General features: G+C 32.6%; 57 protein-coding genes (2 of these 57 only partly in view). 37 read left to right on the forward strand and 20 right to left on the reverse strand.

The annotated features are described in order from the left end of the window. The 13 genes from sprA to WN975_RS23070 form a co-directional block, all read left to right on the forward strand. Window positions 1-4,719, forward strand: the 3' portion of a protein-coding gene (sprA, locus tag WN975_RS23010; protein ID WP_337968511.1) for a cell surface protein SprA. Its footprint begins 2,526 nt before the window's first position; the window shows 4,719 of its 7,245 coding nt (coding positions 2,527-7,245); the start codon falls outside the window, past its left edge; the stop codon is at window positions 4,717-4,719. A gap of 85 nt (window positions 4,720-4,804) precedes the next feature. Next, the gene (gene gcvH / locus WN975_RS23015; protein ID WP_337968512.1) at window positions 4,805-5,185 is read left to right on the forward strand and encodes a glycine cleavage system protein GcvH; all 381 of its coding nucleotides are present in this window, start codon (window positions 4,805-4,807) and stop codon (window positions 5,183-5,185) included. After that, on the forward strand, window positions 5,178-5,561 hold the full coding sequence (locus WN975_RS23020) for a VanZ family protein (RefSeq protein WP_337968513.1): 384 nt from the start codon (window positions 5,178-5,180) through the stop codon (window positions 5,559-5,561). The genes gcvH and WN975_RS23020 overlap by 8 nt, the downstream gene beginning before the upstream one ends. A 114-nt stretch (window positions 5,562-5,675) precedes the next feature. After that, complete coding sequence (gene deoC, locus WN975_RS23025; protein WP_337968514.1) at window positions 5,676-6,419, forward strand: deoxyribose-phosphate aldolase; 744 nt, start codon at window positions 5,676-5,678, stop codon at window positions 6,417-6,419. Continuing rightward, the gene (locus tag WN975_RS23030) at window positions 6,420-8,561 is read left to right on the forward strand and encodes an energy transducer TonB (protein ID WP_337968515.1); all 2,142 of its coding nucleotides are present in this window, start codon (window positions 6,420-6,422) and stop codon (window positions 8,559-8,561) included. Between the two features lie 159 nt (window positions 8,562-8,720). After that, on the forward strand, window positions 8,721-9,623 hold the full coding sequence (cyoE, locus tag WN975_RS23035; protein ID WP_099710760.1) for a heme o synthase: 903 nt from the start codon (window positions 8,721-8,723) through the stop codon (window positions 9,621-9,623). 2 nt (window positions 9,624-9,625) lie between these two features. Then, on the forward strand, window positions 9,626-10,213 hold the full coding sequence (locus WN975_RS23040; protein ID WP_337968516.1) for a cytochrome c oxidase subunit 3: 588 nt from the start codon (window positions 9,626-9,628) through the stop codon (window positions 10,211-10,213). 42 nt (window positions 10,214-10,255) lie between these two features. Further along, on the forward strand, window positions 10,256-11,239 hold the full coding sequence (locus tag WN975_RS23045) for a cytochrome c oxidase subunit 3 (protein ID WP_337968517.1): 984 nt from the start codon (window positions 10,256-10,258) through the stop codon (window positions 11,237-11,239). 18 nt (window positions 11,240-11,257) lie between these two features. Beyond that, window positions 11,258-11,608 carry a cytochrome C oxidase subunit IV family protein gene (locus WN975_RS23050; protein ID WP_099710763.1) on the forward strand — a complete coding sequence of 117 codons (351 nt, stop codon included), beginning with the start codon at window positions 11,258-11,260 and terminating at the stop codon, window positions 11,606-11,608. 78 nt (window positions 11,609-11,686) lie between these two features. Beyond that, entirely contained in the window at window positions 11,687-12,328 is a 642-nt protein-coding gene (locus tag WN975_RS23055) for a hypothetical protein (protein WP_337968518.1), read from the forward strand. A gap of 10 nt (window positions 12,329-12,338) precedes the next feature. After that, the gene (locus WN975_RS23060; protein WP_099710765.1) at window positions 12,339-13,028 is read left to right on the forward strand and encodes an SCO family protein; all 690 of its coding nucleotides are present in this window, start codon (window positions 12,339-12,341) and stop codon (window positions 13,026-13,028) included. A gap of 2 nt (window positions 13,029-13,030) precedes the next feature. Further along, window positions 13,031-13,612, forward strand: coding sequence for a DUF420 domain-containing protein (locus WN975_RS23065; RefSeq protein ID WP_337968519.1), 582 nt, complete (start codon window positions 13,031-13,033; stop codon window positions 13,610-13,612). Then, window positions 13,605-13,910, forward strand: coding sequence for a hypothetical protein (locus WN975_RS23070; protein ID WP_337968520.1), 306 nt, complete (start codon window positions 13,605-13,607; stop codon window positions 13,908-13,910). Before WN975_RS23065 ends, WN975_RS23070 begins: the two co-directional genes overlap by 8 nt. 144 nt (window positions 13,911-14,054) lie before the next feature. On the opposite strand, the gene WN975_RS23075 is transcribed toward WN975_RS23070, so the two are convergent. Then, the gene (locus WN975_RS23075; RefSeq protein ID WP_337968521.1) at window positions 14,055-15,461 is read right to left on the reverse strand and encodes a DUF4403 family protein; all 1,407 of its coding nucleotides are present in this window, start codon (window positions 15,459-15,461) and stop codon (window positions 14,055-14,057) included. Window positions 15,462-15,637: 176 nt separating this feature from the next. On the opposite strand from WN975_RS23075, the gene WN975_RS23080 reads away from it, so the two are divergent. The 8 genes from WN975_RS23080 (at window position 15,638) to tsaB (ending at window position 23,797) form a co-directional block, all read left to right on the forward strand. Next, window positions 15,638-16,339, forward strand: a complete 702-nt coding sequence (locus WN975_RS23080) for an ABC transporter ATP-binding protein (protein WP_337968522.1) — start codon at window positions 15,638-15,640, stop codon at window positions 16,337-16,339. Further along, window positions 16,332-17,576 carry an ABC transporter permease gene (locus WN975_RS23085; protein WP_337968523.1) on the forward strand — a complete coding sequence of 415 codons (1,245 nt, stop codon included), beginning with the start codon at window positions 16,332-16,334 and terminating at the stop codon, window positions 17,574-17,576. Before WN975_RS23080 ends, WN975_RS23085 begins: the two co-directional genes overlap by 8 nt. A gap of 2 nt (window positions 17,577-17,578) precedes the next feature. Then, window positions 17,579-18,844: an ABC transporter permease gene (locus WN975_RS23090; protein WP_337968524.1), complete on the forward strand. Its 1,266-nt coding sequence runs from the start codon at window positions 17,579-17,581 to the stop codon at window positions 18,842-18,844. A 38-nt stretch (window positions 18,845-18,882) separates the two neighbouring features. Then, entirely contained in the window at window positions 18,883-19,998 is a 1,116-nt protein-coding gene (locus WN975_RS23095; RefSeq protein WP_121326794.1) for an efflux RND transporter periplasmic adaptor subunit, read from the forward strand. Between the two features lie 78 nt (window positions 19,999-20,076). After that, window positions 20,077-21,528, forward strand: coding sequence for a TolC family protein (locus WN975_RS23100; protein ID WP_337968525.1), 1,452 nt, complete (start codon window positions 20,077-20,079; stop codon window positions 21,526-21,528). 4 nt (window positions 21,529-21,532) lie between these two features. After that, on the forward strand, window positions 21,533-22,825 hold the full coding sequence (locus WN975_RS23105; protein WP_337968526.1) for an efflux RND transporter periplasmic adaptor subunit: 1,293 nt from the start codon (window positions 21,533-21,535) through the stop codon (window positions 22,823-22,825). An 18-nt stretch (window positions 22,826-22,843) separates the two neighbouring features. Then, complete coding sequence (locus tag WN975_RS23110; RefSeq protein WP_337968527.1) at window positions 22,844-23,095, forward strand: hypothetical protein; 252 nt, start codon at window positions 22,844-22,846, stop codon at window positions 23,093-23,095. Window positions 23,096-23,122: 27 nt separating this feature from the next. Next, window positions 23,123-23,797 (forward strand): tRNA (adenosine(37)-N6)-threonylcarbamoyltransferase complex dimerization subunit type 1 TsaB, encoded by a 675-nt coding sequence (gene tsaB / locus WN975_RS23115; RefSeq protein ID WP_337968528.1) that lies wholly within the window; start codon window positions 23,123-23,125, stop codon window positions 23,795-23,797. A 7-nt stretch (window positions 23,798-23,804) separates the two neighbouring features. On the opposite strand, the gene WN975_RS23120 is transcribed toward tsaB, so the two are convergent. From WN975_RS23120 to WN975_RS23130, 3 genes are all read right to left on the reverse strand, one after another. After that, complete coding sequence (locus WN975_RS23120; RefSeq protein WP_337968529.1) at window positions 23,805-24,614, reverse strand: mechanosensitive ion channel; 810 nt, start codon at window positions 24,612-24,614, stop codon at window positions 23,805-23,807. A 90-nt stretch (window positions 24,615-24,704) separates the two neighbouring features. Further along, window positions 24,705-25,112: a YtxH domain-containing protein gene (locus WN975_RS23125; RefSeq protein ID WP_337968530.1), complete on the reverse strand. Its 408-nt coding sequence runs from the start codon at window positions 25,110-25,112 to the stop codon at window positions 24,705-24,707. A gap of 153 nt (window positions 25,113-25,265) precedes the next feature. Continuing rightward, window positions 25,266-26,165 (reverse strand): NifU family protein, encoded by a 900-nt coding sequence (locus WN975_RS23130; RefSeq protein ID WP_337968531.1) that lies wholly within the window; start codon window positions 26,163-26,165, stop codon window positions 25,266-25,268. Window positions 26,166-26,308: 143 nt separating this feature from the next. Here WN975_RS23130 and WN975_RS23135 point away from each other — a divergent pair, with 143 nt between their 5' ends. Together WN975_RS23135 and WN975_RS23140 are read left to right on the forward strand one after the other, a co-directional pair. Next, window positions 26,309-27,298 (forward strand): type IX secretion system membrane protein PorP/SprF, encoded by a 990-nt coding sequence (locus WN975_RS23135; protein WP_337968532.1) that lies wholly within the window; start codon window positions 26,309-26,311, stop codon window positions 27,296-27,298. 9 nt (window positions 27,299-27,307) lie between these two features. Then, complete coding sequence (locus WN975_RS23140) at window positions 27,308-27,826, forward strand: gamma carbonic anhydrase family protein (protein ID WP_337968533.1); 519 nt, start codon at window positions 27,308-27,310, stop codon at window positions 27,824-27,826. Between the two features lie 86 nt (window positions 27,827-27,912). Here the strand turns inward: WN975_RS23140 and WN975_RS23145 are convergent, their stop codons facing one another. The 6 genes from WN975_RS23145 to WN975_RS23170 form a co-directional block, all read right to left on the reverse strand. Then, window positions 27,913-28,629, reverse strand: coding sequence for a LytTR family DNA-binding domain-containing protein (locus WN975_RS23145; RefSeq protein ID WP_099710782.1), 717 nt, complete (start codon window positions 28,627-28,629; stop codon window positions 27,913-27,915). A gap of 107 nt (window positions 28,630-28,736) precedes the next feature. After that, window positions 28,737-29,444: an intradiol ring-cleavage dioxygenase gene (locus WN975_RS23150; RefSeq protein ID WP_337968534.1), complete on the reverse strand. Its 708-nt coding sequence runs from the start codon at window positions 29,442-29,444 to the stop codon at window positions 28,737-28,739. Window positions 29,445-29,456: 12 nt separating this feature from the next. After that, window positions 29,457-30,557 (reverse strand): sensor histidine kinase, encoded by a 1,101-nt coding sequence (locus WN975_RS23155; RefSeq protein ID WP_337968535.1) that lies wholly within the window; start codon window positions 30,555-30,557, stop codon window positions 29,457-29,459. Then, window positions 30,558-30,890: a DUF4907 domain-containing protein gene (locus WN975_RS23160; protein WP_337968536.1), complete on the reverse strand. Its 333-nt coding sequence runs from the start codon at window positions 30,888-30,890 to the stop codon at window positions 30,558-30,560. It abuts the gene before it with no gap. Further along, entirely contained in the window at window positions 30,880-31,887 is a 1,008-nt protein-coding gene (locus tag WN975_RS23165; RefSeq protein ID WP_337968537.1) for a kelch repeat-containing protein, read from the reverse strand. The genes WN975_RS23160 and WN975_RS23165 overlap by 11 nt, the downstream gene beginning before the upstream one ends. Window positions 31,888-31,904: 17 nt before the next feature. Then, window positions 31,905-32,696 carry a DUF6268 family outer membrane beta-barrel protein gene (locus tag WN975_RS23170; protein ID WP_337968538.1) on the reverse strand — a complete coding sequence of 264 codons (792 nt, stop codon included), beginning with the start codon at window positions 32,694-32,696 and terminating at the stop codon, window positions 31,905-31,907. Between the two features lie 281 nt (window positions 32,697-32,977). Here WN975_RS23170 and WN975_RS23175 point away from each other — a divergent pair, with 281 nt between their 5' ends. Then, on the forward strand, window positions 32,978-34,306 hold the full coding sequence (locus tag WN975_RS23175; RefSeq protein ID WP_337968539.1) for a DUF4270 family protein: 1,329 nt from the start codon (window positions 32,978-32,980) through the stop codon (window positions 34,304-34,306). After that, entirely contained in the window at window positions 34,307-35,542 is a 1,236-nt protein-coding gene (locus WN975_RS23180; protein ID WP_337968540.1) for an aromatic hydrocarbon degradation protein, read from the forward strand. A gap of 4 nt (window positions 35,543-35,546) precedes the next feature. On the opposite strand, the gene murI is transcribed toward WN975_RS23180, so the two are convergent. Then, the gene (gene murI / locus WN975_RS23185; protein WP_337968541.1) at window positions 35,547-36,326 is read right to left on the reverse strand and encodes a glutamate racemase; all 780 of its coding nucleotides are present in this window, start codon (window positions 36,324-36,326) and stop codon (window positions 35,547-35,549) included. 113 nt (window positions 36,327-36,439) lie between these two features. On the opposite strand from murI, the gene WN975_RS23190 reads away from it, so the two are divergent. Beyond that, window positions 36,440-36,610 (forward strand): bacteriocin, encoded by a 171-nt coding sequence (locus WN975_RS23190; protein ID WP_337968542.1) that lies wholly within the window; start codon window positions 36,440-36,442, stop codon window positions 36,608-36,610. A 71-nt stretch (window positions 36,611-36,681) separates the two neighbouring features. Here the strand turns inward: WN975_RS23190 and WN975_RS23195 are convergent, their stop codons facing one another. From WN975_RS23195 to WN975_RS23225, 7 genes are all read right to left on the reverse strand, one after another. Next, complete coding sequence (locus tag WN975_RS23195; protein WP_121329958.1) at window positions 36,682-37,182, reverse strand: OmpH family outer membrane protein; 501 nt, start codon at window positions 37,180-37,182, stop codon at window positions 36,682-36,684. A gap of 18 nt (window positions 37,183-37,200) precedes the next feature. Beyond that, the gene (locus tag WN975_RS23200; protein WP_337968543.1) at window positions 37,201-38,226 is read right to left on the reverse strand and encodes an OmpH family outer membrane protein; all 1,026 of its coding nucleotides are present in this window, start codon (window positions 38,224-38,226) and stop codon (window positions 37,201-37,203) included. Window positions 38,227-38,268: 42 nt separating this feature from the next. Beyond that, window positions 38,269-41,010: a POTRA domain-containing protein gene (locus WN975_RS23205; protein WP_337968544.1), complete on the reverse strand. Its 2,742-nt coding sequence runs from the start codon at window positions 41,008-41,010 to the stop codon at window positions 38,269-38,271. Next, entirely contained in the window at window positions 40,943-41,683 is a 741-nt protein-coding gene (locus tag WN975_RS23210; RefSeq protein WP_099712786.1) for an isoprenyl transferase, read from the reverse strand. Before WN975_RS23210 ends, WN975_RS23205 begins: the two co-directional genes overlap by 68 nt. Window positions 41,684-41,687: 4 nt before the next feature. Further along, complete coding sequence (locus WN975_RS23215; protein WP_337968545.1) at window positions 41,688-42,380, reverse strand: DUF6089 family protein; 693 nt, start codon at window positions 42,378-42,380, stop codon at window positions 41,688-41,690. 173 nt (window positions 42,381-42,553) lie between these two features. Beyond that, window positions 42,554-43,438 (reverse strand): NAD kinase, encoded by an 885-nt coding sequence (locus WN975_RS23220; RefSeq protein WP_337968546.1) that lies wholly within the window; start codon window positions 43,436-43,438, stop codon window positions 42,554-42,556. 109 nt (window positions 43,439-43,547) lie between these two features. Continuing rightward, window positions 43,548-44,207: a CBS domain-containing protein gene (locus tag WN975_RS23225; protein ID WP_337968547.1), complete on the reverse strand. Its 660-nt coding sequence runs from the start codon at window positions 44,205-44,207 to the stop codon at window positions 43,548-43,550. 116 nt (window positions 44,208-44,323) lie between these two features. On the opposite strand from WN975_RS23225, the gene WN975_RS23230 reads away from it, so the two are divergent. The 3 genes from WN975_RS23230 (at window position 44,324) to WN975_RS23240 (ending at window position 48,397) form a co-directional block, all read left to right on the forward strand. Then, on the forward strand, window positions 44,324-45,037 hold the full coding sequence (locus WN975_RS23230; RefSeq protein WP_337968548.1) for a pyridoxine 5'-phosphate synthase: 714 nt from the start codon (window positions 44,324-44,326) through the stop codon (window positions 45,035-45,037). A 228-nt stretch (window positions 45,038-45,265) separates the two neighbouring features. Then, on the forward strand, window positions 45,266-47,542 hold the full coding sequence (locus WN975_RS23235) for a TonB-dependent receptor (protein WP_337968549.1): 2,277 nt from the start codon (window positions 45,266-45,268) through the stop codon (window positions 47,540-47,542). Between the two features lie 3 nt (window positions 47,543-47,545). Beyond that, the gene (locus WN975_RS23240; protein ID WP_337968550.1) at window positions 47,546-48,397 is read left to right on the forward strand and encodes a DUF4249 domain-containing protein; all 852 of its coding nucleotides are present in this window, start codon (window positions 47,546-47,548) and stop codon (window positions 48,395-48,397) included. 51 nt (window positions 48,398-48,448) lie between these two features. Here WN975_RS23240 and WN975_RS23245 read toward each other — a convergent pair whose 3' ends face one another. After that, entirely contained in the window at window positions 48,449-49,792 is a 1,344-nt protein-coding gene (locus WN975_RS23245; protein ID WP_337968551.1) for a hypothetical protein, read from the reverse strand. 221 nt (window positions 49,793-50,013) lie between these two features. Between WN975_RS23245 and WN975_RS23250 the strand changes: the two genes are divergently transcribed. From WN975_RS23250 to WN975_RS23280, 7 genes are all read left to right on the forward strand, one after another. Continuing rightward, entirely contained in the window at window positions 50,014-50,778 is a 765-nt protein-coding gene (locus WN975_RS23250; RefSeq protein ID WP_337968552.1) for an alpha/beta fold hydrolase, read from the forward strand. Window positions 50,779-50,826: 48 nt separating this feature from the next. Further along, complete coding sequence (locus WN975_RS23255) at window positions 50,827-51,315, forward strand: YdcF family protein (RefSeq protein ID WP_337968553.1); 489 nt, start codon at window positions 50,827-50,829, stop codon at window positions 51,313-51,315. A 45-nt stretch (window positions 51,316-51,360) separates the two neighbouring features. Then, the gene (locus WN975_RS23260; RefSeq protein ID WP_337968554.1) at window positions 51,361-51,705 is read left to right on the forward strand and encodes a phage holin family protein; all 345 of its coding nucleotides are present in this window, start codon (window positions 51,361-51,363) and stop codon (window positions 51,703-51,705) included. Between the two features lie 118 nt (window positions 51,706-51,823). After that, window positions 51,824-53,146 carry a trigger factor gene (locus WN975_RS23265; protein WP_337968555.1) on the forward strand — a complete coding sequence of 441 codons (1,323 nt, stop codon included), beginning with the start codon at window positions 51,824-51,826 and terminating at the stop codon, window positions 53,144-53,146. Between the two features lie 378 nt (window positions 53,147-53,524). Next, the gene (gene clpP / locus WN975_RS23270; RefSeq protein WP_089054473.1) at window positions 53,525-54,199 is read left to right on the forward strand and encodes an ATP-dependent Clp endopeptidase proteolytic subunit ClpP; all 675 of its coding nucleotides are present in this window, start codon (window positions 53,525-53,527) and stop codon (window positions 54,197-54,199) included. A 167-nt stretch (window positions 54,200-54,366) separates the two neighbouring features. Next, window positions 54,367-55,599, forward strand: coding sequence for an ATP-dependent Clp protease ATP-binding subunit ClpX (gene clpX, locus WN975_RS23275; protein ID WP_337968556.1), 1,233 nt, complete (start codon window positions 54,367-54,369; stop codon window positions 55,597-55,599). Between the two features lie 117 nt (window positions 55,600-55,716). Continuing rightward, window positions 55,717-56,385: a murein L,D-transpeptidase catalytic domain family protein gene (locus WN975_RS23280; RefSeq protein ID WP_337968557.1), complete on the forward strand. Its 669-nt coding sequence runs from the start codon at window positions 55,717-55,719 to the stop codon at window positions 56,383-56,385. A gap of 155 nt (window positions 56,386-56,540) precedes the next feature. Here WN975_RS23280 and WN975_RS23285 read toward each other — a convergent pair whose 3' ends face one another. Beyond that, the gene (locus tag WN975_RS23285) at window positions 56,541-57,506 is read right to left on the reverse strand and encodes a helix-turn-helix domain-containing protein (RefSeq protein ID WP_337968558.1); all 966 of its coding nucleotides are present in this window, start codon (window positions 57,504-57,506) and stop codon (window positions 56,541-56,543) included. Window positions 57,507-57,646: 140 nt separating this feature from the next. On the opposite strand from WN975_RS23285, the gene WN975_RS23290 reads away from it, so the two are divergent. Continuing rightward, on the forward strand, window positions 57,647-57,671 hold the 5' end (the start) of the coding sequence (locus WN975_RS23290) for a glyoxalase/bleomycin resistance/extradiol dioxygenase family protein (RefSeq protein WP_337968559.1). The gene runs 386 nt beyond the window's last position; only the first 25 of its 411 coding nucleotides appear in the window; its start codon is at window positions 57,647-57,649; its stop codon lies off the right edge, out of view.

Below are 57,671 nucleotides of genomic sequence, written 5' to 3' on the forward strand. Positions count from 1 at the left end.
CCAAAAGCAAGTGATTTTGAAGGAGAAGCAACTATATATGTAGATGATTTTGAAGGTTCACAATCTACCATAGATATGCGATCAGCTTATGCGTGGAGTTTAGCTTCTACGCCATTTGTAAATTCGATAAACGATAATACTTTTAATGCCAATTCAAGTACATTAGAGTATGGTTATAAAAGAGCAAAACTAGCTTGGTATACTATTGATCCAATATTTTATACTTCAAAACCATCTGGTATTTCAAACGATGATTTATCATTAAATACAACCAGAAGAATTTATAGCCGTGAATTATATCCTAACACGGATATTGCGCAGGGACAAATTCAGGTTATTAATACTCTTGATTTAACATACTATCCATCAGATAGAGGTCCGTATAATAACAATCCAAATTTTGGTACCGATCCGGCATCTTCAAATTTTGGAGGAATTATGCGTTCCCTAAATTCTACGAATTTTGAGCAAGGAAATGTTGAATATATTCAGTTCTGGGTTCTGGATCCTTATGTTGGAAATGGAGAAGCACAAACAAATAATACAGGAAAAATATATTTCAATTTAGGGGAAGTTTCCGAAGATGTTTTAAAAGACGGAAGAAAACAATATGAAAACGGATTAGGACCGGATCAGATAATGGTAAATCCGCAGCCAATTTGGGGAGATGTTCCAGCTTCACAATCTTTGATTTATGCCTTTGATACAAATGCAGATAATCGTAGAAATCAAGATATTGGTTTAGATGGTTTGCCGGATTCAAAAGAAGGTTCTGTATATACGAATTATGCAACTGAAGCAGATCCTGCAGCGGATAACTATATCTATTATTTAAACACGACTGGTGGAGTTCTTGATCGTTATAAAAAGTATAATGGTGTAGAAAATAATTCCGCAGTAAGTATAGATGATCCTAACCGTGGATCAACAACATTACCTGATGTTGAAGATATTAATCGTGATAATACAATGAGTACCATCAATGCTTATTATGAATATAGTATTGATATCAAACCGGGAATGCAAGTTGGACAAAACTATATTACGGATATTCGTGATGTAACCAATATTGATTTGCCAAACGGAGGAACAACAAATGCAAGATGGATTCAGTTTAAAATTCCAGTTTCTCAGCCTCAAAAAACTATTGGTAATATTAGTGATTTTAGATCTATTCGTTTTATGCGTATGTTTATGACTGGCTTTAACGATCAGGTGACAATGCGTTTTGGAGCTTTAGATTTAGTTCGTGGAGAATGGAGAAGATATACAGGAACTTTGGATGCAAATGATACTGACCCAACAAATGATGGAACTGAGTTTGATGTTTCGGCAGTAAATATTCAGGAAAACAGTACAAAATGTCCTGTGAATTATGTGATTCCACCAGGAGTTCAGAGAGAACAATTGTATAATAACAATACCATTATCAACCAAAATGAGCAAGCGTTAGCATTAAGAGTTGGCGGAGCAGGTTTACAACCTCTTGATTCCAGAGCAGTTTTTAAGAATGTAAGCGTAGATATGCGTCAATATAAAAAACTGAAAATGTTTTTACATGCTGAATCTTTGCCAAGCGAAGCTACATTGGAAGATGATGAAATGGTAGGATTTATTCGTTTTGGAAATGACTTTACACAAAACTTTTATCAGGTTGAGATTCCATTAAAAGTAACAAGAACCGGAGGATCATGTACAATAAGTGCAGATCAGGTTTGGATGGAAAGTAATAATATAGATCTTGCATTGGAATTACTTACGAGTATGAAGATTAAAGCCATGAGTCTTGATCCTAATTCTCCTAAGAGAGATATTAATGGTATTTATTATCCGGATAACGATCCAGATGCTCAAGGCGGCGATGGAGACAGTAGATTGATATTAGGTATAAAAGGAAATCCTAACTTTGGTTTAGTTCGAAATTTAATGGTCGGAGTAAAAAGTAGAGTAGACCATAAAGACATCAAAGGAGAAGTTTGGTTTAATGAGCTTCGTCTTGCCGATTTAGAGAATAAAGGCGGTATGGCGGCGATATTGAATATTGATACCAATATGGCTGATTTTGCTACAGTTTCGGCAACTGGTAAAAAGAGTACAATTGGTTTTGGATCTCTTGAACAAGGAGCTAACGAAAGAAGCCGTGAAGATCTTCAGCAATATAATATTGTTACTAATTTAAATTTAGGGCAACTATTACCGCATAAATGGGGAATCAATTTACCGTTTAATTATGCCATTGGAGAAGAGGTAATCACGCCTGAATATGATCCTTTTAATCAGGATATAAAATTAGATCAGTTGATTAGTGAAACTACGGATCAAACTGAAAAAGATAATATCAGAACTCGTGCTGTTGACTATACAAAACGAAGAAGCATCAACTTTATTGGAGTGAAAAAGGATAGAGCGCCTGAGCAAAAACCACACATTTATGATGTTGAGAATCTAACATTTTCGCAATCGTATAATGAAGTTAATCGTCATGATTATGAAGTAGAAACATATCAGGATCAACAATCGAATACGGCGGTAAATTATGCTTATACTTTTCAGCCTAAAGAAGTAGTTCCTTTTAAAACGACCAAATTCATGAAAACAAGTGAATATTGGAAGATTTTAAGTGACTTTAATTTTAATTATTTGCCATCTAATATTACGTTTAATACCAATATTTTAAGACAAAGCAATCGTCAACAGTTTAGAGATGTTGAAACACAAGGAATTCCGGTTTCCCCGCTTTTCAGAAGGAATTTTGCATTTAATTATCAATATGGTTTTGGTTATAATTTAACAAAATCATTGAAAGTAAATTATACTGCTGCATCAAATAATATTGTTAAAAATTTCTTGAATGACGATAATACGCCTAAGCAAGATTTTAATATTTGGGATGATTATTTGGATATTGGAACGCCAAATCAACACGTTCAGCAATTAGTATTGAATTACGAAATTCCTATTAATAAAATCCCTGTTTTTAGTTTTGTAAAAGCGAGTTATTCTTATACGGCAGATTATAGCTGGCAACGTTCTTCGTCTGCGTTTGCTGATATTGATGTACAAAATCCGGATGGATCAACATCACAGTACAATTTAGGGAATACGATTCAGAATGCAAATTCGAATACATTGACTACGACATTTAATATGAATATGTTGTATAAATATTTAGGTTTAACACCAGGAGCAAAATCTGCTAAGGCAAAACCTAAGGCAGCGGCACCGCCAAAACCAGGAGAGAAAATTGTGAATACAGCAAAACCGGTTGTAAGCAATAGTCCTTTCTATGATGGTTTGATAGGAGTGCTGACAAGTGTAAAAAACATTCAGGTAAATTATACTAAAAATAGTGGAACTGTTTTACCAGGATATACGCCAAGTGTAGGATTCTTTGGAACATCGAGACCAACATTAGGATTTGTTTTTGGTAGTCAGGATGATATACGTTATGAATCGGCTAAAAATGGTTGGTTGACAGATTATCAGGATTTCAACCAAAACTTTACGCAGGTAACAAATAAGCTTTTGAAAGTAACTGCAAACATTGATTTACTGCCGGATTTAAAAATCGATTTGGCAATGGACCGTGCTTATTCTCAAAATACATCAGAACAATATAGTGTTGACCCGGTTAGTAGAGAATATTTGCCATTATCACCGTATACATACGGAATGTTTTCTATTTCTACTGTATTGATAAAGACAGCTTTTTCTACAAGTAATGAAACACAATCAGCGGCATTTGATGATTTTAGAAATAATCGTTTGATAATTGCAAATCGTTTGGCGGAGGATAGATATGGAGCTATAATTCCAAGATATGATGCCTCAACGCTTCCGGCAGAAGATAATGCGGTACCGATCGAAAATTTGGCAAATCCTAATAATACTCAAAGAAAGCAAATATTATCAAATGATGGATATCCAGTTGGATATGGTAAAAGTAATCAGGCAGTATTATTACCGGCTTTCCTTGCTGCTTATACCGGAGCTGATGCATCGAATGTTTCAACAGGAATTTTTAGAAGTTTCCCAATACCAAACTGGAGTATTAAGTACAATGGTTTAATGCGTTATAAGTTTTTTAAAGATAAATTCAAACGATTCTCATTACAAAATAATTATAGAGCGTCTTATACAATAAACCAGTTCAGATCTAATTTTGACTATGCTGAAAATCCGAATGGACAAGATATTAATAGCAATTTCTTCAATAAAACGATCATGTCAAATGTCAATTTGGTAGAGCAGTTTAGTCCGCTTATTCGTGTTGATTTTGAGTTGAAGAGTTCATTGCGTATTCTTACTGAGATTAAGAAAGACAGAGCATTGTCGATGAGTTTTGATAATAATTTGTTGACAGAAGTTAAAGGAGTTGAATATGTTGTAGGATTAGGATATCGATTTAAAGATGTCATTTTCTCATCGAGATTAGCGGATAGTCCAACAGGAATTATTAAAAGTGATATCAATATAAAAGCTGATTTTTCTTTTAGAAATAATGAAACATTAGTACGTTATTTAGATTATGACAATAATCAATTGGCGGCAGGTCAGAACATTTGGTCGCTAAAAATGACGGCAGATTATGCGTTTAGTAAAAACCTTACGGCAATATTTTATTACGATCACTCGTTCTCAAAAGCAGTAATTTCAACATCATTTCCATTAACGAATATTAGATCAGGATTTACACTTAGATATAATTTCGGAAATTAATTTTTAGTTTCTAAAGTAGATTTCTTAGAAGATTATTACATTTGTGACGGAATTACTAAATTATCAATTTTCAAACAACACAATTATGAGCATACCAGCAAATTTAAAGTACACAAAAGATCACGAATGGGTTAGCATCGAAGGAGATGTTGCAACTGTAGGAATTACTCATTTTGCACAAAAAGAGTTAGGAGATATCGTGTATGTTGAAGTAGAAACTTTAGATCAGACACTTGATAAAGATGAGGTTTTTGGAACAGTTGAGGCTGTTAAAACAGTTTCTGATTTGTTTTTACCTTTAACAGGAGAAATTATTGCTTTTAATGAAAGCTTGGAAAGTGCTCCTGAAACAGTAAATTCTGATCCTTACGGAGATGGATGGATGATTAAAATAAAAATTTCTGATGCATCAGAAGTAGATAGTTTGTTGTCTGCTGAAGCTTACACACAATTAATCGGTGCCTAAACAGTTACTCTTAATCTGGGCAATTATTTGTTCGGGAATTATTGCTTATTTCTGTCTGATTGATTCAGGTAAGATTCCGGTAGTGAATTTTCCGAGCATTGATAAAATCGTGCATTTTTGTTTTCATTTTGGATTTACAATCTCCTGGATTGTTTTTTTTAAGAAAGAACTTAAAGGAAGAGAAGCAGATGATTATAAAGCATATTTGATTTCGTTTATATTTTCTGTTTTTTTTGGAATTACGATCGAGATTTTACAAAGTGTTTTAACAACAACACGAGCATCAGATGTAACAGATGTTTTAGCAAATGCACTTGGTGCAACTATAGCAGTTTTTACTGCAATAGCCTTCAAGAAGCAATTAGATAAAATATAAGAATATAACTACCCACTTCGGTGGGTTTTTTATTGTCTAAAAATCAGGCTTTACAACGAGTTTTTTTTGAATTTAAAATGTATTTTTGTCCCAATTCAAAATAATTTCAAAATCATGAATGTCAAGCAATATTTGGATTCGACTTATTTAAAAACTGCCTCTCAAGCCGGACTTACAGACGCCGAAAATGAGGGCGTTGTAAAGAGTGCAATTAGCGAGGCAATTCTGGAAGGATTTAAGCTGATTATGATTCGTCCGGAATATGTGGCTTTAGCCAAAGAAATGATTTTGAAAGCCAATTCGACTTTGTTAATTGGTACTGTTATTGATTTTCCAGAAGGTGCATCAAGTATTGAATCGAAAATCAAAGAAGCAAATGAAGCAATTGAAAATGGAGCAGACGATTTAGATTTTGTCTGTAATTATGAAGCCTTCAAAAGAGGTGAAATTGCTTTGTTGAAAGAAGAAATTTTATTTGGAACTCAAATAGGTTTAGCAAATAATAAAACAGTAAAATGGATTATTGAAGTTGCTGCCTTAACAGATAAAGAAATTATTCAGCTCTCGGCATTGATAAAAAATGTTGTGATGTCAAACTTTAAAGAAGAAAATTATGCTTCTGTTTTTGTGAAGTCATCAACAGGTTTTTTCAAAACCGAAGACAATGCTCCAAACGGAGCGACAATTCCAACTATAATTATGATGTTAGAAAATGCGTCCCCTTTACAGGTAAAAGCTGCCGGTGGAGTAAGGTCGTATGATGACGCAATAGAAATGATTCGTTTAGGTGTTAAACGTATCGGAACTTCGGCTGCAAAAGCAATTGCAAACGGAGAAAATACCACAAATCAATATTAAATGAAAACCAAAATTTACGTGAATAAGATTTCTTTATCTTTTATTTTTACATTATCTGTCTTATTTGCTTTTTCTCAGGAAAATAATAATGCTTCTATAAAACCGGGTTTTACTGCAGAGCAATTTCCTGTTTTTTCAAATTGTGAAAATTTAGAAGCGAAGAAATTAGAGAATTGTTTTTACAAAGAAGTTCAGGATTTTGTGTTTCAGAATTTTGAAGTTCCTGAAAAATCAAAACAAAATAATTATAAAGGAGAAGTAAAAGTGCTTTTTGAAGTTGATGTTAATGGTGAGTTTAAAGTAATTTATGTTAATGCCGCCAATGACGAATTATCTGAAGAAGCAAAACGTGTTTTTGGTAAATTTCCAAAAATAAAACCTTCAACATACAATGGAAAACCAACGTATTCAAAATATACAATTTCTATTGGTATTCCATTAAAAAGTTCAGCTCAAATTGCTGAAGAAGCTTTGGCTGCAGCCCAAATTCTAAAACCAGTTGAAAAACCTATGACAGAATTGGATAGTATTGTGTATAAAAAATACAATAATCCTGAATTCGAAAGTCATTTGAATATTCCGTTTACTCATAGTTATTATGCGCAATTTGATGGCGCTATGAATCAGGTAGGGACTAATAATCATACCGCTTCTAAACCGTATACTTATGCTGAGGTTTCGAAATATTATAATTTAAAAGCGGTAAACGAATCACTTCAAAAGAATGTTTCGACTTGGTTAGGAAGAAAATGGTGGAATGAAAATTTAGTTCAAATTCAAGGTGAAGGTTATTGGTTATCGCTAAATCCTATTGTTGATTTGCAAATGGGAAAAGCTTCAGATCTTGATGCATCCTATACTTATGTAAATACAAGGGCATTGAATTTTAGAGGAGGTTTGGGTAAACAATTGAACTTTACAACCACGGTTTTTGAAAGTCAGGGAAGATTTGCGGGTTATTTTAATGATTATGCAGAATCTATAAAACCATCGGGAGGAAATCCGGCAATTATTCCCGGAGTAGGAATTGCAAAACGATTTAAAACTGATGCTTACGATTTTCCTTTAGCGGAAGCTAATCTTACATATGTTCCTAGTAAATATTTTGATTTTCAGTTAGGTTACGGACGTAATTTTATTGGAGATGGATATCGTTCTCTTCTTGAAAGTGATGGAGCAAGTCCATATCCATATTTTAAAATCAACACGACTTTCTGGAAGATAAAATATACAAACACCTATATGTGGCTTAAGGATGTTCGACCGGATGTTACGGTTGAAAAAACATACGCAACAAAATTTATGGCAAACCATTATTTAAGCTGGAATGTTTCGAATAAATTGAATTTAGGTTTCTTTGAATCTGTAGTTTGGACGGATACCAATAATAGAGGTTTTGATGTGAACTTTGTAAATCCAATTATTTTTTATCGAACAGTAGAGTTTACATCGTCTTCTAAAAGTGGTAATGCGCTTTTAGGATTTACAGGTAAATACAAGTGGAACAATAATGTTAATTTGTATGGGCAATTTTTGCTGGATGAATTTTCGGTTGGAGATATGGCAAAAGGAGAACAAAGCTGGAAGAATAAATTTGGTTATCAATTAGGTGCAAAATACTTCAATGCTTTTAAAGTAAAAGATTTGTTGCTGCAATTAGAGTATAATCATGTTCGGCCTTATGTGTATTCTCATAGCGCGGTTATTACCAATTATGGTCACAATAATCAAAGTATTGGGCATCAATGGGGAGGTAATTTTGAAGAACTTGTAATGATTGGACGTTATCATAAAGGGCGTTATTATGCAGATGGAAAAATAACAGTTGGAACACGTGGTTTAGATTTTGATACCGCTCAAAACAGCTTTAATTACGGAGGTAATATTTATAAAAGTTACGACGTAAATCGTCCGTATGATACGGGAGTAAAAGTAGGTCAGGGAAATAAAACAAGTGTTTTTATTGCGGATTTTCAAGGAGGATATGTGATTAATCCAATGACAAACTTGAAGTTATTTGGAAGTTTGATTTATAGAAACTTTGATCCAACACAAGAGACTGCGACTACTTTCAAGCAAAACACGACTTGGTTTAGCATCGGATTACGTACAGATGTCTTTAATTGGTATTTTGATTACTAGTATTTTTAATAAGATTTTTCGAAATAATTGTGTTAAAGATTGGCAAGTCCTTATTTTGTAAAGGTTTTATTGAAAAAAATCTAATTTTATAGGTCATGATTCTACAATCTAATTTGTACATTTGCACCACTCAAAAAAAACATACAAACAATTACCGTATTGAACGCTACTAAAAATACATTTTCAATAAAATCAATATTTAACGATTTCAAAGAGATAACAAAGGCTGGTTTGGCTATTAGTGTGTTGTTTTCTTCCATTGCCGGATATTTGTTAGGTGTTAATGATGCGCATCCTTTTAAATGGAGCGTTTTGATTGTTTTGATGATTGGAGGTTATTGTATGGTTGGAGCATCAAATGCTTTTAATCAGGTAATCGAAAAAGATATCGATTCTTTAATGGATCGTACTAAAAATCGTCCGGTTCCTTCTGGGCGTATGTCACCAAGAGTGGCTTTGTTTGTAGCAAGTTTGCTTACAATAATTGGCATAACTTTATTGTATACAATCAATGCGAAGTCGGCAATGTTTGCTGCAATTTCAATATTTTTATATACAAGCATTTATACACCTTTAAAAACAGTAACTTCGTTATCAGTTTTTGTCGGTGCATTTCCGGGTGCAATTCCGTTTATGTTAGGCTGGGTTGCAGCAACAGGAGAATTTGGTATCGAAGCCGGAACCTTGTTTTTAATTCAGTTTTTCTGGCAATTCCCTCATTTCTGGGCAATCGGATGGTTTTTATATGAAGATTACGAAAAGGCAGGTATCTTTATGCTTCCAACAGGAAAAAAAGATAAAGGAACTGCTTTACAGATTATATTATATACAGTTTGGCTTATCATAGCGTCATTATTGCCGGTTTTAGGATATACAGGGCAATTATTTATTACGCCAATCGCGGCAATTTTAGTCTTTTTATTAGGATTGTGGATGTTGTTTTATGCAGTTCGTTTGTATCAATTAAGAACGGCAAAAGCAGCAAGAACATTGATGTTGGTAAGTGTTTCGTATATCTCATTATTGCAAATAATATATATAGTAGATAAATTTTTAAGATAGTTATGGAAATGACAATGACAAAAGGCGAGGAACAAGTAAGGAGCGCAAAATCGGCAAAACTGATTTTGTTATTCGCAATGGTAAGTATGACAATGATGTTTGCCGGACTTACAAGTGCATTTGTAGTAAGTAAATCAAGAGCTGACTGGTTGAAGAATTTTGAATTACCAACAGCATTTTTTTACAGCACAGCAGTAATTATAGGATGTAGTGTTACTTTTTATCTGGCTAAAAAAGCAATTCAAAAAGACAATAGAAGCGCAACTACAGCATTACTTTTAGGAACATTGGCTTTAGGGATTTTATTTGTGGTTTTGCAATTTGTAGGTTTTGGACAAATCGTAAAAAGCGGGTATTATTTCACTGGAGAAGGTAGTTCAATTACTACAACTTTTCTTTATGTAGTAACCGTAACACACTTATTACACTTGGCTGGAGGGCTAATTTCACTTTTAATTATAATTTATAATCATTTTAAACAAAAATACAATTTGACTCAAACTCTTGGTATAGAACTAGGTGCGATGTATTGGCACTTTTTGGATTTATTATGGGTATATTTATTTTTATTTTTATATTTCTTTAAATAAGAAAAAAACGTAAATTTGGGAACTTTTTAACGAATATCTTTTATGGAAGCGACAGTTACTACTGCAAATAACGACGAAAAAACTTGGGGAGGCGGAGATATCCAGCCATTAGGAGCAAGTTATGGTAAAATGATGATGTGGTTTTTTATCGTATCGGATGCCTTAACATTCTCTGGATTCCTTGCTGCTTATGGTTTTTCTAGATTTAAATTTATTGAAACTTGGCCTTTGGCTGATGAAGTGTTTACTCACTTCCCATTTATGCATGGTGTTTCGGCTCCAATGTATTATGTGGCCTTAATGACTTTTATTTTAATTTTCTCATCTGTAACAATGGTTTTGGCTGTTGACGCAGGTCACCAATTGAAAAAAACAAAAGTTGCAATCTACATGTTCTTAACTATTATTGGAGGTTTAATTTTCGTTGGTTCTCAAGCTTGGGAATGGAAAAACTTCATTAAAGGTGAATACGGAGCAGTAGAAACAGTAGGAGGAAGTTTATTGCAGTTTGTTGATAAAGATGGTAAAAGAGTAGCTCTTGAAGAGTTTGCTGTAAAATTACCGGAACAACCGGAAGCGCTTACCAGAGCAAAAGGAAAATGGTTTATGGAAAGTGCTGAAACAGTACCAACATATTCAGTTGCTGAAATTCAGGCAGGTTTTAAAGCTCACCCTGAATTATTAATCAGAACAGAACAACTTACTGATAAAAAGAAAAAAACAGTATTGACAAGAGCTGAGTCTGAGACTCGCTTAAGTACTGCGAAATATGTAGTAGAAGGAGCAAACTTAACTAGAAATGAATACGGAAGTAAATTATTTGCTGATTTCTTCTTCTTCATTACAGGATTCCACGGATTCCACGTATTCTCTGGAGTAATCATTAACATCATTATTTTCTTTAATGTATTGTTAGGAACTTACGAGAAAAGAAGAAGCTACGAAATGGTAGAGAAAGTTGGTTTATACTGGCACTTTGTCGATTTAGTTTGGGTATTTGTATTTACAGTTTTCTACTTAGTTTAATTTTAGATTTTTATTATTATGTCACACGAACACGTATCAAATACAAAGAGAATCTGGTTTGTTTTTGCATTATTATCTGCAGTAACTACAGTAGAAGTAATTTTAGGTATTTTGAAGCCTGGAGTTTTAGAATTTAATCATTTTGTAGGTTTGAATTTATTGAACTGGATATTTTATATCTTAACAATATTCAAAGCATATTATATAGTATGGGCATTTATGCACATGGAAGGTGAAAAAAGCAGCCTTAGGTGGTCAGTTGTTTCACCAGTTATTTTCCTAGTTTTATATTTATTGTTTATTCTTTTGACAGAAGGACATTATATTTATGGGGTTTTTAAAGATTCTACTATTAAATGGAATTTTTAACATGATATTAATTCGAAAAGAAGCTCCGTTTAACGGAGCTTTTTTTATTTTTGTACCTCAATAACTTTTGTTAATACAATGAAAAAAAATATAGTTCTCTTTGTACTTTTTGTTTTGCCAATTGTAGCCTATTTGTTTTTTGCTTCAGGTGTAAATAGTTTTACTAAACTTCCCACAATCACTCCTAAAATTGCCGACTTTGGTAATTGGAAAACTCTTAAAGGAGAAAAAGTCACTTTAAATAATAAAATTACGATTCTTGGTTTTTCCGGTTCTGAGATTTTAAAGAACAGAGGAAATTTTTTCAACTTAAACGAAAAAATTTACCAACGTTATAATGGTTTCAAAGATTTGCAGTTTGTGGTAGTTTGTCCGTTAGGAACGGAAAAAGATGCTCAAAAAATTGAAGAATCTTTAGGTGCTTTTACAGATGTTTCGGGTTGGCATTTTATTTTTGCTTCACCAGATGAAATCAAAGCTTATTATGATCAACTTCATTTAAAAGGTAAACTAGATTCGAATCTTGGAACTTCAAATGTCTATATCGTAGATAAAGAACGAAATTTAAGAGGAAGAAAAGATAAAGATGAATACAAAGAAGGATATAATACTTTTCATCCTTCTGAGTTGAGCAACGAAATGTTAGATGATTTCAAAATCATTCTTTACGAATATCGTGCTGCTCTTAAAAAGAATCACAACGCAACAAAAGAACTTTAATCTTTATATCATGTTTAAAAATAAATCATATATCGGAATTTCGTTTATCGTTTTAATCTTTGGAATTTATGCTGTACCAAAAATTGTTGACAGAATAAAAAATGGAGAAGTGGTAAAAGGAAACCGCTTAGATAATGTGGGTTTGAAATCTTCAAAATCTGATAGTAAATTATTAACCATTGGCCCGGCTCCTAAATTTGAATTAACAAATCAGGATAATGCTAAAATTTCAAATGCAACGTACAAAGGGAAAGTATATGTTTTGGAATTTTTCTTTACTACTTGTCCGTCAATTTGTCCAAAGATGAATTTAAGCATGTTAGAAATTGAGAAAACTTTTTTTGGTAATCCTAATTTCGGAATTGTCTCTATAACTATCGATCCAAAACATGATACGCCACAAGTTTTAAAAGATCATGCGAAACTTTTGGGAGTAAAATCTTCAAACTGGAATTTCCTAACGGGAGATAGAGAAACGATTATGAACTTGTCAAACAAAGGATTTAATTTGTACGCTGGAGAAAATGATAAAGTAAATGGAGGATTTGAACATTCAGGTTTGTTTGCTTTAATTGATAAAGATGGAAATATTCGTTGTAGAAAAGATGATTTTGGAAATCCAATTTTATACTACGACGGACTTGATAAAAAAGGAGTAAGAGAAATTCAGGAAGATATTAAAATACTATTAGAAGAATAAAAATGGAAGATAATTCATTAGAAAAAAAATATAGCAAGCTTATTATTGCCGTTTCAATTGTAATACCAACTTTGGTTGCGATATTGTTTGCTGTAAAATTAAAAGATTTTGGAATCAATGTAGAACCACTTTCATTCTTGCCTCCAATTTATGCTACTACAAATGGAATAACGGCAATTGTATTAGTTTGGGGTGTAATTGCTATTAAAAACGGAAAACGTAAATTACATGAACGTTTAATGACTTTTGCAATAGCATTATCGCTTGCATTTTTAGCCATGTATGTTGCGTATCATATGACGGCTGATTCAACAAAGTTTGGAGATTTAAATCACGATGGAATTCTTGATTTGGCTGAAACTGCAAAAATTGGAGCACTTCGTTACATCTATTTCTTTATTTTAATAACCCATATTTTATTGTCTATTGCAATTATTCCGCTAGTATTGATTACTTACGTGAGAGCTCTTGCACAACGATTTGACAGACATAAAAAAATAGCTAAAATAACTTTCCCGCTTTGGTTATACGTTGCGGTAACTGGTGTTGTAGTTTACTTAATGATTGCGCCTTATTATGCTTAAGATGAAAAATAGATTAATTAAAAAAGAATATAGAACACAGAATATAGAAAATAGAGTCAATAGAAGATCTTCGTCAGTAAGATTGATCTATGTTCTATTCTCTATTTTCTTTTCTCTTGCAGCAAACGCTCAATGCGCAATGTGTCGTGCGGCTCTTGCCGGAGATTCGAATGTAAAAAAAGCAGAAGCTGTAAATAATGGAATCGTTTATTTGATGGTGATTCCGTATTTACTTGTTGCGATAATTGGATATCTAATTTATAGAATGTACCAATCAAAAAAGAAAAAAGCAGAATAATTATTCTGCTTTTTTCTTTTTAAGTAATAATCACAATATATTATTGTATTTTAAAATTAGCTAAAATGAGTAATATGTTGATTAAGAATAGTTTTTATTGATATAAGTTCTTTTGACTTTACGACTTTTAAACTTTCGACTTACTTATTTCAATCCGTCAACAGAGACATTTACCGTTCCGTTTATTTTGATAAAAGCGATTATAGCTTGATTTGTCAATTGAATTTTATCAAACTGAATATCTTCCATTTTTCCATTTACAAATACACCAGGCATCGGAGAATAGTTTTTCAGATACGCAGCGATATTCTTTTTACCATCTTCTAAATTTGGTTGTATTGAATAACGACAACTTTCTTCCATTTTTCTTAAGATGTAACCTTGACCTAACCAACTTGCGGTTCTCATTAGTTTACTTTTTGTATCTAAAACATAATCCAGTTTCTCGAAATAGATTTCTTTAGTTTTCGGATTGTATTGTGGAAATCCATTCAAATAAATGGTTCCGTTTATTGATCCTAAAATGTCAAGCGCAATAACCATTTTTCCGTCTTTGTGCCAAATCGCAACGTTTTTAACGGTTATTTTTTTACTTCCCGAACCAAATTCCTGACCAGCAAAATTCTTGGTCATTATTTTTGAAGCATCTATATAAGTTGAAATCGCGGCAATATTGGCTGAAATTTGATTTGGGATTTTAGCCACAGGTTTCAATACAATTTTACTGGCGCTAAATTTTGATTCAGGTTGTTTGCCAACAATAGTTTCCATGTTGCATTTCATTCCCATATCCAATAAAAACAAATCATTTTTAAGTTTAGCATTGGTAGAATAAATTTCGATAGGAACAATTCTTAACCAAGTTTCATAAGTATCACTCATTTGAAAAGGAGTACAGATTTTTTCTAAAGCAGATAAAACATTCGGTTTAAAATCCATTGATTTTTCAATTGCCTGATCTATACTTTTTTCGATTTTTGATTTAAAGATCGAAATTGCCGGATTTACCAAATAAGTTATCGGCATACTTTTTCCAAAAACAAGCATCGTTGGACTTTCGTTCCAATCAAGAGATTTGAATTCTGTTTTAGTGTTTAATTTCCAATTCGTCAGTGCAACTTCGCTTGACAAAGTAATCACACCGTTTAAGTTAAATTCTCTGGTATCGTAAAGTTCAATTCCCAGTTTTTTAGTTCCAATTCTATATTTGATTGTCGCTTTTAACGGTAAAATTGTTTTGATTTTTTTATCTGGATTTGCCGGATCATTCTGAATTTTTATCGGAGCCTGTTTCCAGATTTTCATTTCGATATCATCATCTTCAATGTTGTTGTCTTCATAGATTAATCCATTCAGCAAAGTGTTGGTTTGGTTTTCAATATCACTTAGTTTTACTGTGATTGGCAGGTTTATAAACGAAGGATTTGCATCATAAACCAATGGACTTGCATCATCTGGTTCGGGTTTTAACGTTTCTAATTTTTGGGTTGTAGAACAGCTAACAAGTACGGCAAGTACTGTAGATAAAGAAAGAATTGAAAAAAACTTCATGGTTAAGATTTTTTTGAGTGATGCAAAATTAAGAAAACTATTAAATTATCTTAAAAAAGTGTAACAATTGATAACAAATAGAGTCTTATCTAAATAACAAAACGGAATTATTAACGTTTTCTTATCATAATTTACTTAATAAAAATGTTATTATTGTTTTAAAATTTAACAATACCATGATCGAAATTAAAGATTTACACAAGTCCTATAAGATGGGAAGTTCTAGTTTACATGTGTTAAAAGGGATAAATTTTAATATTGCTGAAGGGGAATTAGTTGCGATTATGGGATCTTCGGGATCTGGTAAATCTACGCTTCTTAATATTTTAGGAATTCTTGATGAAGCTGATTCTGGTAGTTATATTTTAGATAAAACCCCGATTAAAAACTTAAATGAAACAATCGCTTCAAGATATCGAAATAAGTTTTTGGGATTTGTATTTCAGTCATTCAATTTGATAAATTATAAAACAGCACTCGATAATGTTGCTATGCCATTATACTATCAAGGTATAAAAAGAAAGGAACGTTATGAGATTGCAATGAGATATTTGGAGAAAGTTGGTTTAGGAACTCATTCTCACCATTTACCAAGTGAACTTTCCGGAGGACAAAAACAGCGTGTTGCAATTGCAAGAGCATTGGCGTCAAATCCAAAAGTTTTACTGGCAGATGAGCCAACGGGAGCTTTAGATACCAAAACTTCTTATGAAGTAATGGAGCTTATTCAAGGAATTAACGACGAAGGAAAAACTATTCTGATCGTTACACACGAGCCTGATATTGCCGCAATGTGCAAAAGAAATGTGGTCCTGAAAGATGGATTAATTATCGATGATAAAATGGTAGAACAAGTTAGAGCTTCATCTTATGTTTAATATTGAGCGTTGGCAGGAAATCTTTGAGGCAATCTCGAAAAATCGGTTAAGAACATTTCTTACCGGTGTTTCTGTGGCTTCGGGTATTTTTATCCTTGTGATTTTGCTTGGAGCGGGTAAAGGGCTTCAAAACGGAATTGAAAAACAATTTGAACGTGATGCCGCAGGGATTATTGAGGTTTGGTCAGGAACTACGACCAAAGAATATAAAGGGTTAAATCCCGGGAGACAAATTCAGTACAGAGATGCTGATTACAAACAATCTGTGCAGAAATTTGATGATAAGTTAGATTTGAGAGCTTCGACTTATAATTTTTGGGGAGCTCCATTTTCATACGGAAAAGAATCTGGAAGTTATCAATATAGAGGAGTTACTCCGGAATATGACCGAGTTGAGAATTTAGTGGTAGTTCAAGGCCGATATGTGAATGATAGTGATATGGCCAATAATGAAAAAGTGGCTTGTATTGGAATGAAAATTAAAACGGATCTTTTTAAAGATAAAGATGCTCTTGGTAAAGAAATCATAATTAATGGTATCAATTTCAAAGTAGTCGGAATTTTTACTGATCCGGGAGGAGAAAGAGAAGAAGCAAGGGCTTATTTACCTTTAACGACTGTACAAAGAGCTTTTGGGAATGGAGATAAAATTAGCAATTTGTTTTTTACGATGAAAAAAACAGATAATTATGATGAAGCTCTGGCACAATCTGAAAAATTTACACAAGATTTGAAGAATTTGCTTAAAAGCCGAAACATGGTTGCTCCTGATGATGATAGTGGTATTGGAGTTTATAATTCAGTTAAAGATGCGAAGCAATTTTATGATTTGAATTTATATATCAGGCTATTCTTTTGGTGGGTTGGTATTTGTACCATTATTGCCGGTGTTGTTGGTGTGAGTAATATTATGCTTATTATCGTAAAAGAAAGAACTAAAGAAATTGGAATCAGGAAGGCGTTGGGGGCGTCTCCTTTTTCAATTATTTCAATGATACTTCACGAGTCTATTTTTATTACCACAATTGCTGGTTTTACGGGATTGCTTGCGAGTTTATTATTGTTGGAATTTGTAGGTCCGATGGTGCAGAGTGAATATTTTCAAAATCCTCAGGTAGATTTCAATGTGGCTTTAACGACACTTGCTTTACTTGTATTTGCGGGCGCAATGGCAGGATTTTTTCCAGCATACAGAGCGGCTAAAATTAAACCTATTGTAGCACTTAGAGACGAATAATTATGTTTAAAAAAGATAATTGGGACGAAATTTTACAGGCTTTAACGGCCAATGTTTTCAGGACAGTTCTAACTGCTTTTGGGGTATTTTGGGGTATATTTATTTTGGTAATATTACTTGCTGCAGGAAAAGGTCTTGAAAATGGTGTAAAAAGAGGGTTCGACGGAATAGCTACCAATACAATGTTTATGTGGAGCCAAACAACGTCTAAAGCTTATAAAGGATTGCCTAAAACGCGCCGTTATGATTTTAGAAATAGCGATGTAGCAGCTTTAAAAGCAGCTTTGCCGGATTTGTTATATGTTTCGCCAAGAAATCAATTAGGAGATTTTAACGGAACTAATAATGTGGTTCGTGGTACTAAAACTTCTTCTTTTACCATTTATGGAGATTATCCGGAACTGATCAAACAGCAGCCAATGGATATTATAAAAGGACGTTTTATAAACCAACAAGATATTAATGAGAGAAGAAAAATTGCTGTAATTGGAAAAGGAGTTATTAGCGAACTTTATGGAAAAGAAGAGGAATCTATTGGAACTTATGTAAAAATAAACGGTGTTAACTTTATGGTGGTTGGAGTTTATAACTCTAAACAACAAGGAGGGAATGCAGAACAAGAACAGAAAAATATTTTTGTTCCGTTTACCACTTTTCAGCAAGCTTTTAATTATGGTGATAAAGTAGGGTGGATGGCGCTTACCGCGAAAGATGAAACTTCGATTACGGACTTAAAACCAAAAATTTTAGAGTTGATTAAATCGTTACATTCTATTAATCCTGCAGATGATCGTGCAGTTGGAAATTTCGATTTATATGAGCAATTCAATAAAGTGCAAAGTTTGTTCACGATCTTAACAATTATCGCATACTTTGTTGGGTCATTAGTTTTAATTTCGGGAGTAATTGGTATATCAAATATCATGCTTATTGTAGTTAAAGAGCGTACAAAAGAAATTGGAATTCGTAGAGCTTTGGGAGCAACTCCGGCTGCTATTCGAGGACAAATTTTATCTGAATCTATCTTTTTGACTATTATTTCGGGAATGTTGGGTATTGCCGTCGCGACCGGAATTATTGCTATTTTGAATATTGCATTAGCTTCGATGCCACCTAACAGCGACACTATGTTTGCGAATCCAAGTGTCGACTTAAGAGTTGTATTTGTAGCTTTATTAATATTAGTAGGATCTGGTTTACTGGCAGGATTTATTCCGGCTCAAACTGCAATTAATGTGAAGCCGGTAGACGCTTTACGATCAGAATAAATTATCAATCAAAAATAATCGATTAAACCAAAAACAAAATGAAAAAAGGAGTAACTGTAACCATTTTAATTTTTATTGCTTTAGTTTTTTTTGGCGCACTTTACTATTTGTATGCTAAAAATCAAGAGTCGCCAATTGTCTTTAAAACGGAGAAAGCAGAAATTAAAACGATCGTAAAAAATACAATCGCAACAGGTAATATTCAACCGGATGAAGAGGTCCTAATCAAACCAAATATCTCTGGAATTATTGAGGAAGTATATATCAAGGCAGGTCAAAAAATTAAGGCAGGCGATATGATTGCGAAAATTAGAGTTGTAGCAAACGTTTCTAATGTAAGTTCTACTCAAAACCAAGTGCAAACGGCTAAAATTGCTTTAGATAATCAGGAAAAAATCTATAAAAGACAAAAAACTTTGTTTGAAAAAGAAGTTATTTCTGCCAATGATTTTGATGCAGCACAATTAGCTTACACACAAGCAAAACAAAACTATATTGCTGCAAGACAGAGTTTAGATATTGTAAAAACAGGAACAACAACATCATTAGGAAGTTATGCAAATACCCTAATTCGTTCAACTGTAAACGGAATGGTTTTAGCCGTTCCTGTAAAAGTTGGAAATCAGGTTATTGAAAGTAATAACTTTAACGAAGGGACTACAATTGCTAGTGTTGCAGATGTTGGAAGAATGATTTTTATTGGAAAAATTGACGAATCTGAAGTTGGAAAAATAAAAGTTCAAATGCCAATTGAAATTACAATTGGAGCAATTGAAAACAAGAAATTTGAAGCTCGTTTAACAGATATTGCACCAAAAGGTGTAGTAGAAAATGGTGCAATTCAATTTGAAATTAAAGCTTCTTTAGAAAATAGAGATGCTACTTTTATCAGAGCAGGATTAAGCGCAAATGCTTCGATTATATTAGAAAAAGCAGATAAAGTTTTGGCTATCAAAGAATCTTTGGTTCAGTTTGATAAGAAAACTCAAAAACCATATGTTGAAATCGAAACAGTTCCTCAAAAGTTTGAAAGAAAAGATCTTGTATTAGGAGTTAGCGATGGAATTTATGTTCAGGTTAAAAGCGGTATCAAAAACACTGATAAAATTAAAATCTGGAATCAGGGTTTAATTAGTGAAGGAGAAAAAAAATAATCTGAAATTGTAAGGGTTTTTTGGTTTTAAAAAATGTTAAATTTGCGTAGTCACTTACTATGCTTTGATTCAAAATATATGAAAATAAATAAATATAACAGTCTTGTTTTTGCAATGTTATTCGGGTTCGGATTTTCGGGCCATGCACAATCAAAACAATGGACTTTAGAAGAATGCGTGCGATATGCATTAGATAATAATATCACAATAAAGTTATCAGAGTTAGATGTAAAAAATGCTGATATTGATAAAAAAGATGCTTTTGGTAAATATCTTCCGTCGGTAAACGGTAATGCTTCACACTCCTGGAATATTGGTTTGAACCAGGATGTTACAACAGGGGTTTTGCGTAATCAGACTACTCAGTATTCTTCTGTTGGTGTAAGTGCAGGAGTAGATATTTACAAAGGTTTACAAAACCAAAATGCATATCGAAGATCAAAACTATCTATTATAGCGTCACAATATCAATTGCTGAAAATGCAGGAAGATATTTCTTTGAATGTTGCAAATGCTTTTCTTCAGATCTTATCTTATAAAGAAGAATTAAAAGTAAAAAAAGAGCAATTAACTATTGATGAAAAACGTTTAGCGCGTTCTGAAGAAATGGTAAATGCAGGAACAATTCCAAGAGGAGATTTGTACGATCTAAAAGCTACTATTGCAACAGATCAACAAGGAATCACGGTTTCAGAGAATAATTTATTGATTTCAAAATTAAGTTTAGCGCAGCTTTTACAGCTAAAAGAATTTGCTGATTTTGATGTCGTTGATGATACAAATGCCAAAGACGAAAATAATATCATGGCGCAAAGTCCAATCGATATTTATAATAAAGCAAAAGAAACAAGAACTGAATTAAAACTGGCACAAACTAATCTTGAGATTGCAGAGAAAAATGTTGCAATTGCAAAAGGAGCTTATCAGCCAACTTTAAGTGCTTTTTATAATTTTAATACAAGAGCAAGTTACTCTGATGTTGTAAGGGGAGCGGTTCCAAATACTGCCAATCCAACATCTCAGATTGGTTTTGTTGAAGGAACTAATCAGGCAGTATTGCAAAATAACTTTACTCCTGTCTTAGGAGGTCCGGCGCCAATATTTGATCAATTTAGTGATAATAAAGGACAATCGTTTGGATTCCAGCTTTCTGTTCCAATTTTCAATGGTTTCGCTGTTAGAAATAATGTCGAGCGTAATAAGGTAAGTTTAGAGAAATCTAAAATAGATTTAGAACAAAAAAGTTTAGATTTGCAACGTAATGTTTATACTGCGTTTACAAATGCAAAAGGAGCTTTAAATACGTTTGAATCTTCAACAGTAACATTAGAAGCAAGACAACAAGCTTATAATTATGCTAAAGAAAAGTATGATGTAGGTTTGATGAATTCTTTTGATTTTACTCAGGCTCAAACATTATTAACGAATGCGCAATCAGACGTTATTAGAACAAAATACGATTATATATTTAAAATAAAGATACTTGAATTCTATTTTGGAATTCCAATTGTCCCGATTATCAAAAAATAGTTATATGAAAAAAAAGACGGTTTATTTCTTAGTAGGCGGAGCGCTGATTGTTATTTTTGCTTTAGTTGGACTTTCGAAATCGGGAGTAATAGGAAATAAGGATGAAGGAAAAGAAGTTGAAGTTTCAAAAGTAATGGCTTCCACGATTGTTGAAACAGTTTCGGCAACAGGTAAAATTCAGCCGGAAATTGAAGTAAAACTTTCTTCAATGGTTTCGGGTGAGATTATCGCATTAAATGTAAAAGAAGGTCAGGTTGTAAAAAAAGGCGATTTATTGGTTAAGATAAATCCAGATTTATATACTTCAGGATTAGAGAGATCTGTTGCGAATTTATCTGGTACAAAAGCAGGTTTAACGCAATCTGAAGCAAGTTATAGAGAAGCAAAAGCCAGTTATGAGCGTAATAAAACGTTATATGACAAAGGTGTAATTTCAAAATCTGATTGGGATAAATCGGTTTCTACTTATGAAGTAGCAAAAGCGACCAAACAAAGCTCTTATTATAATGTTCAAAGTGCATCAGCATCTGTAACAGAAGCTAAAGATAATCTTGGACGTACTTTAATTTATGCTCCTGCCGATGGAACAATTTCAGTATTGAATGTTGAGTTAGGCGAGCGTGTTTTGGGAACACAACAAATGGCTGGAACAGAGCTTTTGAGAGTGGCAAACCTAAACAACATGGAAGTTGAAGTTGATGTTAACGAAAATGACATTGTTAAAGTAAAAATTGGAGACGAAGCTAATGTTGAAGTAGATGCTTATCTGAAAAAGAAATTTAAAGGTACTGTAACCAGTATTTCTAATTCGGCAAGTACAGCTTTGACATCAGATCAGGTAACTAATTTTAAGGTTAAAGTGCGTATTTTAAAAGACTCTTATAAAGATTTATTAGAAGGTCAGCCAAGTACATATTCGCCGTTTAGACCAGGAATGACGGCTACTGTTGATATTATTACAAGAACTAAGAACAATGTTTTGGCAGTGCCAATTAGTTCTGTTGTTGTAAAAGCAGATACAACTGCGGTAAAAGATTTTAAAGTAGAAGAGCCAAGCGAAGACAAAAAAGTTGCTCCAAAAAGCGATAAGAAATTTGAATGCGTTTTTGTAAAAGTAGGAGATAAAGCTAAAATCAGAATCATTAAAACCGGTATTCAGGACGATACTAATATCGAGGTAATGTCAGGTTTAAAATCTGGAGATGTTGTAATTACGGGACCTTATACTACAGTTTCTAAAGAATTAAATTCTGGTGATAAAGTGAAGCTTAAAAAAGCAGATACAGCTAAGAAATAATTTGAAATTTTAGTATTTATGATTTCATTATGTGGAAGTCCGCCAGCTAGTTTCTTTGAATCCGTCGGGATTGGATTGATTTTAGTAATCGTGTTTCTGTTTTTTACTCATTATAAAGCATATAAAACGGAGTATTATAATGAAGAATTTGTTTATTTTTCTGCTGGAAAAAAAGCTTTAATTTACTTAGGTTTTTTAGCAATAAATTTATGCATTGTTCCTTTGTTGATTATAGTATGTGTTTTTCTTTATGCAGGAATTTCTAAGTAATTTTTTAAATAATTAAATATAAATACATTGTCTTTTATTCTCAATATCGAAACGGCTACGAAAAATTGTTCAGTATCTATTGCAAAAAATGGAGAAACCATTATATGTAAAGAAATTGCCGAAGAAGGCTATTCGCATGCCGAAAAACTCCATGTTTTTATTGAAGATGTAATAGAAGCCTCTGGAATAAGTGTTCAGGATTTAGCAGCAATTGCAGTTAGTCAGGGTCCTGGATCTTATACAGGATTAAGAATTGGAGTTTCGGCAGCAAAAGGATTGTGTTTTGCATTAAATCTTCCTTTGATTGCAGTTGATACATTACAAACTTTAGCTTCTCAAGCCAAAGTTTCTGATGGAAAAATAATTCCAATGCTCGATGCCAGAAGAATGGAAGTCTACAGTGAAGTTTTTACTGCAAATCTAGAAGTTGAAAGAGCAATTCAGGCAGAAGTTATTAGAGAAGAATCTTTTGCAGAATATACTGATGTACTTTATTTCGTTGGCGATTGTGCAGAAAAGTGCAAACCGGTTTTAACGAAAGAGAATTTTGTTTTTCTGGAAGATATAAAATACCCTTCGGCTTCGGCAATGAGTAAAATCAGTTATGATAAGTATCAAAAAAGCGACACTGTAGATGTCGCTTATTTTGAACCGTATTATTTAAAAGATTTTATGATGACATTGCCATCTAAAAAACAATAAATCAATTTTATTTTTGAAGTGTAAAAGGTTGGATTTTAATTCCAGCCTCGTCAAGTGCAGCTTTGCAATTTTCTAAAGTCTCTGAAAAAACAGAACCATAATTTACATTTTTTGCCCAAGGACGAACTGCAAATTCAACAGAACTAGCCGTTAAGTTTTTTACGAAAACCTCTGGAGCAGGCTTTTTAAGTACTTTAGGATTTGAGTTTAAAACATTCAAAAGAACTTCCTTTGCTTTTTTGATATCAGAATCATAAGAAACCGCAAAAGTCAAATCTGCTCTTCTTTCTCCCTGCATCGAATAGTTAATAATCGTTCCGTTTGATAAAGCACCATTTGGTACAAAAACAGTTTGATTATTGGCTGTAAGCATTTTGGTAACAAAAATTTGAATTTCTAATACCGTTGCAATCACACCTTGCGATTCGATAGTATCGCCAACTTTAAAAGGTTTGAAAACAATAATCAACATTCCTCCTGCAAAGTTAGAAAGTGAACCTTGTAAAGACAAACCAACTGCAAGTCCCATTGCTCCTAAAATGGCAACAAACGAAGAAGTCTCGATTCCAAGTTTTGAAATAAAAGTAACAAACAATAAAATTCGAAGTGCCCATATTAAAATATCCGAAAGGAATTTTGTTAATGTGGGATCTAAATTTCTTTGAATCATTACTTTGGTAATGATTTTATTGATTAATCTGATGGCATAAATACCAACAAATAAAATTAGAAATGCCGAAATTAATTTAGGCGAATAATCAACTAGTACGTCAATAAATTTTGTGGCGTAATTGCTAAGTTGTTCTGGACTCATCATGTTTTTATAGAATAAAAAAACCTTCTCAAAAGAGAAGGTATATTAGTGGTGCAAATATAAAGATATTTCTTTTATAAGAAAAATAAGAATCTATTCCTTGTCTGCAGTTTCATCAACAATTTCATCCGTTGCATCTTCCGTTTTTTCAGCAGCATCTACTACAGTTTCTGTAGCAACCGCTTTAGTTTCGTGAGTAAGATCTGCGGCTTTTTCTTTTACCGTGTCAATTACATCACCTATTGAATCAGATGCTTTTTCTACATATTCGCTCACGATATCTTTTGCCTGATGTGCATATTCTGCAGCACTGTCAAGTATTGGTTCCGAAGCTTCTTTAGCTTTTGCGAAAGTTTCTTCTGCAAAAGTCTCTGCTTTTTCTACATAAGGTGCAGCAGCTTCTTTAGCTTGTTCGATAGTAGTTTCTGCCTGATTAGCCAAATCTGTAGCGGTTTCTTTGGCTGAGCCAAATAAATTCTTGAAAAATGATGTTACTCCCATGGTTTGAAATTTGATTTGTTAAGAATACAATATTAAATCATTTTTACAAGAATTGGAGTGTAATTGTTAAAATAATTTACTGATTGTAAATAAGATATATAAAAAAAAGCGTCTACCATTGGCAGACGCTTTCTGTTTATTTAAAACGTAATATTATGCATTCAAAGCTTCTACTTTGATCGCTTCATCGTTTAACATGCTTTTTAGCATATTTTCGATTCCACTTTTTAGAGTAAAAGTAGATGACGGACAACCACTGCAAGCACCTTGCAAAATTACTTTTACAGTTTTGTCGTTTTCATTATAAGAATCAAAAGCGATATTTCCACCGTCAGCAGCAACTGCAGGTTTTACATATTCTTCTAAGATATTGATGATTTGTTGAGAAGTAACATCCAATTTGTCAAATGCTTCATCTTTAGTGATGTCATTTTTAGTCGTAACTTCAATTAAACTTTCATCTAAAACAGTTCCTCCATTTTCGATAAATTGTTTGATGAATGATCTAACTTCTAATGTAATTTCATCCCAATTATTAATGTCATATTTTGTTACAGAAATATAATTTTCATCAATAAAAACTTCTTTTACATAAGGAAATTTGAATAATTCTTTTGCTAAAGGAGAAGAAGCAGTCTGATCGATGTTTTTGTATTCTACAGCATTTCTGGTCAACATTCTGCTAACTACAAATTTTAAAGCAGCAGGATTTGGAGTTGTTTCTCCGTAAACTGTTATAGGTTGTTTTTTCGTTGTAGTTTCATCAACTTTTATGATAACACCACCTTTGTCAACAAATGCTACAATTTGTTCAGCAACAGCGTCTTTAACGTCATCCCATTCTACAATACTGTATCTTTCGATAGCGATAAAGTTTCCTGAAATATAAACTGTTTTTACAAACGGAAGATAGAATAATTGTTGTGCTAATGGAGATGCTTGTGCTTCATCTATATTTTTGAACTCAAAACTTTGATTTTGGGTAATGAAATCTTCAAACTCGAACTTTAAGATCGTTGGATTTTGAGTTTCTTTTATGGTGATTTTTGTCATGATTTGTAAATTTTTACAAATTTAGTAAACTTATTTTCTACTAATACCTATATTTGATTTTTTAATAAAATAATTAAGACTCTTTTCAAATAAATCGTATTAAATTATGAGAGTCAAAAATATAAGTAAACAAAATTGCCTTTATGGAATTTAGAATCAAGGTTTTATTCATTTTTATTATTACATCGTTTTATTCTTATTCACAAGAGGGGATTCCGGTTTATTCTGATTATTTATCCGATAATTATTACTTAATTCATCCGTCGATGGCGGGAGCAGCGAATTGTACAAAAATAAGGCTGACAGCCAGAAAGCAATGGTTTGGTCAGGAAGACGCTCCGTCACTTCAAACTTTAAGTATGAACGGAAGAATTGGAGAAAGATCCGGTGCAGGTATTATCCTGTTTAATGATAAAAATGGTTACCATTCTCAAAAAGGTGTAAAGCTTACTTATGCACATCATATTATGTTCTCAAGAGACGAAGTAGATTTAAATCAACTTTCGTTTGGTATAAATGCAGGTTTGATTCAAAATCAATTAGACGAAACTAAATTCGGAACAACTTTTGATCCAATTGTTTCGGGGCAAATTCAAAAAGATTCTTACTTCAATGTAGATGTTGGAGCTTCTTATAACTATTTAGATTTTTATGCTCATGCAACTGTTCAGGGTTTGTTAGAAACCAGAAGAGATATATACACGGATTATGAAAGTGATAACTTGAGAAAGTTCTTGCTTAGTGCAGGTTATGTTTTTGGTAAAAGAGAAAATATTACCTGGGAGCCTTCTATTTTGTTTCAGTTATTTGACAAAACAAAACAGAAATCTATCGACTTAAACATGAAAGCGTATAAAAACATGGATTTCGGAAGTTTATGGGCTGCATTATCTTACAGAAGAAGTTTTGATGGCGCTCAATATAGAAGCGGAAGTGGAGTTTCATCTCAAAAATTACAATATTTTACGCCTATAATTGGGGTAAATTTCAAAAACTTTATGTTTGCTTATACATATTCTCAAGTTGTAGGCGATGTAAAATTTGATACTGGTGGTTATCACCAGATTACTTTAGGAATTAATTTGTTTTGTAAAAGAGAACGTTACGACTGTAATTGTCCTGCTATTAATTAAATCAATGTTATGTTAATCAAATCTGTAAACGGAAAAACACCTCAAATTCCTGAGGATTGTTATGTTGCCGAAAATGCTACAATTATTGGCGATGTTACTTTTGGAGATTCTTGTAGTGTTTGGTTTAATGCGGTAATTCGCGGCGATGTTCACTTTATCAAAATCGGAAACAAAGTAAATATTCAGGATGGAGCGATTATACATTGCACGTATCAAAAACACCCAACTATTATTGGTAATAATGTTTCGATAGGACATAATGCAATTGTACACGGTTGTACGGTTCACGATAATGTTTTAATAGGAATGGGCGCAATCGTAATGGATAATTGTGTCATAGAAAGTAATTCTATTATTGCAGCCGGAGCAGTTATAACTCAAAATACTGTTGTAACTTCTGGAAGTATCTACGCTGGTGTTCCGGCAAAGAAAGTAAAAGATATTGATCAATCTGATTTTGCAGGCGAAATTGAGCGTATTTCGAACAATTATGTAATGTATTCCGGATGGCTTAAAGACGAAAAATAAACTATAAATAATTCAATAAAAAAATCCAAATTCCAATTGTTCAACAACAATTGGAATTTGGATTTTTTTATATCGGAATTTAAACCTTATAAATTGATTCTTTCGAAGAATGCATTCTTGTAACTTTCACTAATTGGAATTCGTTTATCACTAATCAAAACTTTATTTTTCTGAATTGATTTTACGTGTTTTATATTGATGATATAAGATCTGTGAATTCGTGAAAATCCTTTGCTGGAAAGTAAGTTTTCTAACTTTATTAAACTAATTAAGGTTAGGGTGAATTTATTGTCTGTCGTGTAAATTTTTACATAATCTTTAAGACCTTCAATAAATAGAATATCCGAAAAATTCATTTTTACGTTTTCATATTCAGCTCTTACAAACATAAAATCCTGTTCTAATTCCGGAGCTGTTGTGTTTTCAGAAATTGCCTGAGTAGAAGCAGTCGGATTTAAGATTTGCTGCGCTCTGACAACTGATTTTAAAAAACGATGAAACGGAATTGGTTTTACCAAATAATCAACCGCACCAAGATTAAATCCTTCTACAGCATAATCAGAATAAGCAGTTGTAAATATAATTAAGGGCTTTTTTTCGATTGTATTTAAAAAATCTATACCAGAGAAATGCGGCATCTGAATGTCTAAAAAAATCAAATCGACGTTGTTTTGATTGATAAAAGAAACAGCATCAATAGCATTATTAAAAGTGCTGACCAATTCGAGAGAATCTATTTTTCGAACAAAATCTTCTAATAATTCAACCGCTAAAGGTTCATCGTCTATAATTACACATTTCATCTGTTGGAGATTAGATTTTAAAAAGTCTTGTTTTGGTGCTCAAAAGTAGTTTTAAACCAATGAATTAAGTTTTAAAATTTTCATAAAAAACAAAATTCATTTTCAAACTATGCCTTTACTGTAATGGTTTTACTTAGTGTATAACCGTCTGTCAAATTTCCTGTTAATGTTGCTAGTTCATCAGCTAGACTATCAGAGAAAACATTATCTTTTGTATTCGAAGTATCGGCTTGACCGTGAGAAGCATAATTAGTGCTTGAATAAACTTCGCTTGAAACAGTTTCCGGAAAAGCTATTTGTGTTACCAATAATGATGTGCCGCTCGCAGATAATACTTCAACATGCACATGCGGTGCTCTGCCTTGATACCAACCTGGAAAAATAGAAAGAAACGAAACTTCTCCTTTTGAATTTGTGGTTTGTCTACCTCTTAAAAAATGAACAGAAGTATAATCTGTTTGTTGCATCGAAGTGCCTCCATATTCAGAATAATTTCCGTCTTTATCGCAATGCCAAACATCTACAAAAACACTTTCTAGTGGAGCGCAGTTATTATTTTTATTTTCGATAATAAGATTAATAAGTAAAGCTACGCCAATTCGATCAGATTTTATATTTTCTAATACTAGTTGGCTAGGTGTTTTAATAGGGAATGGGCCTTTAGTTTCGGCAGGAGAAACAGTGCAGCTTCCATCGGACGAGTTTGTATTAGTGTCGTCATTATCACTTTTAGAACAAGATTCTAATAATTTTGAGGCTGTTGCCAAAGATGCAATTCCTAATATACTATTTCTAATGAATTTTTTTCTGTCCATGATAAGTTGTGTTTAATTGATTGTGTTTTGAATTTCGTCCAGTTTTAAATTCAAATGCACGCGATAAAAATTATCGTCTTGCGTGATCGTAAGTTCGTGCGCATCTGGATAAAGTAAATCTAATCTGTTTTGAATATTCACTAATCCGATTCCTGAATTTTCAGGATCTTTCAGATAGTTTTCAATGGTGTTTTCGATCCAGAAATCAAGACTATTGTTTAGAATAAAAATCTTAATCTTTACGTGAGCTGCTCCTTTATAATCAGTTCCGTATTTAAAGGCATTTTCAACAAATGAAATCAATAAAAGTGGCTCAATAAATTTGTTTTTTGTGTCACCATGAACATTGATTACAATGTCTTCGATGTTGTTGAGTCTCAGTTTTTGTAATTCGATGTAATTCTGAATGTAATTGATTTCTTTTTCTAAAGCCACCGTTTTATTATCTGTTTCATAAAGCATATAACGCATTAATTCAGATAATGTCACGATGGCATCAGGGACCAAATCAGATTTTTTGTGCGCCAAAGAATAAATACTATTTAAGGAATTGAATAAGAAATGCGGATTGGTTTGTTTCCGTAAATAAATCAATTCAGTATTTGTTCTGTGCGTTTCGGCAATAAGTTTGTTTTGTTGGTTGTTATAAAATTCTGTCAGCGTTCTAATCGCTGCGCTTATCGTAATAATTAAAATATAGAAAAGTGAAGGGCCAATTTTAAAAAAAAGTGGTTGTCTTGTTGCCATTATTCCTCTTATTCGTCTTCCTTTATACATCAATTTCAACTCATCCGGCGGAATCATTCTTGGTCTGATATGTTTAAATTCAGGAATAAAATAATTGATTCTGATAATCATGAAGACGGCAATCAGAATAAAAACAAAAGCAAAATAGGACCAGTATTTTTTCTGCAAAAGCAAAGCTGGAACCAAATAAAAATAGTTCAGATAAAACAATACAATTCCGGTAAACCATTGGACATAAAAGTCATTATTGATACGGAACGGACTTTCATAAAACTGAATTAAAGAAGTCAGAATAAAGAAAACCCATATCATGCAATGGAATAAAATTGTATTGGAACTCGTATTTTTAATGGTATCTATTTTCATCTATAATTTTATTTTTAATAAAATTAAATCATTTTTCGTTACCGTTGGCGATATATGCTCATTGAGTTTGTCAACTACTAAATGTGCTACTTTTAAGGCATCATCTTCTGTCGAAAAACTTTTAGAATCACTTATTACCGGTATTATAGATTGCTTGATTATGATTTTACTTTTATAAGCAATTGAATATCCCCAACCAGATTCTGTTTTGAAGGATTCTGTTTTAAAAGTTTCGTTTTTTGAGCAGGCAACAAATTGCAAAACAAGCAAAAGAAACAGTAAATTCTTCTGGATTTTGATCCAGAAGAATTTTATTTGAGTATTAATTATCATCGTCATTTTGAGCGTCCAAAGGTTTAAATTCCCAAGCATCATCAAAATAAGTTGAACCTGTTCTTCCTAACATATAAAAACCACGATTGTTGATCGCAAATCCTACAGCATCGGCTCTTGTTGCGCCTTCCATAGGAGTTCTTTCTGTCCAAAGATCTGTTGATGGAGTGTATTCCCAAACCGTTTTGATGCTTTCTCCACCTACAATATATCCCAATCCATTCATAGAAAAACTAGAAGCATTCGCACGAACAATTGCATAATCGTCATTGTAAGTTGGGTCATCATCTGTGTCTTTATCAACATCACGTTTTCTTGTCCAAACATCAGTTGATGGATCAAATTCCCAAAAATCTTCTTGGTAAACTCCATTATTTATTCCGGTTACTAAATATGCTTTAGTGTCAATTACAAAAACAGTAGCGTTACGTCTTTTGTTTCCGCTAAATCCGTTTACAAGAGTCCAGGTGTTTGCCTGATCGTCGTATTGATAAAAATCTTTTAGATAATTTCCGTCGTAACCAGTTCCAAAATAAGCTTTTCCACCCACTTGAAAACCAACAGCTCCATAACGTCCGGTTCCTCCAAAATCAGTTTTTTGAGTCCAGCTATTACTTGTTGGATCATATTGATAGAAATCTTTCAATTTGTTGGTTCCGTCGTAACCCAAACCAACATATCCTTTTCCGTTAAGGGTAAAACTTGAAGCAGAACTTCTTCCTACTCCGGCAAAATCGGCTTTTTGTTCCCAATAATCTCCATTAGAGTTGTATGCCCATAAATCTTTTAAATATACATCTCCAGTATAACCAGCTGCTACATAAGCATAATCTCCTATGACAAAACTAGTCGCACTAGATCTTGCAGGTCCATCAAAAGCTGATTTTTTAACCCAGTTTCCTACCAAATCATCATCATCATCATCATGGCTACAGCCTATAAAAAAGAGACTCGAAAACAGCGCCGCGAATAATATTCCTTTTTTTAAATTATTCATAAGTGTATTAAATTTATTTATTGTTTGTATTTGATCCCAACGCCCAGAATATATCCATTGCCGGTATTGAAATCATAGATTTTTTGATTATCAGTATCGAGCAGGTTATATTTTTTATTAAAGTCATATCCGGCTTTAAAATTTAGAAACCAGTTCTTAGTAACATTTCTTTCATACTCAAAAGCCGATGTCATTTGTGATAAACTCGCTTTGGTTGCATTTTCATACTCACTGTTTTGAGCGTCTAAATGATAAAAACTTCCGTTAAAACTATTCGTTAAACTGAATTTGTTTCGAATGTTATTTGAATACGAAATATTCGAATCCGGAAAACCAATCAACACATTACTATGTTTGTTCATTTGATAGTTTATCGATAAAGTCGGAATGAATTTAGCATAACCAAAAATGGCTGTTCTCGCCAATCCAAGTTTAATATTCGTCTTAGAACTTAATTGCTGACTAATATCAAAACTTCCAAAAAGCCAAAAATCAGAAGCATCTAAGTTTCGCTGAAAATTTACTGAAGGTGTAATAGCCAATTCAAATTTTGTTGTATTTGAAACTTCATGTTTGATTTCAAACGTATTTTGAATTTTGTTGAATTGATCCAGATCTTCAACATTATTAAAGCTGCCTAATTCATAATTTACTTTCAAACTCGAATATTCTAATGTATTTGTTATTTGGTTTTTGGCATTTATTTTTTTGCTGAACAAAACTCCAATACTACTTTCGTTAAAATCAATTTTATCCGTTGGTTCCGTTTTCAAATTCATATTTACTGAAAAATTTTCCTGTGCTTTCATACTGAAAAATGAAATTGAAAAAATAGAACAAATTAAAAACCTTGTTTTCATTACATATTTATTGGTTCAAAAGTAGGTGGCTAATGGTTTTAAAAAAAAGAAGATATATGTATGGCACTTTTTGATAGACTAAATCCCCCTTTTTAAGGCTGAATGAAGTATTTGATGGTAATAATATGTTATAGATGTTTTTTTGCCATTTATAGGCTAAAAACGCGTGACGGTATATGTTATAGTGTTGCCCAGAAGAGTGCATTTTATATTTGTTCAAAAAATAGATTATGTACAAGTTTATATTGATGTTCTTTTTTGCGCTATCGCTAATCTCATGCGGCACAGATACAGATGCGGGCGAGTTTGTTGTTGGATCTGATTATTTGGCTTTAAATAATAAAGTTATTCTCGTAGATACTCTTACGGTAGAAATGTCTACGATAAATTTGGATTCGCTTATAACATCTGGTCAAAATCGAATTTTGATAGGAAATTATGATGATCCTCTTTTTGGGAAGGTAAAGTCTGATAGTTATTTTCAATTATCGACAACTACATATGCTTTAAATAATAGTGGTTCAGATACCGAAGCCGTTAAATATGTTTTTGATTCTATTTCGATGATTCTAAAATATGATAACTATTATTTTGGAGATACTACAAAAGTGCAAACATTCGATATTCATCGTTTGATTCAGAAAGTGAAACCTAATACAGAGGATAATAATTTCTATAATAATTCGAAATTGAATTACAGTCCGGAAAGTTTAGGGACAATTTCATTTAAGCCGCGTCCAATTGAAAAAGATTCGATCAATATTAAAATGAGCAGTGCATTTGGTGAAGAACTTTTTCAGAAACTAAAGAAAAGAGAAGTTACCGATTTTGACACTTTTACGGAGTATTTAAAAGGGCTTGTTCTTGTGCCTTCTTCTTCTAATTCTTCGAGTGTTATAGGTTTTAGTGCAACGACAAGTAAAGTCCGGTTGTATTATTCAAAATATCAAGCCGATACTGAAGAAACGCCTTATATTGTAGATTTCTCTATAATTGACAAAACAAAGCAATTCAATGCTATTTCGTCTGATAAAACAGGAACTCTCCTTCAGAATTTATCCGTTCCATCAAGTAAGCTGTCAAGTTCCTTAACGGAGCAGCAAGGTTTTATTCAATCCGGAACTGGAGTTTCTTGTAGAATTGATTTTCCAAATATCAAGCAGTTTAAACATATCTCAGAAAGTGGGGCAATTGTCGCTGCAGAATTGATTTTAAAACCAGTCAACAACACTTATTCAAGTAAATATCCTTTAGCCGATTCTCTAAGTGTTTATGTGGCCGATAACCTGAATAGAATTAGCGGTACTTTATTGAATTCTGAAAGTAAATCTGTATATGGAATTTTAAATAAAAAAACCGATGAGTTTAATGAAAACATTGCTTATACAATTCCTATTGGAGGTTTTCTGCAAAAAGAAATGCTGAAACAGTCTGATTCCAGATCTTCCTTAATACTTACTTTACCCGCACTTTCTAAAGCAGTCAATAGAGTTGTTTTAGGAGATCAAAAACATTTGAACAATAAAATTCAATTGAAAATTTATTACATCTCTTACTAAATGAAAAATAAAATAGTTTATTTAAGTTGCTTCATTTTAATGTCGTTAACTTCATTTTCTCAAAGTATTTCAAGTTCTCCGTATTCCTTATATGGAGTTGGAAGTTTATACGATTCAGATTTTGGATCGCTTCCTTCAATTGGATCCTCTGGTATGGCATTACCTTCAGATACTTTTATTAATAACCTAAACCCGGCTTCACTGGGTTATTTGCCTCAAAATCATTTTATGTTTGATATAGGTGGCAAGGCTATTGCAACAACTTATCAGAGTGGTTCAAGAAGTGAAAAACGAAATAATTTTCAATTCTCACATATTGCTTTTGCATTTCCTGTGACTAAAAATTCTGCATTTAGTGCTGCGTTGCGCCCTTATTCAAGCGCTGCATTTAAAATTTCTAATTTAAAATTACCAATTTCAGACAGTCAGGAATTCTATTATTTAACTGCCGCTGGTTCTGGCGGATTAAATAATTTTGATTTTTCGTATGGATATCGATTCGGGAAAAAATTGTCACTTGGGGTTTCTGCAGCCGTTTTGTTTGGAAATACTACCGATGACAGAAGTTTTTTAATCTCGAATTCAATTACAACGTTAAGTAAAAAAACAAATTATAATGGTTTACGAGCCACATTTGGAGCTCAGTATAAAATTGATTCAACACTTACAATTGCGACAACCTTTAAGTTGCCAACTCAAATTAATGCTTCTAAAGTTCAATCCGTTCAAACAATTACAAACGATGTTGCGACAAGTATAGAATCGAATGTAGTATCAGATTTAGATGATTATTATATGCCTCTTGAAATGGGAATAGGGATTAGTAAACGCTTTAAGAATAATCTAAACATGACGCTTGATTATGAAAAGAGTTTATGGAACGATACAAATCAGCCTGAATTATATGGAGATTTTGTAAACCAGGACAGATTTGCAATGGGTTTTAGTTATAGCCGTAGAAAAAATGTCAGGAAATATTGGGATAGCGTACAATATTCGACCGGTTTGAATTTTGATACCGGTTATCTTGAAATCGACGGAAAAAGAGTCAATAATGCCGCAATCTCTTTTGGGATTTCGCTGCCAATCGAAAACACTTTTTCCGCAGTTAATATTTCTTACTCTTATGGACAAAAAGGAAGAATCGCAGATAATCTAATCAAAGAAAATTACCATAAGTTATCCCTGAATTTATCTTTGGACGGAATTTGGTTCGTCAAGCGAAAGATAGAGTAGAGGCTTAAAAATCTTTTTCGATTACAGGATATTTGTATTCTAAAATTGATTTTAAAACATCAGGATTTGAATTGACATAAAATATTGGTTCGTCGTTATTTTGAGTATCTGTAAAACCTACTTTTTCACGTAAGACATTTTGCGTTTGTCTTGCAACTGCCTCTCCGGAATCTATAATTTGTATATGTTCCGGAAGGATTTTTTTTATTTGCGGAATCAAATATGGGTAATGACTACAACCTAATACCAGATAGTCGATATTGGCGTCAATCATAGGCTGCAAATAGGATTCTAACAATTGAGTCATTTCCGGAGAATTTAGATTTCCGTCTTCGATAAGTTGTACAAGTCCGTGACCAACTTGCTCAATTATTGTAGTGTGCTGAAACATCTCAGCAGTTTTATTGAACAACTCACTATTCAATGTTCCTTTTGTAGCTAGAATACCAATTACTTGAGTTTTTGAATTATTGGCTGCCGGTTTTATTGCAGGCTCAATTCCTATAAACGGAACATCATATTCCGCACGAAGTTCTCTAATAGCATTTGTTGTGGCAGTATTACAGGCAACAACAATGATTTTGCAATTTTGTTCTAGTAGAAAATCAACATTTTTTTTGCTTAATGCAACAATTTCTTCTTTGGTTCTTTGACCATAAGGAGCATTTTTGCTATCTGCTAAATAGATTGTTTTTTCGTTTGGAAGTAGATCGTGGATGGCGTTCCAGATGGAAGTTCCTCCAATACCGGAATCAAAAACGCCTATAGGATTGTTGTTCGTCATATTACAAAGTTACATATTTCTAAGATTTTCTACAATTAGGAATTTAAATAATTGAGTTATTTAAATGTAAAAAAAATACTATATTTACATTCAACCTTAAAACAATTATAACTATGAAATTTGTCAAAAATTGCGAGAAATTAACAAAAGAAGAGCTTAAAAGTATTAATGGTGGAAATTTTCCATATTGTCCAGTTGGTAAAATTTGTTATCGTGGAGACGATGCTAATGGTCTTCCTATCTGGGATTGTGTGCCACAAACCACTTTATGTCCAACACTTTAAAAAATTATAAAACAAAAAAAATGGCTCAAACTTAAAAAGTTGAGCCATTCTTTTATAATGTGATTTGTTTCTTAGAATCCTAAGTCTTTCTTAACATCAGCAGTAATGTTTGGACCATCAGCTAATAATAAAGTAGAACCGTCAAGAACATATTGGAAACCTTTAGCTTTTCCAACTTTTTGGATAGAAGCTCTTACTTTTTCCATTAATGGTTTTACGATATCAGTTTCTTTTTGTTGTAGTTCTTTTTGTGCATTGTCTCTATAGTCAACAATTCTTTTTTGCATGTCTTGAACTTCTTTAGAACGATCTCCGTTTACAGCATCAGTTACTGTAGCAGCTTCAGCCTCGTACTTTTTGATTTTTACTTGATATTCGTCAACCATTTTTTTGTATTCTGCATCATATGTACCGCTTAATTTTTGTAATTGGTTTTGAGCATCTAGCATTGCAGGCATTTTCGACATAATCTCGCTAACATCAACATGAGCTACCTTAGCTTGTGCGTTAATTGTGTTACTTGCTCCTAGAACTAAAATGGCAGCAATTAGTAAAGTTTTGATTTGTTTCATCATTTTTAAAAATATTAATTAATTATTGGTCGTATTTGTTTTCTGTGTTTCGGCTTCTTTTGCTTTTTTAGCCGCTTCTCTTTCCTCTAAGATTTTCTTTCTCTTTTCCTCTAATTCTTTTTTACGCTGTTCATAAAGCTTTTGTCTTTCTGCTGCTTTATCAACCGCTGGTGTTGTCGGAGCGGCTTCAGTTCCGGTTGCTGTTCCTGCAGCTGCTGGTGTTACAGTTTTTCCTGTAGCATCTGTTTTAGCAGCGTCAGTTGTTTTAGCTGTTTCAGAAACCGTGCCATTCTTTTTAGCTTCTCTTTCAGCTTGTATGGCTTTTCTTCTATCGTCGTATTCTTTTTTCTTAGCTTCCTGTTCTAATCTTCTATCTTCGATTAGTTTATCTCTGGCCGCTTTCTTTTCGTCTAATACTTTTTGTCTGTCTTGCAATGCAGGACTTTCATCTATAGCATTTTCTTTGCTTTCTTTTGCTTCCTGATCTTTCAATTGTTTTTTAGTCAATTGTTCGCGTTTGTCAGTTCTGTTTAAAATACGCAAAACCTGATCGCTAATATCGAATCTTTTGTTGCTAAAAAGCATTGTCAAATCTGATGATTTATCAAATACAAAATCATAGTTTTTAGCTTCAGCTATATCCTGAACGGCAGTAAAAACCTGATCTTGTATTGGCTTTGCCAACGCCATTTTTTGGTGCATTAAATTTCCATCAGCACCAAATTGCTTTTGTTGATAATCCAACATTTCGTCTTCAAGAAATTTGATTTCAGTTTCTCGTTCATCAATCAGTTCTTTAGTAAGTAAAGCTTTTTCGGCTTTAAGACTTTCTTTAATTGTGTTGATGTTTAATTTCTTAGCTTCAATTTCTTGCTTCCATTTTTGAGCTTTTAGCTCTAATTGGGCTTTCGCTTCTTTATAATCAGAAACGTTTTCCAAAATATATTCCATGTCAATGTAACCAATCCTTGTTGTTTTTCCTTGTGCCTGACTTGTATTAGCTACAATCAAGGCTAAAAACATAAATAAAAACTGTTTTCTCATAACATTACTTTATTTGGAAATTTTTAACCAATTTTAATTTATCTAGAACTGTTGTCCTATGATAAAGTGTGTCTCCCAACCATTTGGTTTATTACTTGGCATTCCTGGTGCAGCATCAAATCCGTATCCGAAATCAATACCTAACAATCCAAATGCTGGCATAAATACACGTAAACCAGCACCTGCTGAACGGTATAAATCAAATGGGTTGTAATCTTTAAACGTTGGATATGATGATCCAGCTTCTAAAAACGTTAATGCATATATAGATGCTGACGATTTTAATGTAATTGGATAACGTAATTCTAAAGAGAATTTGTTATAAATCGTTGCTCCAATTTGATCTCCGTTAGCATTTACAGGAGTCAAAGAGCTGTTTTTATACCCTCTTAATCCTATTGTTTCTCTACCATCCATTGAGTATTGAGCCATTCCGTCTCCTCCTAAATAGAAACGTTCAAATGGTACAACTCCTCTTGCCTGATCATAAGCTCCTAAGAAGCCAAACTCAGTTAATGTTCTTAAAACTAATTTACCATACACTTTAGTATACCAATCAGCTTTAAATTTAATTTTATAATATTCTAACCAATTATATCTTTTCTGATCCACTTTACCCTGATCAGTATCTGCACTTGCATAATCAGATCCAACACTTACAGTACCAATAGTTTCTGCTTTAATATAATCACCATTGTTTAATGGTTTTCCATCTGCTCCAGTAGTTGATGCTGCTGTCCATCTTGATTTGTATTCTTTTTCATTTGCTAAATCTCCATAGTTTATACCATTAAATAATGAGTATGGAGGCGTAATTTTTGCAGAAACACTAAATTCAGAACCGTATGTCGGGAAGATCGGGTTAACCCCTTTATTACTTCTCGAAAGACCAATTGTGTATGCTAAGTTTCTTGATGCTCCATTACCAAAGGTAAACAAACCTGTGTTATAATTATTCAAATCATAATGTTGGTAACTTACAGATTGAGACAATACAAAATAATCATCCGGCACTGTTAGTCTTTTCGCTAAACCAACTTGAATGGTAAAAATATTAAAACTTTTGCTTTTGTCAACACTTCTGGTGACATAATTATTAAGAAATTGTTTACTATATGAAATGGATGAACTAAACTGTACTGGTTTTTTTCCTCCAAACCATGGTTCAGAAAATGATAAACTGTATGTTTGGAAATAAGTACTTCCTTGTAAACGAAGTGCTACTTTTTGTCCATCTCCCATTGGTAAAGGCTTGTAAGCTTCTTTATCAAAAAGTTTTCTGGCAGAGAAGTTATTAAAAGATAGTCCTAATGTACCAATGAAACCTCCACCACCGTAACCTCCTTGAAGCTCAACCTGGCTAGATCCTTTTTCTACAACATTGTATTCAATATCTACAGTTCCGGCTCCGGCATCTACGTTTTTGAATTTTGGCTCGATTGCTTCAGGATCAAAGAATCCTAATTGTCCAATCTCACGAATAGTTCTAACTAATTGTTCTTTACTATATTTTTCTCCCGGCTTAGTTCTTAACTCACGATAAATTACGTGGTCATTTGTTTTGTCGTTTCCAACAACCGAAATTTTATTGAAATAAGCAATAGGACCTTCAGTAACTCTAATTTCAAAATCAATTGTATCGTTTACTGTTTTTACCTCTACAGCATTGATGTTAGAAAACAAGTAACCGTTGTTTTGGTATAAGTTTGTTATATCTTCTGCGTCTGGTTTTGATTTATCAGCAATTCTTTTTTCAAGCAAAACACCATTATAGGTTTCACCTTTTTTAATTCCTAAATAACGATTTAATAATTGATCAGAGTAAACGGTATTTCCTAAAAACTTAATATTTCCGAAGTAATATTTGTTTCCTTCTTCTACATTAATTTTAATGGCAAGCATTTTCTTCTTCTTATCATAAGAGACAGAATCATAGATGATACGTGCATCACGAAATCCTTTTTCTTTATAGGCAGAAACGACTTTTTCTAAGTCGGTTTTATATTTTTCAGGAATAAATTTTGAAGCTTTTAAAACGCGAAGTACGTTTTTTTGCTTTGTATCTTTCATGGCGCCTCTTAACTGTGAGTCTGTAAGTTGCTTATTGCCAATGAAATCAATACTGCTTATTTTTACTTTGTCACCTTTGTCAACCCGAACGAGCATGTTAACCTGATGTCCGTTTATAGTATCGGGAGTAGTGGTAATCGTAACTTTGGTGTTATAAAAACCGTCTTTTTTGTATTTATTTTCGATATAATTTTTAGTGGTAGTAATTAAATTCTCGTTAACAATTTTACTTTTGGTTAAGTTGTTATCTTTAATTAATCCTTCGACTTTACTTTTCTTAATACCAACAAATTTTACTTCATTTAGTTTAGGAAGTTCGACAATATTTAAATCTAAATAAATACTATCGTTTTCTACCTTATTAATATAGAAGGCAATTTCGTCGAAAAGACCAAGTTTGCCTAATTTTTTAATAGCGCCACTGATTTCTTCACCAGGTACGGTTATTTCCTGCCCTTTTTGAAGGCCTGAAAAGGTAACTACGGTTTGTTCATTGAAACTTATTTTACCAACAACAGAAACTTTAGCAAGAATATATTTTTTTCCTTGATCAAAAGGAACTCTATCTTGTGCTTTTATTTGTGAAAAACTACCCAAAAGAAGTAGGGTAAGGGCTATTTGTACTCTTTTTTGTAACACTAAAAAATTATTTAATTTGTTCACTGGTTTTTCCAAATCTACGTTCTCTTTTTTGATAACTAATAATAGCCTCATATAAATCTTGATCTTTAAAGTCTGGCCACAAGACATTAGTAAAATATAATTCTGCATAGGCTATTTGCCATAGCAAAAAATTACTTATTCTATGTTCTCCACTTGTTCGTATTAATAAATCTACGTCAGGTAAATTTTGCGTGTAAAGATGCTCATTTATAATTGAATCGTCAATAGTGTCTATTGAAATTATATTATTTTTAACTTTATCGCTGATGATTCTAACGGCATTTACCAATTCTTCTCTTGATCCGTAACTTAAAGCTAGTGTTAGCGTGAGACGCGTATTGTTTTTGGTTTTATCAATTACATCAAGAAGTTCTTTTTGAGCAGATTTTGGTAACTTCTCAAGATTACCAATTGCATTAAGTCTGATGTTGTTTTCCTGTAAAGTAACTAACTCTTTTTTTAGGGAATTGATCAGTATTTTCATTAAAGCTTCAACCTCCAGTTTTGGACGATTCCAGTTTTCTGTAGAAAAAGCATATAAGGTAAGATACTCAATACCTAATTTGGCACAAGTTGTAATTGTTTTTTTGACAGATTTAGTCCCGTTTTCGTGGCCAAAAGCTCTTAAAAAGCCTTGTTGTTTAGCCCAACGACCATTTCCGTCCATAATAATGGCCAAATGTTTGGGTAAGTTGGTTTGATCTATAGAGTCTAGTAAATTCATTTTATTAATATGCGCAATAGCAAGGTTTTTGTCCAAAGGTATAGGTTAAAGTAATACCTGAAAAGACATACCAGTCATTATTATTTAAATTTCCGAATTTCTTGAAATTCGGGTTATTTGTATCAGGATTACTTCCGTCAATATCGTCTGTAAAAGTGTAGCGAACTCCAACTTCAGCGCCTAAAACCCAATGTGGATCAATATTCGATTTTATACCTAATATTATAGGTATAGCAAATGAACCGGATCTTTTCGATTGAGTTATTATACTTGGGTTAGTTGCTTGTCGATACAACTCATCATACCTAAAGTAACTTAATCCTGAAAATAGATAAGGAGTAACTTTTGGATGATAGTCGTGCAAATTAAAATCAAAAAAATTAAATTCTAAACCGGCAGATAATTCTTGTATAGTATTTTCAAAACTATAACCTCTTTTGTTTCGTCCTGTTTCTTTAGAATCGTAATCATTTCCAATAACTTTTGACTGTGTATAAGAAAAACGATAAGAATGGCGAGGACTCTTGTTCCATTTGTATAAAACACCAAAAGCCGGTTTCTCCGGAGCTATATAGGTTGTATTTCCTACGTCTCCAACAAAGTTACTTCCACCAAGAAAAACACCAATCTCATTGATTTGAGCATTTAGTGTGATAAAGGGGAAAAAACATAACAATAAATTAAAAATTTTCTTCATTTAATTCAAAATTGCGTGCAAATATAATAATTATCGATACGAATCAACGTTGCTTTAGTTAAATGTGCTTTTTTTTAAATTTACGATATGAATTTCAGACATTTAATGAAGATTCGATACATGCAGAACGAGAAAAAGTAGTATTATCGTATAGTGAGATGTCAGAAAAGGACTTAGTTTCTTTTGTCCTCTCCCCAAAGTAGCTTATTTCTAAGTGTTTTCAGGAAAGTTTCGCCAGGAATCTCTACCATTTTTATTTTAAAGTTTGTTTTTGTAATCGTCAAAATTGATTCATTTTTTACAGAAGCTATTCTGGAATCCAATGAAACTAAATATTGATCTTCTCGCCCGGACACACGAAGTTTAACTACCGTATCATCAGGAATAACAAGAGGTCTTGCTGTTAAGTTATGAGGAGCAATTGGTGTTATTACTAAGCTTTTGACATCTGGAGTTAATAATGGACCACCACAACTCAAAGAATATCCGGTAGAACCCGTAGGAGTTGAGATAATTAAACCGTCTGCCCAATAAGAATTTAAATATTCATCGTTTAAATACGTTTCAATAGTCACCATCGATGTAGTATCTTTTCGGCTCACGGTAACTTCGTTCATTGCAAAATTTAAATCTTCAATAGCTTCGTTTTTTGGATCGCAAGTCAGGCTTAGTAAAGTTCTTTCGGAAGTAGTGTAATTTTTATCGATCACAAATTGCAAAAAGCTATCAATGTTTTCTTTTTGAACAGTAGCCAGAAAACCTAGTCTTCCGGCATTGATTCCTAAAATAGGCACGCCAGAATCACGAACCAAAGTTGCAGCTCTCAAAATGGTTCCGTCGCCACCAATACTAATAAGCATTTCAAAACTATTATCTAAAGACGTGCTAGCCGAAAAAGTCTCGTATTGATTGTCAACGAGCTGTTTTTCATGAAGCATTTTCAGGAAATTTTCTTCAATTACCATTTCAACGTTATTGGAATTGAAGAATAAAAAAATGTCCTTAATAATAGGTTCCGTACTGTTTTGATAATACTGTCCGTATATGGCTACTTTCATTTTTGTTAATTAGATAATTTGGCAATGTGTCAATTAGATAATTTGGCAATATGTCAATTAGATGAATTCAGAAATTATCTAATTTTCTAATTGACACATTATCTAATTTTTATATATTAAGATACTTGTCTAAGTAGTCTGAACGTTCTTTTAAGCTATTAATATAAGCGTCTTCCTGATGTTCTGAGATAATTTCGTAATTGTAGCGTCTAAAAGTCTGAATGATTTCGTTCATTGGCCCAACGCCAATTTTTATCGTGATTTGAATATTTTCTAAATCAGCTTCAGATATAAAACAGCCTAAGATTTTACCATTATTACTCTCAACAATTTGAGTAACCTGACCCATAGAATAATCTAAAAGACCTTTTTGGACAATAATTATTCCGCCTTGTTCTTTTAAAAATGGAGTTTCCTGAAAGAATTTCATGATATCTTCCATTTCATAATAGCCAATATAGCTGTTATTTTCGTCAAGAACCGGGATTACATTAGTGTGATTTTTGGCAAAAACTTCCAAAACATCCAGCCAAAGCATCGATTTTCTGGCAAAAAAACGTTCCAGAGTATATTTATAATCGATGGCTTTTTTATCCGTGTCAAAAGTTTCAACATCGTCAGAAGCGATACTTCCAATGAAAATTCCGTTCTCCAAAACCGGAAAATGCGAAAAATTCAAATCCGCAAAAAAGTCCTGAACAGATGCTATCGTTTCCTGACTATCAATCGCTCTGAAATCATTGGTGATATAATTCGTAATTTCTGTCATAAATCAATTGAAGATATTTGATGCAAAATAATCAAAAAATAGCAAAAACTGCTACGTTTTACTTTGTATTTTTGTCGTAACAAATATAGTGTTACTAGAATTAATTATCTATTTATATGACAAAGTTAAGTGTAAATATCAATAAAATTGCAACCTTAAGAAATGCACGTGGCGGAAATGTCCCTGATTTACTAAAAGTAGCTACAGATATTCAGAATTTCGGAGCACAGGGAATTACCATTCATCCTCGTCCGGACGAGCGTCACATTCGTTATCAGGATGCGCGTGATTTAAAAGCGATCGTACATACCGAATATAATATTGAAGGAAATCCGCAGCATAATTTTATCGATTTAGTATTAGAATGCAAACCAACGCAAGTAACTTTAGTTCCTGATGCAGTTGGAGCAATAACATCTTCTGCCGGTTGGGATACCATAAAAAATGAAGCTTATTTAATCGAAGTTGTTCAGGAATTTAAACGTAACGGAATCAGAACTTCGATTTTCGTAGATCCCGTTTTAGAAATTATCGAAGGCGCCAAAAAAACAGGAACTGATAGAATCGAATTATATACCGAAGCTTTTGCGCATCAATATAGTTTGGGGAATAAAAACGGAATCGATCCTTATGTCGAAGCCGCAAAACTGGCAAATGAATTAGGTTTAGGAATCAACGCCGGACATGATTTAAGTTTAGACAATGTTCAGTTTTTCAACCAAAATATACCGGGATTATTAGAAGTTTCTATCGGACACGCTTTAATTTCAGAAGCACTTTATCTGGGATTAGATAATGTTGTAAATATGTATTTGAATAAATTGAAATAATATAAAAACGATTAGGGCATGACCCGCAGAAAAAGCGGGTCGGGCTATTCGTTACAATCTTCTATTTTTAAAGAAAAAATAGAAGGATTTTCACTACTATCCCTCATGCGGCATTCTGGTCGCGATAATCTTTTCTGGGTACAAGTTTAAACCCCAAAATAAAATATTTGCATCACCTGAGAATTGGTTTATAATTGATTACTTTCGCACTTTTCTTATTAAAATCAAGTGCCGAAATCAATAATTATCCTTTTTTTGTTCTGTTTTTCCAATGTATTTGCGCAAACTAAAGCCACTATAATTGGAAACATAAAATCTCCCGAAAACGAAAACCTTGTTGGTGCAAGTATTTCTTTCCATACAAACAATCAGAATTACTATGCAATATCAGATTCTGTTGGATATTTTTCGCAAAATATTCCTTTAGGAAAAGTCGAAATAGCGATTAACCAATTAGGATATTTAAAAAAATCAATTCATTTTGATTTTGTAAAAGACACTTTAATTTCGATAGTTTTAGAAAAAGATATTTCAATCTTGAAAGAAGTTATTATTGCTAATGACAAAAAAAGCGGAATCACGACTTTGTCCGGCGGTAAATTATCTTTCAATCTAAAAGAATTATCATCAGTTCCAACTGTTTCAGGAACCACAGATATTATAAAACTTTTGCAATTAACGCCAGGAGTTCAGAATTCCGGAGACGCAAACGGATATTTATATGTAAGAGGCGGAGATCCGGGACACAACGCCATTTTGTACAACGGAACTCCCGTATATGGAATGTCACATTTATTGGGTATTTTTCCTTTTTATAATACAGACCATATTAAGGAAGTAGAATTTGATAAATCAAGTTCAAATGCAAAATATGGCGGACGTTTAAGTTCAACTACACTTTTGATTCCCAACAAAAAAGTACCAACAGAATTTGGAATACAAGGAAATGTCGGGATTCTCGCATCACAAATAAGTGTGGCGGTTCCGGTGGCTAAAAATTCAGGATTTTATATCTCTGGACGAAAAACCTATATTGATGAAGTAGTCGGGCCATTTTTGAAATCCGGATCAAAAGAAAAGAATGTTCAGGAAATGAAATACGGATTTTCAGACGGAAATATTACCTTTCTTTCTCAGATTTCAAAAAAGAATTTATTTTCTATTGATGCCTTTATTAGCGGAGACGAACTAAAAGTTAAAGATGGAAATCTAGCTTTAAGAACCAATTTAAAATGGAGTAATTTTATAGTTTCTCCAACTTTGGTCACCACATTTTCGCCTAAAGTAAGCATGTCAAATTCGGTTTATTTCAGTCAATATTCTAATGATTTAGACATGGAACAAGCTACAATTCAGTTTCGGGTTTCTTCTTATGTAAAAGATTTTGGGTTCATAAATTCAGTTCGTTATTTCGTTAAGAATATTCCTTTCGAATCAGGTTTGCAATATGTATATCACGATTTACAGCCTCAGAAAGTAAATGTTGAAAATCTGACAACCAATAATAATATATCTCAAAATGGTATAATTAATGCCAATGAAGCAGCTGTTTTTACAACGGCAAAACCAAAGATATTTGAGAATCTTATTGCAGAATTAGGACTTAGAATCAACTATTATACTTCAGGAAAAGATTCATATTTGCATTTTCAACCTCGTGTCGTGTTGAATTATTATCCAAACGACAAATATTCGTTTTATGCTTCTTATAATAGACAATATCAATATTTAAGTATGGTTACAACTTCGAGTGTGGGAATTCCGACAGATTTCTGGATCGCAAGTTCAGATGGAATAAAACCACAATCGTCAAACGAATTTTCGATTGGTTCAAATCAAAATATTTCAAGAAACTATAGCTCTTCGTTTGGAGGATTTTATCGCTCAATGAAAGATTTATTGGAATATCCTTATGGAATAACTCAGTTTAACGAAACCACAACGCTTAAGAATGATTTGTTAGTTGGAAAAGGAAAAGCATACGGATTTGAAATGATGTTGAAAAAAAGCAACGGAAAATTTACAGGTTGGTTGAGTTATACTTTAAGTTGGTCTGATCGAAATTTTGATGAACTGAATAACGGCAATACTTATTTTGCGAAATACGATCGTCGTCATAATCTTTCTTTAGTTGGAATGTACGATTTGAATCCAAAATGGAATTTTGGACTAACGCAGATCTTTAGTTCCGGAAACCGATTTACTTTACCAACTTCATGGTATTTTATAAATAATAATCCGGTCAAAGAATATTCAGAATATAATAATGCTCAAATGCCAAATTATATCAGAACGGATGTTTCTGTGAATTACTTTTTACTGAAAACTAATAAAAAAGAAAGTGCTTTGAATTTTTCGATTTATAACGCCTTAAACATACAAAACCCCATTTATGTGGTTTTAAATGTTCAGGTAAATGAAGATAAAAGCAATGTAATTGTAAAACAGGAAAAAAAGGTTTTGTATCGAAGATTGCCTTCAATAAGTTGGAGATTTAAATTTTAAAAGATGAAAAAATATATAGTGTTTCTTTTGATTTTGGTAGTAATAAGTTGTTCAAAAGATGATTTTAGCGATCATAGCATGGAGTCTAAAGTCGTAGTTGAAGGCTGGATCGAAGAAGGTGATTATGCTCAGGTTTTGTTATCGAGTAGTATTCCGATTACCGACGCTATTGATTCTACAAATGTTTTGAATCACGTCATCAGATCTGCAAAAATCACAATTTCTGACGGTAAGATATCAGAAGTTTTAAAAGTTAAAAATGACAAAAACAGAGTGCCGCCATTTGTGTATTTTGGATCAACATTAAAAGGTGAAGCCGGAAAAGAGTATACGCTTAAAATTGAATATTTAAATCGTGTAATCGAAGCGGTAACAAAAATTCCAAAAAGTGTAGAGCTCAAAAGTGCTGAGTATATTAAAAAGGTTGCTACAGATACTACAGGATATGTTTTTGTAAAATTTGATGATCCTGTAAACGAAAAAAACTATTATCAGATTGCAACAAAAATCGATGGTGAAGAACCTATTTTTGTTCCTTCGTTTTATGGTAATTTAGACGATAAAAACTTTACTAAAGCTGAGGTTTCAGTACAAATAAATCGAGGCGTTATACTTTTTCCAAAAACAAAATTCACACCTTATTTTGCAGATGGAGATTTGATTCATGTAAAGCTAAGAACGCAAAATAAAGACGCTTTAGATTTCTGGAACAGTTGGCAAAACGAAATTGTAAATAGTAAAAACCCAATATTTCCAGCAAACGCAAGTTTGAAATCTAATATAAAAGGCGGAATCGGAATTTGGGCAGGATATGGTCAAAGTACTTTATTGGTAAAAACACCTCCAAAAAAATAAAGCCGATTTGAATGATTTCAAATCGGCTCTAATTATAATTTTAAAAAGCTATTATTTGTTGAATGCTTTTATGAAATCATTGAATTTAGTGTTTAAGTTCTCAAAACCTTCTGAGAAGTAAACGCCCATTGCAACTTCAGTATTATCGCTGAATTTTAAATAGTATACTTCTATAAGATAAGGTTGAGAAAACATTTCTCCAGTACCATCATTTGACCAGTAACCACCATCAGCATTCCAAACAGGTAAGAGGAAAGTATGATCATCACCGTCTTTTTCTGAGTGTTGTATAACATCTGCAATTTTAGTTCCGTCTTTTTTAGAAACTAAGATTAACTTCATGTTTTTGTTGAAGCTAGCTACACTACCTTCTGAGTATTTTTTCTCATATGCATTCAAAGCAGTATAGTATGCTTTGTAGTCGCTGTTTGCTTGATTCCAAGCTGGACGAACAGGACGAGTGTTAGCTTTTTCAAAAGCAGCATCATCAGCGGCAGCAGTAGCTAAATCCATATCAGCAACAATTACAAAATTGTCCATTAATGTGATTAATCCATTTGCTTTTCCTCTGTATTGGATAAGTTCGTCATTATCAATTAAATTGTCAATGTTTGCAGTACTTCCAGTATTAAAATCAACTAAATTTTTTCCGTTATAAGTAAAGCTAGCTTTTGCAGTATTTTCAGCACCTTTTTTACCGCTCATTTCCCAAGTATAACCATCATTTAAAGTTATTTTGTAAGCAAACTCGTCAGGAGATTGGTTTTTACTAGAATATTTAGCAGTTTGTGTAAACGTTGCAGATGAGTTACCATCAATTGTTAAAGTTGCATCTGATGACGAAGGAAGAAAGATTGAGTCAAAGATTTCCTGCATTCCATTATTATTGGTAATGTAACCATCATAAAATTTAACTTTCACATCAGAAGAAACTCCTTTTGCAGAAAGTATTGCATTGTTTGCAGTTTGAGATGATTTAGCAGGGAAAACAAATTTCAATTCTGTAGTAGAAGCTGTTTTAACCCAAACTTTTTCAGTATTATTCCAAGTATAGATACCGTAAACTCCAGAAACGTTTATGATGTCTTCAACTTTATTGTTATTTTTTCCGCCAAAAATGTCAACCTGACTCAAATCTAATAATCTGTTAAGGTTTTCGATAGCTTCAATAGCGCTTGAACTTTTTGATTTGTCTAATTGAGTTAGCATATCATTAGCTTCAGCTTCTAATTTTAATTTTTGGTCAGCAGGACTTAATTTTGAGTAAGGTTGCTTAACAATGTTTGCAATTTGTTCTGCTAGAGTTTCATCTTTAGTATCAGAGCTATCATCGCTAGAACATGAAATTGTTAGTTGAGAAACAACTAATGATAATAAAAGAAATTTTTTAATCATGGATGTGGTATTTAATTAGTGTATTAAATCAAGTTTTTGATTTGATTTTTAAGCACGCAAGGTACCTTACGAAATTTTAATATGCATACGGGAAACCGTAAAAGGGTGAACTTTTTTTTAATATAATAAGATTAAAAAACAACCTTATAGAAGTTGTTCGATTAGAGATTGATAGATAAGTTTTTTACCTTTGTGATCAGTTTTTTAAAACCCAAATACAAATGTTATACTCAAAAATAGAAGGCGAAGGAAAACCATTTATCATCATGCACGGATTTCTGGGTATGTCTGATAATTGGAAAACACTTGCCGGACAATATGTTGAAGCAGGATTTCAGGTTCATATTTTAGATTTACGGAATCACGGCCGCAGTTTTCATTCAGACGAATGGAGTTATGAGGCAATGGTTCAAGACGTTTTCGAATATTGCCAAGCTAATCAATTGAACAAAATAGATATTTTAGGACATTCAATGGGCGGAAAAGTAGCAATGCTTTTTGCAACGACACATCCTGAAATTGTAGACAAATTGATTGTGGCAGATATTGGTCCGAGATTTTATAAACAACATCATCAGGATATTTTGGCAGGTTTAAACGCAGTAGATTTTTCAGTAAAGCCAAGTCGAAATGATGTTGAAGCAATCGTTGCAGAATATGTATCTGATTTTGGGACACGTCAGTTTTTGTTGAAAAACCTATATTGGAAAGAACCGGGACAATTGGCTTTTAGATTTAATCTTGAAGTTTTCAATAATAATCTCGATGCTATCGGAAAAGCTTTGCCTGAAGGTTTAGTTTTCGAAAAAGAAACCTTATTTATTAGAGGAGGCGCATCAGGATATATTGCAGATGCAGATTTTGATGACATACGTCAGCATTTTCCAAAAGCTAAATTCGAAACTATTCCAAATGCAGGACATTGGCTTCATGCCGAAAATCCTAAAATGTTTTTTGAATTAACGACTGAGTTTTTAAAAGAGTAACCTATTAGTAAAGGTTATTGATTTTGTCAGAATATAAAATTGCAAAAGATGAAAACTTTAGTTGTTCTGGGTTCTCCAAATTCAGATGATGGCAGTCTGGGATATACCGCTTTAGACAGATTGAATTATTGTTTGGAAATTTTTGATCCAACGAATAATTATATTATTTGTACCGGTGGTTTTGGAGAACATTTTAATACAACTAAGAATGCACATGCAACTTATGCAATGAAATATCTGATGGATAAAGGAGTAGAAAACAAAAGTTTTTTAGAACCTGCTTTGTCTGCTAATACAGTTGAAGATGCCGTTATGACAAAGAAAATAATGTTGCATCATAATCTGGATTCACTTGTTGTAATTACTTCGGATTATCATGTAGAAAGAGTAAAGCTGATTTTTGATGAAATCTTAGCCTCTTTTACAATAGAATATAAAGGAGTTGAGCATAATATATCCAACGTTGAAAAAGAAAAACTGTTGGCGCATGAAAAAAAAGCGATCGATGGAATCCTAAATAAAGGATTGTATTATTAAAATTTTGTATTTTTACTTTATACGAAAAAATTAAACTGAAACTTTATGAAATTATTACTTAGACTCCTTGTTACTGCGGGCTTGGTTTTGTTAATTGCTAAATTTTTACCTGGCGTATTTGTTGCTAGTTTTGCTACCTCTTTAATTGTTGCAGTTGTTCTGGGATTGCTTAATCTTTTTATAAAACCTATATTAGTTATCCTGACATTACCCGTAACGGTTATTACTTTAGGTCTGTTTTTATTGGTAATTAATGCGATCATTATTTTATTATGTACCAATATTGTTGATGGTTTTAAAATCGATTCATTCTTGACTGCATTATTGTTTAGTGTTATATTGTCTATTCTTCAGTCTATTACTTATACAATATTAGGAGACGATAAATAAAATAAATATTGAAAGCGTGTTTAAAACGTCTTCAAATACAATAGATTAAAAACTTGGTTGGGTTGCAAAAATTTTATAATTTTGCAACCCAATTTTATTATGTAAATTAAAGAAGAAGATGGATATTAAAAGAGTAGCAACAGATGCTGTGAACGAAACGATTGTATTAAACGTTGTTCACATGGATTATAAAGGTCAGGTAGCAAAAAGAATAAACGAAAAAATGCCATTGGCTACCGTAAAAGGTTTTAGAAAAGGACAAGTTCCTAAAGACCTTGTTGAAAAACAATACGGAAAAGCAATTAAGCAAGAAGAAGTAAAAAAAGTAGTTGATTTGGCTTTAGAGCGTTTTGTTCAATCTGAAAGATTAAATCTTTTAGGAACTCCTCTTGCTAAAGAAAACGAAAACTTTGATTGGGATGCTGAAGAACTAACTTTCGAATACGAAATTGGTTTAGTTCCTAACTTCGAAATTGATTTAGAAGCAAAAAATAATATCGTAAAATATATCGTTACTGCCGATGATAAATTAATCGACGGACAAGTAGAACGTATCCAAAAACAATTCGGAAAAGCAATTCCTCAAGATAAAGTTGAAGCTGATTCAGATTTAACTGGAACTTTCACAAACGAAGAAAAAGGAATCAACAATACAACTACAATTTCAGTTTCTACATTCAACAAAAAAGCAGGTGATAAATTCATCGGTAAAAAAGTTGGTGACGTAGTTACTGTAAGCACAAAAGGTTTATTCGAGGATGATCACCAATTAATGGATTACCTAAAAGTTGGTCACGATGATGTTCACGGTTTAGATATCGAAGTAAACTTTACTATCGAAGCAATCAACGGAGCAGAATTGGCTGAATTAAACCAAGAGCTTTTTGATAAACTTTTTGGTGAAGGAAAAGTAGCTTCTTTAGAAGATTTGAAATCTAGAATTAAAGAAGATGCTGAAGCTCAATTCGCGCAACAAGCAGATCAAAAATTATTGTTAGACGTTCAGGATTTCTTGATCGAAAACACAAAATTTGATTTACCGTCTGCATTCCTTAAAAAATGGTTACAAACTGTTGGAGAGAAAAAACTTTCTGCAGAAGAAGCTGAAGTTGAATACGCAAGATCTGAAAAAGGATTACGTTTTCAATTAATCGAAGGAAAAGCTATGGCTCAAAGCAATATCCAAATTACATTCGAAGATTTGAAAGCATTTACAACAAACGCAATCAAACAACAAATGGCTCAATTTGGTCAAACAAATCCAACTGACGAAGAAGTTCAGGGAATTGTAGCTAGAGTTTTATCTAACCAAGACGAAGTAAAAAGACTTTCTGAGCAAGTAGTTGCAGAGAAATTGTTAGAAGTGTTCAAAGAAAAAGCAAATCCAACAACTAAAGAAGTAACTTACGAAGAATTTATTGCTGCTTCTTACGGAGAATAATTTCTAAAAAAATAAGTATATTTGAGCGTCAGGAAAAACTTCCTGGCGCTCTTTTGTTTTAAATTAATTTTGATTACTTTTCAGAAGCTAATCCAGCTATCCGTTACAAGTTTTTTCATGACTGCCTTTTTTTGTAAGGTAAAAAAAGAGCTTCCGCTGGTCGCTTTTTTTTACCAACAAAAAATAGTTGCCATTTCAAAAAGCTTTTCACTGCTATCTGGGCTATTTAAGAAGAAAGTTCGAAAACTTGAGACCTGAAACAAAATTAAACCTGAAGCAAATTTTCAAAATAAGACAAATTGACATCCTTTAGAAATAGGTACAACCTTTGATGGAGAATATATACAGTAAATAAAGTAAAACTTAGAACAGACACATATGAACTACGGTAAAGAATTTAAAAAATTTGCTACAAAGCACCAAGGAGTAAACGCTATGTACTATGACAAAATCATAGCAGCAATGAATCCAACAAATATGACTCCATATATTATAGAAGAACGTCAGTTGAATATTTCTCAGTTAGATGTTTTTTCAAGATTAATGATGGACAGAATCATCTTTTTAGGAACAGGTATCGACGATCAAATCGCTAATATCGTTCAGGCTCAGTTATTATTTTTAGAAAGTGCTGACGCATCAAAAGATATTCAAATTTATCTAAATTCTCCTGGAGGAAGTGTTTACGCAGGATTAGGAATTTATGACACAATGCAATACATTAAACCAGACGTAGCGACAATTTGTACAGGAATGGCAGCTTCAATGGGAGCAGTTTTATTATGTGCAGGAGCAGCAGGAAAACGTTCGGCTTTACCACATTCAAGAGTAATGATTCACCAACCATCAGGAGGAGCGCAAGGAGTTGCAACTGATATGGAAATCAATTTACGTGAAATGTTGAAATTGAAAGATGAATTATACAACATCATCTCTCAACATTCAGGACAAACTTTTGACAAAGTACACAAAGACAGTGAGCGCGATTATTGGATGATCGCTGATGAAGCTAAAGAGTACGGAATGATTGATGAAGTATTGAGAAGAGGATAATTTTTGAGTTTCTAAGTTGCTAAGACACTAAGGTTCTTAGTATTCTATTTAATTTGAGATTCAAAAAAATAAAAAAAATATTAAGCTGAAAGATGCTAAGTTTTTAAGTTTTAAAGTAAAAAGCTTAGAAACTTAGTATCTTTGCAGCTTAGTAACTTAAATAAAGAATGGCAAAAGTAGTATTAGAATGTTCGTTTTGTGGAAGAAAAAAGCCAGAAACTAATTTATTAATTGCAGGTATTAATGCACATATCTGTGATAAGTGTATTGAACAAGCACACGGAATTGTATTAGAAGAATTAAAATCAAGCGGAAGCTCGAAACTTGTTGGAGATTTAATTTTAAAGAAACCAAAAGAAATCAGAGCTTTCTTAGATCAATACGTAATTGGTCAGGATCAGACTAAAAAAGTAATGTCAGTTGCGGTTTATAATCACTACAAACGTTTAATGCAACAGCAATTAGACGACGAAGTAGAGATTGAAAAAAGTAACATCATCATGGTTGGTCAAACCGGAACAGGAAAAACATTAGTTGCAAAAACTATTGCAAAAATGCTAGACGTTCCTTTGGCTATCGTTGATGCAACTGTACTTACAGAAGCAGGTTATGTTGGTGAAGATGTCGAAAGTATTTTGACACGTTTACTACAAGCCGCTGATTACGACGTTACAAAAGCAGAAAGAGGAATCGTATTTATTGATGAAATTGATAAAATTGCTCGTAAGAGCGATAATCCATCAATAACACGTGACGTTTCTGGTGAAGGAGTTCAACAAGCTTTATTGAAACTATTAGAAGGAACAGTTGTAAACGTGCCACCGAAAGGAGGACGTAAACATCCGGACCAAAAATTTGTTGAGGTAAATACTCAAAACATCTTGTTTATTGCAGGTGGAGCTTTTGATGGAGTAGAACGTATTATTTCTAAACGTTTAAACCGTCAGGCAGTTGGATATTCTACTTCTAAAAATGTAGACAATATCGACAAAGACAATTTACTTCAATATATTATTCCAAAAGATATTAAAGATTTTGGATTGATTCCGGAGATAATTGGTCGTTTACCAGTTTTAACACATATGGATCCTCTTGATAGAGAAACATTGCGTGCGATTTTGACACAACCTAAAAATGCGTTAATCAAACAATATCAAAAATTATTCTTAATGGATGATGTTGAATTTACGATTACAAACGAAGCATTAGATTTTATTGTTGACAAAGCATTAGAATACAAATTAGGAGCTCGTGGATTACGTTCGTTATGCGAAGCTATCTTAACAGATGCGATGTACGAATTGCCAAGTTCAGACGATAAAGTTTTGACAATCGACAAAGATTACGCAAAACATACTTTGAATAAAAACTTATTGAAGCGAATGGAAATTGCTTCGTAAATCTTGATATTACTTTGTCAAAGTTCAAAACTTTGACAAAGTTTCTTTTAATAACCTGTTCATTTATTTGAGCAGGTTTTTTTTATACTTTTATATTATTATTTCTCTTATCTAATTATGAAAAAAATATTCCTTGTTTTAAGTTTAATGTTGCTTTTATCTTGTAATAAGAATAAAGATATTTCTGAAAATAATTTATCTAGTGCTATAAATACAAACGAAACAACTTCGGAAATAAAACCTCGCAATGAGATTAAAGAAATTAATTACAGCAACTATTATAAAGAAGCAAAGCAATATTGCCAAAAAAATAATCTAAATCAAGATCAGTTTTTTCTAATTGATTTAGGCGTTCATTCCGGTTTAAAAAGGTTTTTTGTTTATGATTTTAAAAACGACAAAATTTCAAAATCTTATATGGTAAGTCATGGTTGTGGTGATAATAAATGGGGTTCAACTTCAACAAAAAATAATGCTTCAATAAGTAATGAATTGGATTCGCATTGTTCGTCTATTGGTAAATTTGTTGTTTTGGATCGCGGTGTAAGTCAATGGGGAATTAAAGTGAATTATATATTACAAGGAAAAGACAACACAAACTCAAATGCAAGAAATCGTGCCATTGTTTTACATTCCTGGGAAGCCATTTCGAGTAATGAAACTTATCCTGAAGGAACTCCTGAAGGTTGGGGTTGTCCCGCAGTTTCAAATGAAAGTATGACAGAAATTGACGCTCTTTTAAAACAAAATAAAAAGGTCTTGATGTGGATTATAAAATCATCGTAGTTTCTTTTTAAAGTGTTTGATAAATTATGAAAATGAAATTTCTAATTTAGTCCTGATCGAAACGATATCCTTTTGTTATGGGTTTCACGACAAAAGATATAGTGTAAAGCAGGACTTAAGGTCTTTTGAAAACCAGATTTCTGCTCCTGAAAAAATTACTGAACCCTAAATTTCTCCCGATATTCAATAGGTTTCATTCCAACCATTTTATAGAATACTTTTCTAAAAGCTTTTGGATCGTTGTAACCTGTTTTTTCGATAATTTCAGAAATTGTAAGCTGTGTTTGTTCCAGATATTTCTTAGAACTTTCGACTCTTATATTTTGTAAATATTCAATTGGCGGAATCCCTGTAACTTGTTTGAATCTTCTTGTCATGTTGCGCGCACTCGTTGGAATATCTTTTGTAATTTCTTCAAGCTTTTCGATCGTATGATATTGACTTTCTATTTTTTGCTGCAGCATCGCAACGAGTGTATCATTATGTAAATGATTAGGTCTAAAAGTGCTAAAATAACTCTGTTTATATCTGTTTAAGTCAATCGAGAAGATTTTTGCAATTTGTACCGCAATTTCATTTCCGCAATATTTCTGAACTAACAGAATCAATAAATGAAATGTTGAGGTAGAACCACCGCTAGTATATAGACTTCCGTCGGCGGTTAAAGTTTCTTCGGGTTTTAGTTTCACCATGGGAAAAGCTTTAGTAAAAGCACTGCAAGCATCAACATGAGTTGTCGCCAGTTTTTCGTTAAGTAAACCCGAAGCGGCAAACAGAAAAGCACCAGTACAAAAACTCGCTAATTCGGCGCCTGATGTATGTTGTTTTTTTAACCACGGAATAAAATTCTTATTCTTAACAATCATTTCACTCATATTATCGGTCGTAAAAGCCGGAATCAAAATCAGATCCAAAGATTCATTCGATTCTTCAATAGCATTCACATCATATCCAAATAAGCGTTTGTCGTTAATCTGTTCAACGGATTGGAAAACCATAATTCCAAACGGTTTTTCATCTTCTTTAGCCAGTTTATTAGCCGTTTCAAAAACTTCTAAAATCGCTGCTATGCTTAATAATTTATAATCATGAGGAATGATTAGACCTACTTTCTTAGTCATCGTGTTGTTATTTTAGAAAAGATTCTTTCCACAAAAATAGATAAATTGTCTTAAATGACCCTAAAGTTGACTTTTAAAGTATCTTAAGCTTAATGTTAATAATCTAATTTTGTCTTAATAATTTGTAATTTTATATAAAAATGGAAACAAAAATTTTCTTAAATC

Origin of the sequence: uncultured Flavobacterium sp. (genome assembly GCF_951805225.1) — a bacterium.
Taxonomy (GTDB): domain Bacteria; phylum Bacteroidota; class Bacteroidia; order Flavobacteriales; family Flavobacteriaceae; genus Flavobacterium.

Bases quoted from the DNA above. Each gene is read 5' to 3' on its own strand.
- gcvH (WP_337968512.1), top strand. From the start codon at position 4,805: ATGAGCATACCAGCAAATTTAAAGTACACAAAAGATCACGAATGGGTT.
- deoC (WP_337968514.1), top strand. From the start codon at position 5,676: ATGAATGTCAAGCAATATTTGGATTCGACTTATTTAAAAACTGCCTCT.
- WN975_RS23030 (WP_337968515.1), top strand. From the start codon at position 6,420: ATGAAAACCAAAATTTACGTGAATAAGATTTCTTTATCTTTTATTTTT.
- WN975_RS23040 (WP_337968516.1), top strand. From the start codon at position 9,626: ATGGAAATGACAATGACAAAAGGCGAGGAACAAGTAAGGAGCGCAAAA.
- WN975_RS23045 (WP_337968517.1), top strand. From the start codon at position 10,256: ATGGAAGCGACAGTTACTACTGCAAATAACGACGAAAAAACTTGGGGA.
- WN975_RS23050 (WP_099710763.1), top strand. From the start codon at position 11,258: ATGTCACACGAACACGTATCAAATACAAAGAGAATCTGGTTTGTTTTT.
- WN975_RS23055 (WP_337968518.1), top strand. From the start codon at position 11,687: ATGAAAAAAAATATAGTTCTCTTTGTACTTTTTGTTTTGCCAATTGTA.
- WN975_RS23060 (WP_099710765.1), top strand. From the start codon at position 12,339: ATGTTTAAAAATAAATCATATATCGGAATTTCGTTTATCGTTTTAATC.
- WN975_RS23065 (WP_337968519.1), top strand. From the start codon at position 13,031: ATGGAAGATAATTCATTAGAAAAAAAATATAGCAAGCTTATTATTGCC.
- WN975_RS23070 (WP_337968520.1), top strand. From the start codon at position 13,605: ATGCTTAAGATGAAAAATAGATTAATTAAAAAAGAATATAGAACACAG.
- WN975_RS23075 (WP_337968521.1), bottom strand. From the start codon at position 15,461: ATGAAGTTTTTTTCAATTCTTTCTTTATCTACAGTACTTGCCGTACTT.
- WN975_RS23080 (WP_337968522.1), top strand. From the start codon at position 15,638: ATGATCGAAATTAAAGATTTACACAAGTCCTATAAGATGGGAAGTTCT.
- WN975_RS23085 (WP_337968523.1), top strand. From the start codon at position 16,332: ATGTTTAATATTGAGCGTTGGCAGGAAATCTTTGAGGCAATCTCGAAA.
- WN975_RS23090 (WP_337968524.1), top strand. From the start codon at position 17,579: ATGTTTAAAAAAGATAATTGGGACGAAATTTTACAGGCTTTAACGGCC.
- WN975_RS23095 (WP_121326794.1), top strand. From the start codon at position 18,883: ATGAAAAAAGGAGTAACTGTAACCATTTTAATTTTTATTGCTTTAGTT.
- WN975_RS23100 (WP_337968525.1), top strand. From the start codon at position 20,077: ATGAAAATAAATAAATATAACAGTCTTGTTTTTGCAATGTTATTCGGG.
- WN975_RS23105 (WP_337968526.1), top strand. From the start codon at position 21,533: ATGAAAAAAAAGACGGTTTATTTCTTAGTAGGCGGAGCGCTGATTGTT.
- WN975_RS23110 (WP_337968527.1), top strand. From the start codon at position 22,844: ATGATTTCATTATGTGGAAGTCCGCCAGCTAGTTTCTTTGAATCCGTC.
- WN975_RS23120 (WP_337968529.1), bottom strand. From the start codon at position 24,614: ATGATGAGTCCAGAACAACTTAGCAATTACGCCACAAAATTTATTGAC.
- WN975_RS23125 (WP_337968530.1), bottom strand. From the start codon at position 25,112: ATGGGAGTAACATCATTTTTCAAGAATTTATTTGGCTCAGCCAAAGAA.
- WN975_RS23130 (WP_337968531.1), bottom strand. From the start codon at position 26,165: ATGACAAAAATCACCATAAAAGAAACTCAAAATCCAACGATCTTAAAG.
- WN975_RS23135 (WP_337968532.1), top strand. From the start codon at position 26,309: ATGGAATTTAGAATCAAGGTTTTATTCATTTTTATTATTACATCGTTT.
- WN975_RS23140 (WP_337968533.1), top strand. From the start codon at position 27,308: ATGTTAATCAAATCTGTAAACGGAAAAACACCTCAAATTCCTGAGGAT.
- WN975_RS23145 (WP_099710782.1), bottom strand. From the start codon at position 28,629: ATGAAATGTGTAATTATAGACGATGAACCTTTAGCGGTTGAATTATTA.
- WN975_RS23150 (WP_337968534.1), bottom strand. From the start codon at position 29,444: ATGGACAGAAAAAAATTCATTAGAAATAGTATATTAGGAATTGCATCT.
- WN975_RS23155 (WP_337968535.1), bottom strand. From the start codon at position 30,557: ATGAAAATAGATACCATTAAAAATACGAGTTCCAATACAATTTTATTC.
- WN975_RS23160 (WP_337968536.1), bottom strand. From the start codon at position 30,890: ATGATAATTAATACTCAAATAAAATTCTTCTGGATCAAAATCCAGAAG.
- WN975_RS23165 (WP_337968537.1), bottom strand. From the start codon at position 31,887: ATGAATAATTTAAAAAAAGGAATATTATTCGCGGCGCTGTTTTCGAGT.
- WN975_RS23170 (WP_337968538.1), bottom strand. From the start codon at position 32,696: ATGAAAGCACAGGAAAATTTTTCAGTAAATATGAATTTGAAAACGGAA.
- WN975_RS23175 (WP_337968539.1), top strand. From the start codon at position 32,978: ATGTACAAGTTTATATTGATGTTCTTTTTTGCGCTATCGCTAATCTCA.
- WN975_RS23180 (WP_337968540.1), top strand. From the start codon at position 34,307: ATGAAAAATAAAATAGTTTATTTAAGTTGCTTCATTTTAATGTCGTTA.
- murI (WP_337968541.1), bottom strand. From the start codon at position 36,326: ATGACGAACAACAATCCTATAGGCGTTTTTGATTCCGGTATTGGAGGA.
- WN975_RS23190 (WP_337968542.1), top strand. From the start codon at position 36,440: ATGAAATTTGTCAAAAATTGCGAGAAATTAACAAAAGAAGAGCTTAAA.
- WN975_RS23195 (WP_121329958.1), bottom strand. From the start codon at position 37,182: ATGAAACAAATCAAAACTTTACTAATTGCTGCCATTTTAGTTCTAGGA.
- WN975_RS23200 (WP_337968543.1), bottom strand. From the start codon at position 38,226: ATGAGAAAACAGTTTTTATTTATGTTTTTAGCCTTGATTGTAGCTAAT.
- WN975_RS23205 (WP_337968544.1), bottom strand. From the start codon at position 41,010: ATGAGGCTATTATTAGTTATCAAAAAAGAGAACGTAGATTTGGAAAAA.
- WN975_RS23210 (WP_099712786.1), bottom strand. From the start codon at position 41,683: ATGAATTTACTAGACTCTATAGATCAAACCAACTTACCCAAACATTTG.
- WN975_RS23215 (WP_337968545.1), bottom strand. From the start codon at position 42,380: ATGAAGAAAATTTTTAATTTATTGTTATGTTTTTTCCCCTTTATCACA.
- WN975_RS23220 (WP_337968546.1), bottom strand. From the start codon at position 43,438: ATGAAAGTAGCCATATACGGACAGTATTATCAAAACAGTACGGAACCT.
- WN975_RS23225 (WP_337968547.1), bottom strand. From the start codon at position 44,207: ATGACAGAAATTACGAATTATATCACCAATGATTTCAGAGCGATTGAT.
- WN975_RS23230 (WP_337968548.1), top strand. From the start codon at position 44,324: ATGACAAAGTTAAGTGTAAATATCAATAAAATTGCAACCTTAAGAAAT.
- WN975_RS23240 (WP_337968550.1), top strand. From the start codon at position 47,546: ATGAAAAAATATATAGTGTTTCTTTTGATTTTGGTAGTAATAAGTTGT.
- WN975_RS23245 (WP_337968551.1), bottom strand. From the start codon at position 49,792: ATGATTAAAAAATTTCTTTTATTATCATTAGTTGTTTCTCAACTAACA.
- WN975_RS23250 (WP_337968552.1), top strand. From the start codon at position 50,014: ATGTTATACTCAAAAATAGAAGGCGAAGGAAAACCATTTATCATCATG.
- WN975_RS23255 (WP_337968553.1), top strand. From the start codon at position 50,827: ATGAAAACTTTAGTTGTTCTGGGTTCTCCAAATTCAGATGATGGCAGT.
- WN975_RS23260 (WP_337968554.1), top strand. From the start codon at position 51,361: ATGAAATTATTACTTAGACTCCTTGTTACTGCGGGCTTGGTTTTGTTA.
- WN975_RS23265 (WP_337968555.1), top strand. From the start codon at position 51,824: ATGGATATTAAAAGAGTAGCAACAGATGCTGTGAACGAAACGATTGTA.
- clpP (WP_089054473.1), top strand. From the start codon at position 53,525: ATGAACTACGGTAAAGAATTTAAAAAATTTGCTACAAAGCACCAAGGA.
- clpX (WP_337968556.1), top strand. From the start codon at position 54,367: ATGGCAAAAGTAGTATTAGAATGTTCGTTTTGTGGAAGAAAAAAGCCA.
- WN975_RS23280 (WP_337968557.1), top strand. From the start codon at position 55,717: ATGAAAAAAATATTCCTTGTTTTAAGTTTAATGTTGCTTTTATCTTGT.
- WN975_RS23285 (WP_337968558.1), bottom strand. From the start codon at position 57,506: ATGACTAAGAAAGTAGGTCTAATCATTCCTCATGATTATAAATTATTA.